Here is a 57671-nt window from a genome sequence, read left to right on the forward strand (position 1 = left end):
GAAGGTTTGAATCGAACCAAAGTGGAATTGAAACGGTGCAAACCACGTCGGCGCGCCTGTGCCGCCTGAGGTATGGCGTTCTCAAGATCACGCTGGAAAATGGAGTGGTGTATAACAACACTCTTCCATGTGTCGATGGCATATCGGTATCGCATGCGCGCCGCCGAGTTCTTCCCCTGCTTGCTTCGTAGTCTTGCCTCGACGAGAGCCTTCTTCGCCTTTTGGATTTCTCGAAGGAACGATGCATCGGGTTGTCGCACTGCTATCTTTCCCCTTGCTCCCGGCCAGTTCCGTTCTCAGCAAGGCTGCATTGGTCGGACGTGTCAGTTTCCCTTCCTCAAGCAAGTACTGGAGAATTGTAATGAATCTATGGCGAAATCTCAACAATGCCTAACCCACTTCTGATCCAAACGGACGATGTTCTGACAACAAAAGTGATGGGGCGCAAACCCCCTTGCACATGCCTTATGGTAGTAAGCCCTGATCGCTCACAGAAAAGTCGCCGTTATGAAGTTGGTGCCCCATAAGTCTGCGATGATGAAGCCCGGCCACGAATCTCGCCGAGTTTTTTGCTGAAGGCCCGAATCGAGCAAAATAATCAGCCCAGCAAATCCAGAGACTGATCATTGCCAATCGGTCGCCATTCTTGGGCCACAAGCTCATTGCACGGAGGATATTCAGTTGCTTCTCACGTCCCTTCTTGTTACTGTTATACAGAATTGACCCTTCCTCAATTCTGGGATTTACCATAAACATGGGCCGGTGATTTCCCCAATCTCTGGCGAATGTCTGCTTTCGAATGATTGTATCTGCTGAAGGTGATCGGATGTTAAACCACTTCGATACCTATAGTCCCGATGTATGTAACCTCCTTGTGGTAACCTCTTACTTCTCTGCCGTGAGAGCATAATATGGAAGTTGCACTACTCATTATTTTCATCATCATTCTTGTCCTTGCGAAACTGGGATCATCGACAGGGTCTCGGAAGACAAGACACACCAATACAACCTCGTTTTCACAGCCCTCTAAGCCTCTGCCACAGAAACAAGCCAGAACCCGGCAACCGGTAATTTCATGGATAAGGAAAGATGAAGAAGTCATAGTCTCAGGCTACAGAATACGGGGCGGCCTTTTCTACACTGGCCATGCATACGAGAACAGTTCTTGGAGTGCATCCATTGAGCCTTCAATGATCGATTGGGATCTTCCGGTTCATCCACCCTCCGTTGATGTGCTGCCAAGAGACCTTGGCTACTGGCCTTCGTACAATCGTATTGCGCCTGAGGATAGAGCAATGTATCTCGCATGGCTTGCCGGTGGTCGCTCAGATCCTTCGATAAGTATTGGCTATGTTTTTCTCTTTTTCTACGGGTTGGAGCGCCGGCTGCTTGTGGACGCTAAGACTTCGGAACAGGCCAAGGCCGAAGCACCTGCTATTATTGCTGAAGTGGAGAGGCTCACTGAATTGTACGGAGAGAATTCTTCTTTTCACAGCTATGCCTCAAAGTTTGCAGAGGTATGCCAGTATCTCTACATGCCCGAAAGCACTCAAATCCGGCCGCCGGAGAAGGCGTGGACTTCTGGATATCCATTATCGCTCAAGACAGCCCTCTCTGAATTTGCAATGGACAACAAACCCATTCCGCCGGAATGGGCGCTCTCCTGGCTTGAGAACTCTCTTGAGTTCTATCCTCGTACACCTGCGCGCCGATGTCGCGCTGAGTTCATAAGACTTTTCCAGATACGCTATCGGTCGGAGTTTGGCGCTGGCTTGATCATCAAGCCCAACAAGACGCCACTCAGATTTGAGTACCGACCTGCAAGCTCCGCATTTCAAGCACCGGTTGTGTTGGAGGCAAAGGACGCGCCAGACATTACGGCGCTCAAATGGCCGCTTATCAAATTGAAAGAGATAGCTGAGAAGTGCACTGATGAACTCGATGCTTACAGCCGATATCTCGGAAAGAACGCGGAACCAACTTTGTCCGCCCTTGGACTTCTTCCTGCCGAGTTACTCGCCGGGTCGCAGGCCCCTCAACTCCTTCGGCTCAGAGCGTGGCTCGCCTCATCACTCGGAAATGAGACGCTCACGGTGGTCGAAGCAAAGACCCTCCTCGAAATTTTCTCGCTGCTCAATCAAGCAAAGTTTCAGAAATCAGATGCCTTAACGATTGCTCAACTGCTTGCTAAACTCGGCTATGGCCTTGAGCCGGACCCACGGTTCACATCAGACCCAATCGAAACAGACGGGAAATGCGTTCTCTTCAAAGCGGAGGGTGTCCTTCCGTCAGCACCAACAGAGGCCTACAAAACGGCATCGTTGATCATGCGTCTTTGTGCCACCGTGGTTTCGGCAGACGGGACAGTTACCCCCGCTGAAGAGCAAATCCTGGAACGACATATTGAATCTGTCCTTGACCTGTCCACCCCCGAGCGTGAGAGGTTGAGTGCCTACTTGCAATGGCTGATGCGTGTATCTCCCGACCTTACCGGGCTGAAGAAGCGACTCTCAACGTGGTCCATTCCACAACGACAATCAGCAGTCCGGCTCATGCTGCTTGTTGCGAATGCGGACAACCGGATAGACCCGGCCGAGGTGAAGATTCTCACGAGAATATACAAGCTCCTTGAGCTTGATCCGGACACTCTCTTCTCGGACCTCCACGCTGCGCAAACACGACCGGACGAATTGCCCGCGACAATTCTCCAGCCTGATACTGAATCGTCAGGTCGCTCGATTCCAAAACCGTCAGTTGTATCAAAGTCAGGCCGGCCATCCGGCGTTGCCCTCAGTGTTGAGGCAATCGAGCGGACGTTACGGGAAACTCACCAGGTTCAACAACTGCTTGCGTCTGTGTTCGTCGAAGAGGAAGTGGACCGTGTCAGTATGCCTGCTCCAGCGCGTACATCCGCAGAAAGAAAATCAGTGCTCGGACTGGACCCGACACATTCATCACTTCTTACCCGACTTCTCATGAAATCTGATTGGTCAAGAGATGATCTCGAATCACTATGTTCAGAGTATCATGTGTTGCCGGATGGCGCAATCGAGACCATCAACACAGCTGCCATCGAGAAACATGGGGATTTGTTGTTTGACTTGAGTGACTCGCTTCAACTCAACCAGGATATTGCAAAGGAGGTACATGCATGAGCGACCCGGTACGCGTTAGGCCCAAAGATCGGGACGCAATTCTCCAGTCCATTCGAGCAGGTGTCGTTCCTCGGACCGGCCTCCATCACATACAGGTCGGACGTGCGCAAGAAATCCAATCACTGATGAAAGACCTTGAATCAGTCAGTGACGGTGGCTCTTCTATTCGCTTTGTCATCGGAGACTATGGCGCCGGTAAAACCTTTTTTCTTCACCTTATTCGCACAGTTGCGTTTGAAAAGGGTTTCGTTACCGCACATGCCGACCTCACTCCGGACCGTCGTATCCATGCAACGGGAGGACAATCCCGGAATCTCTACGCTGAGCTGATGCGCAATCTTGCAACTCGTACGAAACCCGAAGGTGGCGCTCTTGCAGCCGTGGTAGAGAGATTCGTGACATCTGCACTTACTGAAGCGAGAGAACAATCAAAGCCAGTGGAGTCGGTGATACAAGATCGCCTGCAACAACTCTCTGAAATGGTCGGCGGATACGACTTCGCTCAGGTGATCTCACTTTATTGGAAAGGCCACGATTCGGGAAATGACCAACTGAAATCGGACGCCGTCCGGTGGCTTCGAGCAGAGTTCTCCACGAAAACGGACGCACGCAATGCTCTTGGTGTTCGCACGATCATCGATGACGCGAACATCTATGATCAGCTCAAGCTCATGGCTCGTTTTGTTCGCCTTTCCGGGTACGCAGGCTTTCTGGTCGGCCTCGACGAACTCGTAAACCTCTATAAAATGGCAAACACGCAGGCCCGCAATGCAAACTATGAGCAGATTCTCAGAATCCTCAACGACTGCCTGCAAGGTGTCGCAGTCGGACTCGGTATTGTTCTCTGTGGTACCCCCGATTTTCTGATGGATACGCGTAGAGGTCTCTTCAGTTATCAGGCACTCCAATCTCGTCTCGCCGAGAACACATTTGCTAATGCCGCAGGTGTTCAGGATTTTACCGGGCCTGTTATTCGTCTCGCAAGCTTGACGCAGGAGGATTTGTATGTCTTGCTGATGAAGCTCCGGCTTGTCTATGCAACAAGTGACCCCGCGAAATTCCTTGTTCCCGACGAAGCGCTCAAGGCCTTCATGGACCATTGTTCAAAGAAGATCGGTGACGCGTACTTTCGCACACCACGCAACACAATACGGGCATTCATTGATCTGCTCGCAGTCCTCGAACAGAACGGGCAGCTCTCATGGCAGAACCTGATCGAAAGCGTGAATGTCGATGCTGACACCGGAGCGGAGCAGTTGAGCGGGCTTGACGACGAAATCCCTGATGTTCTCCCGACTTTGGGTAGCGTACCGAAAGAATCCGGCAATGACGAGCTCAGCAAATTCCAACTCTGACAACATAGACCAGGCTACGGAGTCCAAGGCTTTTCTGTTGTTGCATGAAAAGGTGCAGCGATGGATCTGGCAGCAGGGGTGGGATGAATTGCGCGATGCCCAAGAGGAAGCTATTGAGCCCATCCTCGGCGGCCAAACCGATGTCATCATTTCCGCAGCAACGGCATCCGGCAAAACCGAGGCAGCGTTTCTCCCCATCTGTTCTTCTCTAATTGATTCTACTGACGAGAGTGTTCAGGCCATCTACATCAGTCCGCTAAAGGCCCTGATTAACGACCAACACGATCGACTGTCCGGATTTTGTGAACACCTTGAGATACCTGTCTCTGCATGGCATGGCGACATTGCACAATCGCGCAAGGAGAAAGTGATCAACAATCCATCCGGCATTCTCCTGATCACACCTGAATCCCTTGAAGCACTCTTTGTCAACAGGGGACCGACCATCCAGACTGTCTTCAAAGGACTCAAGTATGTCGTCGTGGATGAGCTTCATTCTTTCATCGGCATGGAGCGTGGCAGGCAGCTACAGTCCCTGCTTGCCCGGCTCGATCTGTGCACAAAGCGGCACATACCCCGAATTGCATTGAGTGCAACTCTCGGCGATATGAAACTCGCGGCAGACTTTCTCCGTTCGCCGGGTGATTTCCCGTGCAAACTCATCAGTTCGACGCGCAACCGGCAGGAGGTTCAACTCCAGGTGAGGGGTTACCGCGTCGAGCGGCCAGTCATTCCTGTCGTTCATGATGACGAGCTCACCGGGCACGAAGAGGACATACCTGAAGATGGCAGCACAATTGAAATTGCACACCACTTGTTTCGCACGCTGCGAGGACAAACAAACCTTGCGTTTGCTAACCGCCGTGCAGATGTCGAGGTCTACGCCGATCTCTTGCGCCGACTGTGCGAGGATTCAGCAGTCCCAAATGAGTTCTGGCCACATCATGGGAGTCTCTCGAAGGATCTACGCGAGGACGTAGAGCGCATGCTCAAAGAGCGAACACAACCAACAACCGCCGTATGCACAACGACATTGGAAATGGGAATCGATATCGGCTCTGTCAGCAGCATTGCCCAAATCGGTCCGCCACCAACCGTCGCCAGCTTGCGTCAACGTCTGGGACGATCCGGGCGTCGCGGACAACCGGCAATCATGCGGGTCTATATTCAAGAGGATGCGATTGACCAGCACACTCCACTGGAGGATCTACTGCGTACCAATCTTGTGCAGTCGATTGCAATGGTGAATCTTCTGATTCGCGGATGGTGCGAGCCTCCGATTACAGGGCGACTGCATCTGTCGACGCTCGTTCAGCAAGTCTTGTCGTTGATTGCTCAGTACGGTGGCATCAATGCAAGCAATGCATGGAGGGTTCTGTGCGAGCGTGGCCCATTCAAAGACATCAATCGACAGATGTTTGCCGAGTTTCTAAGAAGTCTGGGCAAGAACGACCTCATCACCCAGGCAAGTGATGGCACGCTCATTCTTGGAATGGCGGGTGAGAGAATGGTGAACCACTATAGCTTCTACGCCGCGTTTTCGACAGCGGAAGAGTACACTATCGTTCACGGTAGCAAACGGCTCGGTTCACTACCGGTCAACTATCCTCTCTTCGATGGAGCCTACCTGATCTTTGCGGGCAAACGTTGGAAGGTGATAAGCGTTGACGAGGAGCGACGACTCGTCGAGGTGAAGCCTTCACGTGGGGGGCGACCTCCAAAGTTCAGTGGGTCAATTGGTCTGATGCACGATGCCGTGGTGCAGGAGATGAAGGCTGTCTATCTCGGTGCCGGTATGCCCATCTTTCTTAACACCACCGGCCGTGAACTGCTGAGGGAAGGTCGCGACAGCTTCCGCCGATTCGAGTTGGACAAACGCTGGCTCCTTCCCTTAGGAAATGACATACTGATCTTCCTTTGGAAAGGAAGTCTCGTCATGAATACTGTGGCGGCGCTACTCCTTTCAGGTGGATTCAAGGTCTCGCAAGAAGGAGTCGCTCTTCATGTCTCTGATGCTTCGGAAGATGATATCCGGGCCTTCCTCGAATCGAAGGTTGCCGTTGAGCCTCCTTCTCCTGTTGAGCTTGCCGGCTATGTGGCCAACAAGATCACGGAGAAGCATGATCGGTTCTTAAGCGAGGAGCTGCTGAAAGCGGAATATGGGGCGAGGTATTTTGATGTTATATCGACTTACCAAGTTGTTCGGACACTGGTAAATGGAGAAAATAAATGACTGGCCTCTCTTTTCCGATTGCCACCCAATCAAGGATTGCTAATCTGTTTCAAAGGCTTATTGCAGGAATTCAGCCTACTTCTGGAGAGACATCCTCCGCAAGAGGTCACGCAGCAAGGATCAAAACAAGAATTGAATCCTCTTTCAATTTGAAGAAATCTATGATTGCTGGAAGCTTTGCGCGGCAGACGTACATACGCGGTTACAGCGACATTGACATGTTTATGTTGTTGTCTCGTGATGAAGCCCGACGTGGCGGCAGCTACATGTCCTCAGATACAGTGCTATCAAACTTGAAGGCAGAACTTCAACAGCGGTTTCCTGCAACGAATATTTACCGTGACGTTCACGCAATCGTCGTGTTCTTTTCATCGAGTGGTATCAGTGTTGACGTAGTGCCTGTTATCTTTGAAGGGTGGATACCGATGAGACCTAGATATCTGATGCCAGACGGCTCCGGTTGGTGGATGAAGACCAGTCCACCAACTCACAATGCTTACCTCGTAAAAGCAAATGAGAAAAGCGCCGGCAAGCTTCGAAAGACGGCTCAACTGATCAAGTTTTGGAGGTTGTGCAGAACCCCGCAGGTTCCTCTCTCCTCGTTTCATATAGAGATGCTGCTGGCCGCGAACGCAGTGTGCGTTGGTGTAAAAAGCTACGCTCAATGTATCACTGAGACGCTTCAGCTTCTGGCAGAAAGGCAATGCCAGGGTCTGCGTGATCCTCTCGGAATTTCAGGAAACATCGGTGCGACGAGGAGTGACAGCCAAAGAGAATCTGCCCTCAATTCTGTTATCTACTCACGCGATCAAGCAAAGGCGGCCTTGTCCGCGGCCAAAGAGGGGGACCTTGAAGAGGCAAAGCGACACTGGAACATCGTGTTCAACGATAAGTTCCCCCGTAGATACGGGATTGGGTGACTTCCATGGAAGGTAATATCAACCAAGAGTCAGGCCTTGCAACTCGGCAAAACTTGCCTGAGCAAATATGTTTACTTGCGGCTTCAAGCAGTGTCTACAGCAAAGCAAAGAGAATTCTTGGCGTGCAGTTCACGCTCACGATAATGGGTGCCGTTGTCTGGTCCATCCTTGTCGAGTCAAAACCTAACCTCAAGGTGTGGCTGGTTTTCTATGCCTTCGCTGTCGCATTACTGGATGCGCTCTATCTTGAAAAGCAGCAGACTCGTCTCAAGGTCAAAGGGCGAGTTGTTGGTGGGATTCGAGTCTTAGGAGAAGATTCAAGTCGTGGGTGTGGATCACGCTCATTGGAGTGACCGTTTTCGTGCTTAGCATTGCCATTGCGAGCGGAATGACTGTGGAAGGATTTATCCTGACAGTTGTAGCTCCGTTGACACCGGCAATCCTATGGGGTGTCCGTGAAATCCAGAAGCAGAGTGAAGCGTCAAGAAACTTGGATCATCTGTTGAAGAATATTGAGGTCCTTTGGGAGAAGGCCCTGAATGGATCGATTTCAGATCAAGATGTTCGACTGCAATCTGTTGTGATTCAGGATAGAGTATTCGACTACCGGTCAAAGAACCCACTTGTATTCAATTGGGTGTACAATCTGTTTCGTGATAGACAACAGATGAGCATGAGGAGGAAAGCCGATGGACTTGTTGTCGAGGTCAAAGACAAAGCGAAGATAAAGTCGTGATTGCCTGTGAATCCAAAGCGTGTTAGCAGAATGATATCCAATCAACAGCCCCTTTCTGCATCGTCTATCTATTCGTTGTTCCGCCCCAGCAAGTGCGATCGGCGGGTTTACCTTGATGCACACGGAGTGGTGGGGCGAGAGAAGAGTGAATTCGAAAAACTCATCGAAGAGCTGGGCCAGCGGCATGAACGCAATCATCTTGCCACATTTCCGAACCATTTGGATCTTTCCGATGGCAGTCTCGAAGAACGGATTCTCAAAACACATGAAGCTGTGTCCAAAGGTGTTCAGATAATTTACCAGGGTGTGCTTCGCTCTCATCTCGCCCCGGGTGGAGTAGAAGTAATTGGCATTCCCGACTTTCTCATAGCTGATGGCGAGACCTATAAGATCCGTGAATGCAAACTATCTCGCCACGCGGATGAGGATAGTCACCCGGAGATTCTTCGACAAGTTGAGTTGTATGGGTGGCTCTTCGAAGAGACTTTTCACAGGAAGCCTTCATGTCTTGAGGTTTATCTTGGCGATGAAACACTGAAGAAACTTGAGTATACAGTAGGGAGCAAGGCACTCGAGACACTTTCCCACATTCAACGCCTCTCTTCTCAATCGGAGGAACCGTATTCTCCAGTGGGGTGGTCCAAGTGCAGTCAGTGTCAATACAAGGATCGATGCTGGGACATTGCGAAGGCTTCTCAGGATGTGGCTACCGTATATGAACTTGACCAAAGCACTGCTCTTGCACTCCGGCAATCAGGGGTGCTGAGTATAGGTGACCTGTTGAATCGCTTTGATGAACACTCTCTCAGCGAACTGAAGAAGCCACGCGGCGACAAAATGGTACGTGTAGGAGGATCAGCCGCGAGAATCCTCCTCCAGGCAGGAGCACTGAGAAGCACAATCAGGAAAAGCTCATTGCTCCCCTTGCATTGCCCCCAAAGCTGCCAACATGGTGATGTTGAGGCCTTGAGGTCTACCTCACAATTCAGCGAGCTAGACAAAGTGTATTTGTGGGGAACTCAGGTTTTTGGACGGAAGCCTGGAGAGTTCAAACCTGCTCTGGCAACGTTTGGTGTCGACGGCGACAAGGAAGGTTGGTGCACGTTTTTGGAAAACTCGGAGTCCATCTTCAAGGCATACGGAGACATCCCGTTCCTTCACTATACCCACTACGAAACCACTAAACTCCACACTTACATCAACCGCCACGGTGATCCGAACAAGATCGCAGTCAGAGTGCTGAAGAACTGTGTTGACCTCTTCAAGATCATAAAGGAGGCACTCGTTCTGCCGGAGCATAGCTACAGCCTGAAAGCTCTTGAGAAGAGAGCCGGATTCGAGCGGACGATGGATGAATTCGGAGGAAACTGGTCCATCGTTCAATATGTGCGAGCTGTAGAGACACGAGACGAGAACCAGCGAAAACAAATCATGAATGATATTCTAAGATATAACCAGGAAGATTTGCAGGCTACCTGGACGGTTCTGGAATGGCTCAGAAAGACATACCGCCTATGATTTTCCGACCCTCGACCTTGATGGCTGAATTCAATTTGAACCTTGGAGGAACAAATGGCAGAAGTGAATAAGTTTGATGTGAAACGGGAGGTCGACGAATTGAGAAACCAACTAGCCCTCTCGCGGAGGATTGGTTTTTTCTTGGGTGCCGGGGCTTCGATGTCACTCGGCATCCCTGGAATTGCATCGCTAACAACGATGATTCAGGGTGCAATGGATGCTGAACGCAAGAAGGTGTTGGAGAAGATCATTGGCACTCTGAAGACAGCAGACGGAAAAGCTGAGCCGAACGTTGAGGATATCCTCAATCAGGTGCGGCTGATCAGGCAACTCACAAAAGACTCAAAAGACCGGAAATACGAGGAGATTTGTGGGCAAGAGGCTAAGGACATTGATAGTGCAATTTGCGGCAAGATCTACGAGATCATTCTGGCAAAAGAAAAAGGAGCCGACCTTCAATTCACGGAAAAGCTAATGGTATGGCTCAACTGGTTGAACAAAAACCATACGAAAGAGATTTTCACAACGAACTACGATCTGATCTTTGAGAGATCACTTGAGAATCTTCAAATCCCATATTTCGACGGGTTCGTTGGCGGAAATGAACCGTTCTTCATGGCAGAAACCGTTGAACCTGAAAACAAACTTGTATTTCCTCCGATAGCCTGGTTGAGGTTGTGGAAGTTGCATGGATCCTTAGGATGGTTCTGGAAGGTAGGGAAGGATGGTTATTCCAACCGCGTGGTGAGAATGGGTATGATGACGAGGCCTAGTGAGGGTTTTGGAGAACTGGTGATCTATCCATCCAAAGACAAGTACGAGTCGTCAAGAAAGCAACCCTTCATTGCCTACTTTGACAGAATGAAGACCTACTTACTAGAAGAGGAGTGTCAGTTCATAGTTAGTGGATATTCTTTCTCGGATGACCATGTGAATGCTATCTTATTCAATGGCTTGAAGGAAAACAATCGGCTTCACATCAGTGCTTTTGTATACAACGACGATCGCGTGGACCATCTACTGAAACTTGTAGGGCCGTTCCCCAACCTTTCCGTGTATGGGCCAACAAAAGCACTCATCGGTGCTGAGAGTGGCGAATGGCATACTCCGTCAGCCGACTCAGACCTCAAGGACTATTGGGACGAAGCTGGTAAGAAGATGACAATCTGTGGATTCAAAGAACTAGTTCAATTTCTGGTTACTAGCTCTGGAAGAACCGAAAAAGTGGAAAAAGAGATTAGGACGCGACATGCAGATTGATCCCACATATCTTGGAACAGTCATTAACGTCAGCAGCAACGCTGTTGAGGTTGAGATCTCCACTGAGATTCCATCTACGGCTCCGATCATCTCAGGACGAGTCCATCGAATAGGACAACTTGGGACTCTAGTTAAACTCCCTATTGGCCATTTGACATTGTATGGGATAGTCAGCTCGGTCAGCAACTCACCAGTCTCGGCCGGACCCGTTATCGTTGGCCCGGACACAGGTCGACGATTCATTCAAGTTCAACTCCTTGGAGAACAACTTGGGGGAGAGAAGTTCATCAAGGGTGTGGGAACGTATCCTACGATAAACGACGAAGTACACTTAGTCACTGAAAACGATCTCAAGCTGGTGTACGGCGGCTGGGAAGACGGTTATGTTGAGATCGGCAAACACTCTTCTTCTTCCCATCTACCCGTTTTTGTCGACTTGAAGAATCTCGTTCTTCGGCACACAGCAGTGCTTGGTTCGACTGGCAGTGGGAAATCTAACGCTACCGCTGGCCTTGTGAAATCAATCCTCAGAGACTATAGAGGATCCAGAATAATTCTCGTTGACCCCCACGGCGAATATGCCACAGCCTTCAGCGATAGTGCAAACGTTTTTCGTATTGATGATGAAGAGAATCCACTATACATTCCCTTTTGGGCAATGACTTTCGATGAGCTCGCGTTCTTTTTAGTTGGGCGTAAGCCCGGTGAAGAAAAACCGGAGGACAAGAGACTACGCGAACAAATTCTTGACCTTAAAAAGGCCAACGCGTCGAAGCTAACGGCAGGGGTTGTTGACCAAAACCTAATCACATCTGATTCTCCTGTCCCGTTTGACATCAGGCAAATGTGGTACACGTTTGACCGTGAAGTAAACGCCACATACAACAATGCCAGTCAACAAGATCAGACAACAGAAGCACTGAGAGAAGAAGGGAATGCATTAGAGTTAAAGCGAGCGACGTTTGAGCCATATTCCATTGGTGCAGCGGCTCCATTCAAGTCCAAGAATCAGACTATGTATCCGTACATAGGCAAGATCTACTCTCGACTTCGAGATTCACGGTTTGATTTTATGTTTCACCCTGGCGATTATTATGATGGCACGAAACAGGACATTGATTCTCTACTAAAGGGATGGATCGACAGTGAAAGACGACTGACGATTCTCGACTTGAGTGGTGTGCCTTTTGAACTCATCGACATCTCAGTTGGACTGATAACAAGGATGGTCTTTGATAGTATGTACTGGGGAAGATATGAAGCATATACTGGTAAAGGAAGGCCCCTGCTCATGGTGTTCGAGGAGGCTCATTCCTATTTGCCAAAGACAGAATCTGCTTCTCATGTCTCCGGCTTTGCAAGAAAAGCTGTGGAGAAGGTCTTCAAAGAGGGACGGAAGTTCGGTGTCGGAGCTATGATCGTTAGCCAACGACCGTCTGAAGTGTCTGATACTATTCTATCACAAGTTGGAACATTTGTCGCTCTTAGGCTCACTAACAGTACAGACAAAGCTCAGGTTCAGGCCGCTTCTCCGAACAACTTAACAAGTTTGATGGAGCTCTTGCCCTCCTTGAGGATTGGTGAAGCAATTGTAGTGGGAGAAGGAATTCAAATACCTACTCGAGTGAGAATCGCCTTGGTTACTCCGAGGCCGGATAGCAACGATCCGGATGTCGTTGGCAGTTGGAAGAAAAACTTTGAGCAGAAGGAAGACCATTACAAGCGGATAGTTACCGACTGGAGAGAGCAGAAAAAACCAACAAGGAACAAATGAAATGGAACGCATTGGCGTTGATTCATCACATATTTCGGCCGTTGGATATGACTCGGACAATGGAACTCTCGAGATACAGTTCAAGAATGGCACAGTCTATCAATATTTCGACGTTCCCTCTTACGAGTACGATGGTCTCATGGCGGCTGAATCCAAGGGTGAGTACGCAAATCAGAACATATACAAACGATACCGATTCAACCGCATCGCCTGAAAGGTTGCCAGGGAACTAAATGATATTCCTCCACACCGCCGATCTCCAAATCGGCATGACCGCTTCGAGTGTAGGCAAGCTCGCCAAACAACTCCAGGAAGCCCGGGTTGAATCACTCCGGACAATTCTGCGTCTTGGCTTGGAGAAACAAGTCAACTTCGTGGTGATCGCCGGTGATATGTTTGAGACCAACCAGGTCTCAAAGAAGTACATCCATCGAGTTGCCCGTGTTCTCGAAGAGGCAAGGCCGTTGCGGGTTTTCATCTTGCCTGGCAATCACGATTACTTTGGTCCGAACTCTGTGTATCAAACTGAGGAGTTCTCAAAGCTAAGTCAGCACATCACCATTTTCAGGGAACGCAAACCCTCCGTTGTTCCAGACCTTGACCTCACGTTGTATCCAAGTCCATGCTTCGAAACACGCTCCAACGAATCGCCGGCAAAATGGGTCAGCAAACAACCGGGTACAAAGTATCATGTCGCTATCCTGCATGGCTCGATTCCATCAGTCATCGGTCGCACCTCTGAAGAAGACGAGTACTTCCCGATGTCGGCCGATGAGTTGAAGAATCTCGGGATGGACTACATCGCCCTCGGCCATTGGCATTCGCTTTATCCTGATCCCACAACAACCCCTGATTCTCCATTCTACTATTCGGGAACGCCTGAGCCAACTGGGTTTGGCGAGCGGATGAGTGGGCATGCTATCCTCGTGGAGTTGTCGGAAAAAGGGAGACAGGTCACGGCCTTTCCAACGGCACAACACGGGTATGTCGATGTTGACATCGAAGTGAAAACCGTTCAAGACATCGAAGCTGTCAGAACAAAGTTGGCCGGGCTGCGAAAGCCAGAGATGATACTTTTGAGGTTGCAACCTAAAGGAGTTGTCTCGATTGCAGTCCGGGAAGCCCTCGATACATTGGTTGCCGATTTTCAATCCAGAGTGGCGTACATTCGCTGCGAGGACAAAGGCCTGATGCTTGAACCCGACGAGACAGACCTGAATCAATTCACCAGGAGTGGTATTGCGGCAACCTCCTTCTCTCTTTTGAAGAAGGAGCGAGACCAGGCATCGCCTTCTGATCGACCAAAGTACGAGCGTGCAATTGCCCTTGCCTACAAGGCCTTCAAAGGAACTCTTGACTGATGTATCTGAAGAGCGTCTCCATAAGGAACTTCAAGACTATCCTGAACCTGGACATTGACTTCAGTGAAGGGCTGAATGTGATCTTTGGGTTAAATGAAGCGGGCAAGTCAACGTTTCTCGAAGCGCTGACTGCTGTCTTCTTTATAAATGCGGACTCTGCCAGCCGTGATGTTGGCAAATTCCGGCCATGGGGAACAGAGGCTGACCCTTATGTCGAAGTCAAGTTTCTTGCAGGTGGAAACGAATACAAACTTGAGAAGGAATTCCTGGGTTCACGTCGTGCCCGACTATCCTGTTCTGCAATCCGTCTCGACTCGACCAACAAAGATAAGATCAATGAAGAACTGGCGAAGCTTCTTCCTCTTGGAGTAGGGAGCGAGGATGCACACAAGCGGACATTCTGGATTGCCCAACGAGAACTGGAAGACACGATAGAGTTGCTTCATGCAGAAGCTGATATCCGTACGGCCCTGCAAAGTACGATCATGAAAGCCGATGGGGATATCGAAGCGATCAAAACTTCCATTGAAGTAAGAAGGAAAGCAATTGGAGTTGGATGGGGACGTCCTGCGACATATCCTGGTCCTCTTGAGCTTTCCCGAAGGGAGGCTGAGCGACTTGAAGCAGAGGCAAAAGAACTGAGAACCAGACTCACCTCGCTCGATACTGACATCCAGCGGCACAAGCATCTCACGGTGCAAGCGTCCACATTGGAAAACGAAATCAAAGAGGATGGGGATGTTCTCGCTGCAATCGAGAAGTACAACGCCGCAAGAAAACTGAAGGAATCCACTGATGCAGCTCTTGATACGATTCAGGAAGAGATCGATTCCCACCAACACGACGAAGCCAGACTATTGGCCCTGCGGAAGACGATTGCCGACCTGGTAGAGCGACAAGGAATACTCGATAGGCTGCTGACAAAAGCTCAATCGGCTGAAGAAGTGAATCGTCTGAGATCTCAATTGCAGGAAGACGATGCGCTTCTTGAAACCATCACCAACCTGGAAACAAAGATTGGTTTGTTGCAGCAAAAACAAGCAGCCGAGCAGCTGGTCCCGAAGGCTGATGTTGATAATGCCCGTGCCCTTGAAAAGTCGATCGCAACCAAGCAAGCGGAACTCAGAGCGGCACAGCTTTCTGTGGAGGCAAAGGGCCTTCGGGACGTGCAGCTCAACATCGCTGAGGACACGGCGCCCGAGCATACAGAGGCACTCAAAAAGGATGAGACCAAAGAATTCCGGGCAAATGAGAGAATAAGTCTAACCCTTCCGGATGCAATACAATTGATGATCACCTCCGGCGTGACAAGTGCTGTAACCCTTCATAAAGAATTGCAGGAATCAGAAAGCTCATTGAACGATCTCCTCACCCGACATACAGCAGTGTCCGCAACGCAGCTTGCTGAAAAACATGAGGCGCAACGAAAGCTTCAATCCGACGTGAATGCCCTTCAGACTGAAAAGCGTGGAGCTCTTCGAGGCAGAACAAAGGAGGACGTCCAGAACTCAGTGACCTCTCTGAGAAAGGAAGTTCAAGAGAAAGGTGCACAGGATCGAGGCTCTACATCCCGTGAGCCCGTTGATGATCTTCGTCGTCAAAGGGACCAGGTTGTTGTGGATGTTGCAGCGGCGCGTGCGGAGGTCGTTCAGCTTGACTCAAATGCAAAGAGATTCATCGAACGGCATGGCTCTGTGGAAGCCGCCCACCAAAAGAGAAAAGAGATTGCCCGTGAAGCAAGCAAGGCAGAGGCTGCTTTTGAGGAGACGCCGAAAATGGAGTTATCCGACGACCAAGTATTCTTGAAAAAACAGCGACTCGAAAAGAACAAAGCATCTCTTGATAAAGCGAGAGCAGACTTGCTCAGACTCTCCGGGGCTTTGCAGGCGACCTCAGTCTCGTCAGACGCAGTGCGTCTTAAGGAAGCAGAACTGCAAGAGACGAGAGCCGCGTACCAAACCAACCTGCTTGAATATGAAGCATATCAAATTCTCGAGAAGACTCTTGAGAAAGCGGAGATCGAGGTTTCCCGGCACCTGAGCGAGCCCATAAAAAACATTCTGTCAGTGACGCTCCCACGTCTAACGTCGGGTCGATATTCACAGGTGAACTTGGATGACACGCTTGAGGTCCAATCCATCAGGTACAACGCCCTCGACGTTGATCCGGCTGATCTTAGCACAGGAGCAAAAGGCCAGCTCGCGCTCGCGCTAAGACTCGCATTGGTTGATCATCTCTCAGGCAAAGAACGACAAATGATCGTGCTCGACGATGCGTTGGTGAACTTCGATGGTGATCGTCTTGCGGAGGCAAAGCGGCTGTTTGTGGAGGTCGCGGCCCGTCATCAGATCCTTTATCTTACCTGTCATTCTGAGACTGCAGATATACCCGGGTCAGTTCTCCACCATCTCTGATATTTTCGATGGTTATTGGGGTGGTGTCATGCCTGTGTGCACCGTCCGGTTCTGTGCTTGCTTCTTCCTAGTTGGCCTTCCTCTGGTGAAATCAAGGTTCCTTTTCTGCTTGTTTTGGTCTCAGAATAGAGTATATTGGTTCTAATACAAGGCATATAATAATCATTTGCCTTGAAATCGAACCATTTCGGACAGCCATGGACAAGCTAGTTAAGTTCTTTGAGAGCCATCAGGGCTATGCCCGAATGGCGGATATGAAAGCAGCAGGGATCCATACCCGTGAGATTGCACGCGCGCTCTCGGATGGGGCCATCGACAAAGTAAAGCCCGGCCTGTATAAGCTGACACAGTACAAGTGGGACTCACGGAGTACACTTGTTGATGTCTGCCACGCAAACAAAGCGGCTGTCATCTGTCTCTCATCCGCCCTGGAATTTCACACCCTCACGACGCTGAACCCATCCGAAATAACAGTGGCCGTACCTCACAACACAGATCGTTTCATGCTTCGCTATCCACCTATTCGTGTGTTCTATTTTCCGGACACTTTCTATACACCCGGAATAGAGAAGATCAATGCAAAAGCCGGCACAATCAGAATCTACAATCGCGAAAAAACCATCTGCGATATGTTCCGCTACAGAAACAAACTTGGCCTTGATCTTGCGCTTGAAGCACTGCGGGCATATCTCAAGCTCAAGGAAGCCAACATCAAAAAACTGGGAGAGTATGCGGCGATCTGTCATGTGAAGACGGTGATGATCCCCTATATGAAAGCAATTGCCGGGTGAAGAAGACCGAAGAGGGAGCGAGGGGCAAAGAGATCAAGAATCTTGGAGCTTCAGTCAAAGCCCGGCTCCTGAACATTGCTAAACAGACAAACCGTGATTTCAATGCTGTGCTGCTGCAGTACTTTCAGGAACGGTTCCTCTACCGACTGTCCATCTCTCCGTACAGATCTACGTTCATACTCAAAGGTGCACTGTTGCTGCTCGCGCATCAAATGTCACGTCTCCGCCCCACCAGGGATATTGACTTCCTCGGGCAGGGAATGTCGAATGATCCCGAGAGTGTTCAGAAGATTGTCCGGGAGATAGCACGTATTGAATCAAACGATGCTGTGGGATTTAACGCAGATACCGTGAGCGTCGAGCGAATAACCGACGATGCAGAGTACAATGGTGTGCGGGTAAAACTTGAAGCAACACTGGATGGTGCGCGAAACGTCATCCAACTTGATGTTGGTTTCGGAGACAAGATCGTTGCAGGTCCAATCCAGATGGATTTTCCGGTGTTACTGGACATGCCAACGCCAACCCTTCAGGTGTATTCGATTGAATCCTCCATAGCCGAGAAATTTCAGGCGCTCGTAAAGCTGAACATCATTTCCAGTCGCATGAAAGACATCTATGATATTCTCTTTCATGCGTGGGTGGGGTCGTTCAGACTCAATGTTCTGACGGAAGCCCTGAGAACGACATTTTCGCAAAGAGAAACCGTTATAGAAGACAGGTCGGCAGTCTTTAGCGAAGAATTCAAGAATGACAAGGAAAAGCAAAGACAATGGAGTGCCTTTCTCCTCAGAAACCGCCTTGATTCATTTGAACACTTTCCTGAAGCCGTCAATCGGCTCGAGGGATTCCTTGAGCCTGCTTGTGATCTTCAAGTAAAGCTTGGCGAGGCCATTTGGGACAGCAAATTGTGGAAGTGGAAAAAGTCTGATGACATCAACCTGAGATGAGAACATGCCAAACCGCGGAGGATCCGGCACAATCGCCGGAATAGAATTTCAGCTTTGGTTCACCGCAACGAAGCTGGCGGATGCGTTCTTCGACGAGAGTTTGAGCGTCCATCCCGAAGCGGATGTTATTGACATCCCCGAAGGACTCGCCAAGGAGAAGATTATCCTTAAAGAACAGTTGGTGTACGTAAACGATCTCGTGACTACAAAGGACTACAAGGTCACCCACTACAATCTCAAATATGTAGGGCCTGATGTTGCCACTTGGACGGTGAATGCACTCCTTCGCGAAAAGGTTCTACACGATTTTCTTGTTCAGCACAAGCGCACTCCCGATGCTCGGCTTATTTTCGTGAGTCAATCCCCGTGTCCGCTGTTCCAGCAGGTGTTTCACAGAGCAGCGAATGCTAGGTCTGTAACTGAAATCAAACAAAAACTGGGCAGCGAAAAGAACCGGAATGCTTTGGCTTCGGTCAAATTGAAAAGTACCGGCCGAAAACGTTGCCTTTGTCACCAGCTTGGATATTCGAGAAATGTCTGAAGCCCTTCTACCCGTCGGCCAACCGGCAAAGAGACAAACAGGACTTCCTGATTGGTGCTTCAGAGGTCTGGCTTCTTGGCAGCACCAGCGGACGTGTCAAGGACACGGACGCCCTTGAGGAGGTATTCGAAAAGCTCGCGGAGCGGCTCGTAGCTATGAATGCGCAAAGCGATTCCTGACACACCCGGTCCCCTCCGGTCTTTCACCATTTTGGAATTTGTTTTTTGGAGTTTGGAATTTCCACTCCAGTCTTCCGTCCCCAGTCTTCCGTCTCAACCTTAACCTCAATCTTATCCTCAATCTTAACCTCATCCTGACCCCGTCACCCCCCTCACCCCTCACCCCTCCTCGCTCATGCGCCCGCGCATAGGCAAAGCCGTATGTGCTGTTGTATCTTTGTCGCTCCTCAATGCTCCTGAGGAACAAAGAATTTTCACAAGAGGGTATGGCGATTGGTCGCAAGAAGTCGCTTCTTGCAACCGGAGGACGTATGAAAGCTTGACGCACAAAACCACTGGACTTCTCCTTTCTGCAGAAACTTGGTGCACGCATTCGCCACGTCCGGATGTTTCACCGCAACATCACGCAGGAGGACCTCGCCGCGCGGGCACATACCTACCCGTCGCAGATTTCCCGCATTGAGTGCGGCTCGTATCATGGATTGACCATCCTCTCCCTCAAAGCCGTTGCCGATGCACTCGGAACGCACATTGCCGACCTCACGAATCCGCAAACCGGACACTCAGTCGATGACCTTGAACTCCAACGACTCTTTACCCGTGTACAAATGCTGAACGACGAAGAAAAGCAACTCATCGCCGGGACACTTCGTGCAGTACTGGACAATATGCCCGGTCATCAGAAGCCTGTCACGTCAAAAGATCAGTTGCTCTTATTCGCCAAATCACAACCGAACTGATTCACATCTATACCTGCGCACACGCTGCCTGTGCGTATCAACTGTTCATCAACAATAACGCATTCAGGGGAGTAAGCATGGGGGAACTGACACTCATTCTCCATGCCCGAACCCCTCATCGGAGAGCACCCGTCTCTTCGACATGTCAGAAAGCGGATACCACACCTCGCAGCTTCAGGCGAGCCTCTGGTCATTGTCGGCGAGCATGGCACCGGCAAATCCCTCGTCGCTGAACATATTCATGCGCAGAGTCCTTTCGCACGCGACAAACTCGTCACCGTTGATTGCACCCTTCTGGATGATCGTGACCAACTCAACCTGCTGTTTGGCGATCCGTCTTCTGAAAGACGTAGTCCGCTACATCGTCGAAGAATGGTTGTCATCAAGAATCCTCTCAAAGGGTGCGATGGGTTCAAAGACTTGCTCCTCAATGCCCTCAATACAGGAATGGCTTGGAACTTCCGGTCCCGCAGCTATGTGCCAATCGCTGCACGCGTCATCCTGATTCTTGATTCTCACCCGGTCTCACTCCAATTGACAACAACGCTCGATCATCGACTCGCAAAAGCATTGATACAATGTCGTAGTATTACACTTCCTCCTCTGTCAAAACGCAAGGGGGATATTCTGCTGCTTACCAGGCACTTCATCGCAGCGCTTTCTGGCGAAGAGAAAGGGAGAGTATTTCGCGGTGTTGGTTCGTACGGGAACCCGACGAAGGAACTGAGATCACTGTTACTCCATCACCATTGGGAACGCAATATTCTTGAGTTGAAAGCGTTCATTCGACGATTAATCATTGAAAAGCCGGAAGATCTCTTAGACGAGTCAAAACAACAAGCAATGACGGAAGCGCAAATCATGATCGAAGGGGGAAGAGGATTCGATGTGAAGGCGATGGTTGCTCGAATTGAGTCATTACTTGTTGCAGACGCAGTACGACAAAACAAAGGCAAGAAACTCACCACCTCCTATCTGCTTGGTATATCGAGAAGATCGATTCATCGCTATACCAGCAGGAAATAGAATTCTTCTAGGTACCACTGCACGAAAGTATCAAGCATAAGTGCAGGAGGAACGACATACTTGCAGACTCCGTTATCCACAACCTTCGTCAGATGTTTCCATGGGTGACAAGTAAGACTTCTGACTTAAAAAACAAGTGGGCAAATCTGCCCACTTGTTTGCCCCATCAAGTGCCCTAAATTGTCCCCCGTAACACTGGTCAAAATAAATTTTCTCATCAAAGGATTCTTGCGTGATCATCCAGGTAACGGACAATCCAAATTTCACTGAGCACATATTCCCTCTGCTGTCTTGGGCTCCCTTGGTGAGGTCAACCATTCTATACCACGGTTCTCCGAAATCCGTGGCTTGGTGGGATGGCGGCGATGGTAGCCTGCCCCGACTTGTCGGGATGTGTTTACTATTCACTTGTGAAACCGATGGGCGACGACTCTCCATGGACCGGCCTACGACCTCGCAGAGCTGGTCGAGCGGTGAACAAAGAGAAACGACCGCACCTCACTCCTTGCCCTTCGAAATCGACGGCGGGGTGCGGCGGGAAGATTCAATCGAAGGGTTTCAATTTCGGTGCAGATGCAGTCAGTCAGAATTTCGGACACTCTTTTGCGCACCGAAATTGGCGGCGAAAGCACTGGCGATTGAATCGTGCCTTTCGATTTCGGCGTCGTTTCTTTCCCGCCGCTTTCTTTGGACGAGCAAAGAAAGCGGCGCACAGCTTGTTATCAATAACCCCATTTGTCACAATCCGGTTATCAGCAAATGATACCCATTTCCGCCCCCTATAAGGAAATATTTTTCGAGAGCTGCGTGAAAACCATTTTGCATAATCCAGTTATCAAATCCGAAGACGTACACGACAGTGCAGCCACCGCACATGTCCTCCCGCTCGAAGGATCCATTTCGGGAAGCGAAGCGCCCGTCTGCCAAGATGCAACCCATGAGGCGGGCGGGAGGGACGCGGTTATCTGCGACGATCAGCTCCTTGTGATGTTCCTCGAATCCCTTCAGGCAAATACGGCATCCGCCAATACCGTCCGTGCTTATGGTGCAGACATCCGGCGGTTCATGGACTTCACCGCTCTGCGTGGACGCAGAGAGCTTGTCGATCTTCAGTCTTCGGATATCAACCTTTTTCTCAGGCAACTTACACTCGAAGACGCTTCAGCTTCAACCGTTCGGCGGACAAGGGCCGCGCTGAAGAAGTTCTTCCGCTTTCACCTGGAGAACGGAACAATCGCCTCGAATCCCTTTGAAGGGGCACTGCTGGAAGAGGCATTGAGCGACCGGCTCACACTCTCCTCGATTATCAGCATGGCCCTGTATCTTCAACGTCGATCGGCGTCGGAGGGCAATGGGGGAGCCCTCCGGTACCGGCGGGACGAACTCATCCTGTTGCTGATGCTCATCTATGGCATCCGGCAGTATCATGTGCCCGGACTGAAACTCTCGGCAATGAAAAAGGAGGGCCGTTCGGTCCTGCTTGCCGTCTCGGAAGAATGTTCTCTGAGACTCGAAGGCATAGTCCTGACGAAGTTCTATCACTACCTCAGACACCGTGACTCAAAATCCGATATCATCTTCGTTGAGCCCGACACTGGCAAACCGGTCGCAGCACGAACCCTGCATTCATTGATGATCGAGTTGTCATATGCCGTCCGTGTGCAGGTCAACCCGAGAACGCTGCACCACACGTTCCTGCACCTCCATCGCGACCCGGGCGACGCCTCCCAACTCCTCCACAACCTCGCCCAACTCGAGGAGGAGAATTATCAATGAATCCGCGATGTGCGAAATCGTCGGCAGTGTGGAACGGAAAGATTCAATCGAAGGGGTTCAATTTCGGTGCATTTCAAAAATCCTGTCGAATATTATCTACTGCTTCCGCACCGAAATTGATGGCCAAGGCGTTGGCGATTGAATCGTGCGCTACGATTTCGCAGGTTCTCTTTGGTACTTTCTCTTTGAAGAGAAAGTACGAACAAGAACCGAGCCCCGCCTTTGCAGCAATCCGGGCTCAGGGTTCTTTGTTCGCGATTGCAGTTCTTCTCAGTTCGTGTTCCCTTCCTTCACAAACAGACCTCCTCGTCAGCAGCCTGCGCTGTGCGCCCAGTGCCTTCGACTCCTTCCGTACGAACACGGAGATCCGCTACACCCTGGCGAAGCCCGCAACCGTCAGCATCTACATTGCCAGGCGTGATGCAACCGGACAACTGGTTCTCGTCAACACGTTAGCGCGGAACATCTATGAAACTAAAGGTTCGCACGGACACACCTGGCTTGGCGACACTGCCGCCGGCGTCTTCGCGGAAAGTGGCCTCTACATCGCAATCTTGGAAATCGAAAACTCACGCTATGAAACTACCGTCCGCATCTTCCATTTCTAGAACCGTCGACTCACTGCCCGTCGAGAGCAGTCCAGATTTTCGAAATCGGCCGCCATCGCGCAGGAAAGATTCACTCGAAGCGTTTCAATTTCGGTGCAAATACTCTTCGTCGGAACGTTCCACAAAACCGCACGCACCGAAATTGGCGGCCTCTGGGCTGGCGAGTGAATCGTGCGTTCCGATTTCGAAGGGAGTTTCTTTGGTTCTTTCTTTGCTCCCGTCAAAGAAAGAACACACCACTAAGTTGACCGCAGATGTTCTCTTTCTCGCTAAACGTAGTAGTTGCTTTCATAATTCACTCAACGATCCACAATCCAAACAGGAGGTACACCATGCACACCCCACAACCCTTGCGGCCCCTTCTTTCCTTCGTCAGGAAGAGCCCGCTCATACCGGTTTTCACGCTGGCTGTTGCTGCCGTAATCTACGGCTGCTTCAAATCGCAGCCCGTGGAGCCGACCACCGCGCTGAATCCCGGTTCATTTGAATCGACCGGCGAGGATTTTCTCATCAATGCACTTGATGAGATTCATTCCATTGCCGAATGGGCGCAGGCAGTCCCGCCGCGGAGTCCGAAGTTGCCACCGCGTGAACGCAAAGTGTTGTTGTCAAAGGCTTCAGGCGACAGCGTCTATGTGTACGGACAAATCACCGCGGACGGGTTTGGCGCAGTCGTCACCGAACGTCACGCGTACCCCAAAGGACTCCTGCTGATTACCGTGCGGAAGTCGCACGGCGGAAACGGCGGCCGGATCGTCACGGAAACCAAGCGCTTCATCACGTTCGAGAATTTCCAGAACGACATCCCGTCGCAATCCAATCTCACCGAGGTCTACACGATTGCTGACACGATTGTTACACGTGTTCTCCGCAATGGACTTCTGGAAACCTACACCTTCCGGCTCCCGGTTGTGACTCGGACCGTGAATGCCGTAACGGGTGCCGTGACAGTCACGCGTCGGTTTGGCGCCGACGGCTCCATTGTCTCCGAACGAAGGGATGGCACCGGCGCACTCATTCAAACCGCACGCAGTAGCGGACTCGTCGATGGCAGCCTTCTGACACGCACGGAATACCCGGACAGTACCTGGCGTAGCGTTCGCACACTTGGTCAGGCCGATGGCTCGATTCTCCGTGAGATTACCTCAGGGCGTGGACTATGACATACGCTCAGGGGTTCAACGTGCTCGCCGGATGTTGCAGGAGCAAGGCGGGCAGGTGGGTTGCCATTGTTCTGGTATTCGTCCTCCCGGACCAATGCGCCGTTGGACAAACCGTCCCCGACTTCCAGGATGAGTTGGGGGCGGACCCTGAGCAACTGATCGTCGATCGTCATAGTTATCCACAGATCAAAGCAACAACATTCCATAGTCCCGAAATCGTCGGCCAACAAGGCTATCTCTCCCCGGATGAGCGGAGGGATTCCAGACGTGATTTGAAATTTCGGTCGCTTCAACCCGGCATCACTATAGAAAGCCGAAATTTCCCTTCTTCATCCGTCGGCGTATTACCAGGGAAAGCATTACGATTTCGGGACACGTTTTCCGGTATCTATCAAGAATTCTGTCGTACGGGATCCCGCTCCGCGGGACTTTCGTCCATTTCTTTCGTAAAGAAATGGACAACTGGCAATACGTCTGTGCAACAATCGTCACGAACTGAATCAGGCAATGTGCAATTGGATGCGAAACCGATCACAGATTCACTCAGCAGGGTGGAGCAGGGGAAAGACATTGTCTTTTCAGTTTCGCGCACAGACTCTCTCACCCTTCAACTACTTGACATTGAAATCGCACAAGCGGAACTCGAGGCAGCCGCGACCGACTTCTGGCACAGACTCATCCCCGATATTCGGGTCTCTGCGAACTTCGGTGTCCAGCAACTTGCCTTCGTCGATCCGACAACCTTTACGCCCTACAAGCTGCCAAAGGATTCGTACCGGCTCACCCTTTCACTCTCGTTGAGTGATATCTGGAATTCGAAACAACACGAGCAAGCACTCCTTGTCCTCGACAGGCTCCGGATCAAGAAGAGGGAGTTGGAGCAGAAACTCGATACAGACAAACACCGGCTGCTTCGCCATCGTGCAGCGTTGCAGAAAGAACTGGATTTCAGGCTTGAGGAGTTGAGCCTTTTGCAGCAAAGCCTCAAGTACACACAATTACTCTTCGAAGAGGGCAAAGCGGACTTCAATGCCCTTGTCAGAGCAAAACGACAGGTTTTAAACGTTGAGAAATCCATCTCAATGACCAGGACACGGCAAGCAGGTGCAGAGACTGAATAGCACAGGTCTGACCAAAAACCACGCATTGCGAAATCGGCGGCTGTGTGCGGTGGAAGCGATGGTGAGGGTTTATGATTTCGGAGTACGAGATTTCCGACTTGCACCGAAATCATGCGGCAAGCGGTTGGGTGCCATCGCCGCGTTTCAATTCCGGAAGGATTTCTTTACCTCCTTTCTTTCTCGGAAAGAAAGGAGGAGGAGGCACTGTCCATCAAAGTATCACGATGTCTCGCGAGACCGGCTGGAAGCCAAGCTGCGATGTTAATCAGTGTCCCGGAAATCGTTGGCGGGTGGGTCGGCAATCCAAACGAGCTTTGGAATTTCGGTCGCTTTACGGGGAGTCTCACGCGCAAGCCGAAATTCCGTACTTGATCAGCTTGTTCGATCCCGGCTGCAGCGTTACGATTTCCGGAAGTTCTTTTTGGTTCTTTTTCTTCCAAAGAAAAAGAACATAACTAATCGCCGTCTATGACTCTCGACTAATCATCACGTGATCAATGGCGCTACGCAAATCATCGGTAACATCCCCGGACAATATCTCAATCCCTTGCTTGTTGCGGAATCGCAATCGGCGGAGCATTCCGGGTTCATTGTTGTCACGTACAATCGCGATCCTAAACACTACGACCTGTTGTTTCTCAATGGTCGTGCAATCACCCATTGTGCGCGCATGAACAAAGACCTTCGCTTTTTCATCGACCAGCAGGTTGTCACGTCAACATTTCGTGACCATCACAAGGAGAGTTGTGTCTCGCTCTTTACGTGCGACAGTGAGACCGTCAGACGGTTTATTGCCACGTTCCATTCCGAGCCCTGTCTGAAGGTTCATGTGGATACACTCTCGAAGCCGCAGATTCTCGCCTTGGTCAAATCCACGGGGTGCACGCAGGGCATTATCGAGCGGAATGATTTCTCTGACATGCTGCCCGCCATCGAGCTGTATGACATCCATGCGCCCGGGAGATTGCCGGCGTTCAAAGCGGGCATGTCACACGGACGACTCCTTGTCTACGATCTCCTCAAGAACGAGGAAATCCAATCACACAAATTCAGCGGCCGGTCCCTTATTGTGGCTCCGGCAAGTAAGCAAAAGAGGAGAAGGAGGTCTCAGAAGAATCCGCACACCGAACATGAATTCTCAGGCGGCCACATGGCACAAACTACAGGTGCACTACAGGAAAATCCTGCCGAAGCTGTTGAGGCCCTCATCCACGAAATCCTCGGCACGTCAGACCAGCCACCACCATCAATCAGCGATCAACAGGTTCCAGTCTCCGGTCTCCCGTCCCCCGTCGTCACCGAACACTCAACCTCAACCTCATCCTCATCCTCATCCTCATCCTCATCCTCATCCTCATCCTCATCCTCATCCTCATCCTCATCCTTATCCTTAACCTCTCAGGCCAACACCGATGAACCAATCAACTCACAAGAATCAACGGACAACGATGATCCATCCCAATCGCAGTCACGCGAAACTCATGCAAACGAACAGTCGCCAAAACAAGAGGTTCTGTCTCCCGAGGAGATCAAAGAAACCAAACAGACTTTGCAGACTGATTCCACAGATTTCACCCGTGTTCTCGAGCGCCTTCTCCGCTCATTCCGGCAACAGGTCGTTGACCTTGCGCCCCAGCGTGCCGAATCCATCTTCGCGCAGGCGGAAAAGAAGATCAGGGTCTTAAATCCCGAGCTTGATATCCGTTCGCTCGATGATACCAACGCCATCACAGTTCTCGATCTCATCGAAGAGATGGTTAAACAAGCGCCTCTGCTCAAACGGTCAAAGCTCCGGGAAACAGCATCAGACCTTGTTTCCAATCTCTACAACAAACACTACGAACTTCTCGAGCACAACGGGGCCGTCGATGCTGTCGAGCAATGTTACTACCGACTTAAAGGTTCAAAGTGATGATGTACTATTCCATTGTCGGTCTGTTGCGGAATTTGGGGTGCCTGGACTCAGCAGTACTCATACCGCTGTTGCATTGTTTTGTGAAATCGGTGGCTGCGTGCGAAAGGGGCGATTGTGTGGGTTTACGATTTCAGTTGCTTTGCTTTTTAACTGAAATCGTAGGGTATGTGCGGGGGAAACAATCGCTGCGTTCCGATTTCACATGTTCTTTTTGGTACTTTTTCTTCCAAAGAAAAAGTACGAAGCAAACTTCGTGTTCTGAATATGCAGAGGTAACCATAACATGAAATGGTTCCACCACGAATGCGCTGCCAAGCACGACCCCAAACTCCAAACCCTCGGTGACGAGTTCGGCGCCGAAGGGTTGGGCATCTACTGGGGATTGTTGGAAGAAATCGGCCAGCACTCGGACACATTTCATCTGAAAGTTACCGGCATCTCGCGCGAAACCGACACCAACTTCGACGCATTAACGCAGACTTCGGGAACATTAACGCAAAGTTCTGAAAGATTAATGATAAACTGTTTTTCATCTGAACTCGACCTGAAGAGAATCCCTCAACTCTCGGTTCGACTCCTCGCAAAGAATCTCTTCACTTCTCCGCACAAACTCATCAAAGTCCTCGACGTTCTGGCAAAGATCGGCCTCTTCGATTCTGCCAAGTGGTTGAAATACAACGTCCTTTACAGTCCCTCGTTCGAACAACGTGCAGATGACTATACTCGCCGTCTGCAACGCCGGTCCGTGAGTCCCGACAAAGTCGGGAAAGGTACGGACAACGTTCGGACAAACCCTGCCCTGAGCGGAGTCGAAGAGTCCAAACACAGTACGAACACTGTTCGGACAGACTCCGGACAAACTTCGGACATTGTTCTATCAAAAACGGATTTTGTTCGCCCAGATACAGAACAGACAATGAACAGAAGAGAAGAAGATCAGAATAGCATACATGCATGCATGCCAGATGGATATGTGGATAACTCGTGTTATCAGAACTCCGCTGTCGAAGACTCCGATTTCCTGATCGTCCCGACCTCGGAGCAGTTTGAGTTCTACCGGCAAAAACTCCTCTCCGAACTTGTGGCGTGGAACGACGGCCGCAGGAACAAATTCATCTGGCATCCAACGCCTGAGGAACTGAGGAAAATTTTCTTCTCGGGAAGCGAGCAGCACAAGCTCACGTTGTGCTATCAGGCGTACAACCTGAATCATGAGACCATCAACTACCCGGAACTGGTGTTGCGGGCCGTTCGGCTTATGCTCCGTTCGAGCGAACGGAAACGCATCCAGAATCCAATCGGTTGGCTTTGGTCCTGCCTGCACGGCACCGGCGACGGGACAACACCTTGGGTTCAGCTTCTCAGTGCCGATGAGGAAGATTCGGTGAGTCACTACGTACGCGACCTCTCCCGCTCCCGTCATCCACCGTGAGCTAAGCTCTTTGCTGCGCGCTTGCGAAATCAACAGAAGGCGGGTTGGGAACGACGGTTGCGCTTGTAATGGCAGACTTCATTGTCCTTGAAGAGCCCTTACAGTCGTTCGGACTGCTCCTTGAGCCACTTGGCAAGTTGTGCTTTGGTGAGAGTACCGTCGGCAAGAGACATCATCATGGAATACGTCTCTTCTTCGGTGGCGCCGATCTCCCGGCCGTTCATCTGGAGAAAGACATCCATCACCACGAGAGCCACGCGCTTGTTGCCGTCAATGAACGGGTGGTTCTTGCAGAGATGAAATCCATATCCGGCAGCTTTGTCGAAGAGTGTCTTGTGGAGGAACCTCCTGCCCGACGTCATCTTCGGTTGGGCAAGGGCAGAAGCGAGAAGTGCCGGATCCCGGAGACCCGGACGTCCGCCGTACCGCCGGATCAGGTCGGCATGCAGCGCAGTCACCAACTCGTCGGGAATGAACTTCGTTGCCATTATTTGGCGAGCGCCCTGAGGGTATTCCGGAACTTCTTGTTCGTGCGCTCATATGCCTCGGCCCATGCACGAAACTTGGGATTGTACGGTGTGAGCATGACTCCCTCATCGGTCTCGATGAGATGCAGCTCGTCGCCTTCGCTCAGATGGTAGTTGTCCACGACTGTCCGGGGCAGCGTGATTCCCAGGCTGTTCCCGACTCGTCGTACAGATGTGCGTAACATGGCATGCTCCTGATCTTTTTGCACCGGCATTATAACATATGTATTACACAAAATCAACTGAAAGCTCCTGAATCTCAACCTTAACCTTAACCTTAACCTTAACCCGATCCTCAACCTTATGTACTCATACCACAACGCCTCCCGCGTCGCCCACGACTTCCTGAGCCGGATCAAGGATGTCTGCCACAAATACGAAATCGTCGGCTCGTTGCGGCGTCAACGCGATTCCGTGAACGACATCGACATTCTGGTGGTACCACAACTGCATGAGACAACCGACATGTCACTTTTCGCAGAACCTGTGACAATCAACCTTCTTGACCAGCGGTTGGAGAAGCTTGCTGCCGACGGTATGATCAAATGTGAGGTCAATGGCCCACGAATCAAGCGCTTCTATGTTCCTGCACGTCCCAAACAGATCCCCATTGATCTCTACATTGCTACGCCCGAATCATGGCCAACATTGCTCCTTGTGCGCACCGGCAGCCGGAATCACAACATTCGTCTGGCAAAGCGCGCCAGGGAGCTGCATATGATCTTCAAGGCCGATGGCACCGGACTCCTCTCCCCGGGAGGATCACCGCTGAGCGTACGGGACGAAATCGACATCTTCCTCCAACTCAAAGTCCCATTCCGCTTGCCCCAGGAACGCGAATGACATTCGAACCATCGACAATCAACAATCACCCTTATTCTTAACCTTATTCTCAACCTTCATGATCAACATTGAACATCCCCCCATCGTCCAGTCCACGCTGGATCGCTGGCATCTCAACTTGCCAGCCGTTGCACTGCAGGATGAATCCCGGGTGACGAAAGAGCATCTACGCTTGCTCATTGGAATGCTCATCGACGCAATCGAAACACTCGGCATAATCAACGATCAACAGTCAACGATCAACCATCACCGGAGCCCGTCTCCTGTCCCCGGCCTGCCCGCCGTAGTCAAAACAGAGGCGGGTCCTCGGTCACCTTCTCAACCTGAACCTCAACCTCATCCTTAACCCATGATTGCCCCCACCCACATCACCTTTGCCGAGTTCCTCTACCTGTTGATCCTTACAACAACCGGGGTAGCCCTTTCTCCCATAAACGCTATCGTTGTCGGTATTGCATCGCTATTGCCGGATGTTGATACACAAGCGAGCACCGTCGGCAAACTGATCCCCTTCATTTCCAAACGGATCGAACGCCGCTTCGGTCACCGGACTCTGACACACTCCGTCATGTTCATTGTATCTCTGGCAATCGTTTTCTCACCCCTTCTCATCCTGAACCTGGACCTGAACCTCGACCTTTACCTTTGTTTCCTCATTGGCTACGCATCCCATCCCTTTCTCGATACCATGACCGTCAACGGTGTAAAACTCTTCTACCCCTTTTCAAACGTCAAGTGCGTTTTCCCGTTCGAAGTAAACCAGCCACATCGCTACCGCGTGCAAACAGGATCGAAGGTGGACAAGACTCTGGCCTTCTTCTTCCTCATCGGCTGCATCCCGACGTTCCTGATTGCCCATCAGGGCTACGAGCGTTTCGTGCGCTTCACACAACGCAGTATCGGATCGGCAGTACGGGATTACAACGAGTTGTCAAAAACCCATGCCGTTGTTGCCGATATCACTGCGCATGATCTGCTGACGAAGCAGAAGTTGACGGGCAGATTCGAAATTGTTGGGGCGCTGAACGACCATACGCTTTTGTTCAAGACAAACGATAACAAGTTGCACACTGTCGGAAAAGAGTATCAAGCAGAATACGTCGCGGAGAATATCCTTTGTTACAAAGGGAGTCCCGTGACAACGGCAATCCGTAGCGTGGATATGGCTAACCACACACTTGGATTGCTCGCGAACTACTTCAACCCCGACGATGAGGTTCTCTTCTTTGGAACGCTTCGCACCCGAGACAAGGTTGCGCTTCCTCCCGATCCTGATGGGGGCGACCGAGAATTCTCTCCAGTGAAGGGAAGCAGCTCTCACCTTGCATTCAACTATGCCTCGATGAACGACATTACACGACTCGGACTTGAGAACGTCCTCATTGAGCAGGGAACACTGATTGCCCGATCGGTAGTCCGTGTAACCAATGCCGATGTGATGTGGCTGCACCTCCATTCCCCCTACGCGGAGGTATCATTCGTTGCAACGCCAGACCAGAATATTACGCTCCAGGCACGTGTTGGCGACACAGTGGATGTCAACGATGTGATAGCCACGCTCGCCCTCACAACACCAATTGAAGCGCAGATTCAGCTCCATCGGAATCAAATCAACGCGTTGAAAGCAGAACTCAGTCACAAACTCGATGAATTGCAGGCAAAGATCGAAAAGAAGAGGTCTGAGTTTCGCAGAGACTCGATGGGTACACTTCGGCAACGGGAACTTCAAAAGAGAGGCTTTTCCGCGCAAGGAGGGAACATGCAATCGCATCGCTCGTCAACGGATCTTCGCGTACTCGTCAATTCTCAAACAATTCTTCGCGAGAAGTACGATCTGAAAATCCAGAAACACAACACCGACATTCTTCGACTGCAGGCAAAACAGAAAACATCATTGCAGGGCGATGCGCTTCTCCGCTCCACAGCTTCGGGCATCATCACCGAGATCCGCCAAACGAGCGAAGGAACAAAGCGCCGCACAACATTCATCATCCGCCGATTGGGGAAAGTACAATGAGCATAGTTCTTCTGACAAGGATACGTTCTTTTTGGTTCTATTTCTTCCGGAAAAGAAGAACAGCAGGAATGCTTCACTTGGCTATTGATCGCTCGATGCTGACTAAGCAGGACTTCTCAGGATGAAATATCTCTGTAACAAATGTAACAAACCTCAGCGACGCTATCACGTCAGCTGTCCCGAGTGTGGTGCATGGGGGTCGCTTTCAGGCGGAGGACTCCTCTTCGATGAGAGTCGCTCAAAACCCCTTCCGCTTCCGGCAATTCATGCCTACGAGTTGAAACGAATGCCCTGTGGCAATGCACAAGTTGACCTGTTGCTCGGCGGTGGCTCCGTACCCGGAAGCTCAATACTTCTTGTCGGCCCGCCGGGCGCCGGCAAGTCAACTCTGCTTCTGCAAGTCTTGAATGCAATGAATCGCAAAGCCCTCTACGTTTCCGGCGAAGAGTCCGTCGAGCTATTGAAAATCAGGGCAGAGAGGTTGCAGATCAACTCTGAGAACATCCTCCTTCTCTTCGAACCTGAAGCGGAGAAAGTTATTGGCCAGGCGGTTGAGTTGAAAACTGAGGCGGTTGTGATCGACTCAATTCAGACAATCTATACATCGCTCTCGGATGCACTTCCCGGAAGTACTACGCAGATCAGAAAATGTACGTATCTCCTGCGTCGAGCGGCCCAGGAGTACAGCTTTGTTCTCGTCATCATCGGACAAGTGACCAAGGACAGCAAAGCCGCGGGGCCGAAACTGCTCGAACACGCCGTGGATGTCGTTCTTCATCTCACGATTGATATGAATGACGCGAGGACACTCTTTGCCTCGAAGAACCGCTACGGCTCCATTGAACCCAAATGCACACTCATGATGAAAGCCACCGGACTCGAATTCGTATAGCCATGACCTCTGATCTCCGACCTCTTGAGGCGGGTTCCACCCCGCTGAAATCCTGCACAAGCGGGATGACTTCTCACCAGCCCGACCTTCGTCACGACCTCATCTTCCTGGGTCGGCGTGAAGAACTCCTCCAACTGACGAGAAACCTCATGCAGGGAAGGCACACATTGCTTGTTGGCGACAAGGGCATCGGCAAGACACGACTCATGCAGGAAGCCCGATGGATACTGTCGGGGAGAGTTTCACGGATCGAAGTCGCTCCCCCCGTGATTGCAAGAATGAAGGGAAAACTATATCGCTCAACCGCGCCGGATCAGTACAAGATTATCTACCTCGAACATCCGAGCCCGCTTGGCGAATGTCTCAAAGAACTCGCCGAGCAGCTCTACTACAATAACGACCTGCACATCGAAGTAGCAGAAACACGGCAAGACTGGGCAATCGTCAAGAAGCGTCTCACAGGACTCGGCAGTAGCAAGCTGCAATCTGTTATCTTCGAAGGGTTGAGCCGGTCAGATAAGACCTATCTCATCTTCTTCGACAATCTTGACCGCGTATCACCGGGCCAGCATGCCTTCCTTGAGACCATTCTCAGCATTGCCCTTGTTTGCACGGCTGTGGTCGAAATCAAAGAGCACTTCGTGTACAAACGGATTTGGTCATCGTTCGTACGCATCGACCTCGAACCACTTCCTGACTCAATCTGTCGGAAACTCATCGACTACTTTTACCAGAACTATCCGATACGCGTGATCGACAAGGAACTCTTCCGTATGGAAATCATGAAAGCTGCCAACGGCAATCCGTTCTTCATCAAGACAATGCTCTGGCATGGATCACGGGAGAACTATGTGAACATGGACGAGATTCGCAAGCTCCGCAGGGTGCAGCAAGGACATTATTTCAACATGGGCCCCGTGTACATCTTCAGCGCAAGCATCTTCACCATCTTCAAAATCTTCTCCCTCGGCACCGACAACAAAGAGTTCTATATCTATTTCTCTGCCCTCGGCGTGCTCGTGTACATCACCTTCCGGGTGTTCCGGGCGTTCTTTCTTTTCAGACCGCAGAAATACGACCGTTGATCAGAGGTGGGCATTGAAGCGGAGAGATAAAGACGTAAAACCTGATGTTGAGTTGGAGCTTCGAGAGGAGAATGAATTCACAGAACTGGAAGTCTCTCAACTCATCGAGGACTTGGCCGCGCTTCTTATTTCGGCGCGGGTTAGAAGCGAGAAGTCCACAGATGATCCACCTTCCGATTGAGTATTGACTTGACTTCTAATTCATTCTCTTTATCTTTGAGCATCATTCTAATCCGGAGGTCACTATGAATATTGCTGTTGGTTACGTCAGATGCTCGACTGATATGCAGGAGGATTCAGTTGAACAGCAGAAGCGTGAAATTCAGAAGTGGGCCGATGCGAACCAGCACCACATAATCGAATGGTACGAGGATGAGGGCAAGAGTGGCATGTCCTTCGAAGGCAGGCCCGCAATCCAGAGACTGCTTCGAACCGTTGAGACGAACCCTCAGTTCAATACCATCCTTGTCTACGATGAATCACGTTGGGGAAGGCCAGACAATCCGCGGGAAAACACGTATTGGAAGTTTCATACTGAGCGGTTTGGCGTCAAAGTTCGTGTCATAAACAGCAGCTCGCGACATGAGAACGACATCGCCAGCTTCGTCACGGAGGTTGTTGAAAGCGCCGAGGCGTCTGAGTATTCCAAGAAACTCGCTCGTGCGACATTGCGAGGTGCTCTTGCCAATGCGTCGAAAGGCTTTTCCTCAGGTGGAACTGCACCGTACGGATATGTCCGCGTTGCTGTCAGGAAAGATACAGGCAAAGTTCTTCGTGAACTGCCTACCGGCGAATGGCTCCGCAGCAACATGGAAAAGGTCTCGTGGGCATTAGGCGACCCCCTTGAAGTGGCAACCGTGAAACGCATTTTTGAAATGAAAGCGTCAGGTCTCGGTTATGTCTCGATCGCTCATCAGCTGAATCAAGAAGGGGTACCCTGCCCCAAAAGAGGACGTTGGAGGACCAAAGATCAGAAGTGGTCCCAGGGAACTATTCGTACGATCATAGTGAACCGGGGATATTCTGGCGTGCGCATCTACAATGTCCACCCAAAAGCCCGATTGAAAAAGGGAGCAGCTCGAAAGCCATGGACAAATGATCCGAAAGAGTGGGTGACAGTAGAGCAAGCGCATCCTGCAATAATCTCCAAGGATTTGTTTGAGCGGGCAAATGTGACGAACCGCGAGAACTTTGGCAAAGGCAACCCGCACCAAGTCAAGAGTCCTTATCTTCTCTCCGGTCTGATTCGGTGCGACCATTGCGGTTTCAACTTCTCTGGACACACATATTCAGCCCGCAAGCGACACTACTACCAGGATAGCGGCTTCATCAACAAAGGTCGATCCGTTTGCACATCATTCCTGATTCCTAAGGAGAGAATCGAGAACTTTGTCATCAGCAGTATCAAGGAGAACCTCTTGAGTTCCGGTGTTGAGGCACAACTGCGTACCGTGATCGAGCGTCAACTACAGAAACGTCATAGTGGTGAGGATTTCAGCCTTCGGAGAATCGAAGCGGCAATTGTGAACAACGAAGTTCAGACACGCAACTTGGTCGACGCCATCGCTCAAGGGATTCGAGTTGATACTGTCTTGTCACGCGTGAAGGAACTGGAGACCGAGCGGAAGCGGCTGCTAAAAGAAAAGACAAGATTGGAAAGTGTGGAAGTCAAGTCAAAGGACATCAGGGATCTTGCACAAAGCATCGCGGAAGAAACAAAGCGATTCGATGAAGTCCTAAGAACTTCACCTATTCATGTGCAGAAGCAGTGGATACGTCGGTTTGTCTTGGGAATAGTAGTGGAGAGAGACAAAAACAGAGCAGTCTGCCACATCACGAGGATTCCCATGACCTCACATCCAATCATGAAAACCCTCATTTCACCAAACTTATCTATCGTGAGTGTGCCCGGAACAGGACTTGAACCTGCACGACCTTGCGGCCACTAGCTCCTGAAGCTAGCGCGTCTGCCAGTTTCGCCATCCGGGCATGAAAAAAGCTTCACCAGCCACCAGATTCGGCGGCAATGCGGTACAAGAATGTTATGAAAAAGGCGGGTCATGTACAAGGTGATTTGTTGCTACGCTGCACAGCTCACGTAGTGGCAATGATCATGAGCATTCGGGATGCCGGATTGATGCTTGAAAAAGAAAAAGGGTCGGGGGATTCTCCCGACCCTCATTTCCCGCACTATCCGGAGATCATCTCACAAGCACAAACCTCTTCGAATCGACAAAACTCCCGGCACTGAGTCTGTACACATACACACCGCTTGCCAGCGAACCGGCATCAACGGTGACCTCGTGGTATCCTGCCCCGCGGCTTCCGTTCACTAACGAAGCTACCTGCTGCCCGAGAGCGTTAAACACTTCAAGACGAACATGAGTCTGCTCAGGAAGGCCGTACCGTATTACTGTTGCAGGATTGAACGGATTGGGATAGTTCTGCTGAAGTACAAATTCCGCCGGAGTGAATCCTCCGCTAACATGTGTCACGATTGACACAAACACAGCCTCGAAATAATGGATTGTTCCATCCAAATCAATTTGCTTCAGTCGATAAAAGGGATGGCGATGACTCGGACTTGTATCGATCCACCTGTAATGCCGCGGTTCCAGCGTCGTGCCGTGGCCCGGCACGAAACTGCCGGCGATCGTCTCGAAGGGCCCGCCGTGTTGTTCTCCGCGCTGAATCTCAAAACCGTAGTTGTTGATTTCACTTAATGTCATCCATTCCAGTTGCACGGTGCCGGAGGCTGTCAATGTTCCTGTGAAATTCGCAAGCTGAACGGGAACAGGGCTTGGCGCAACGTTGCCCCACCACGTACTCCAGTTGTGTGATGCCGTGGTCTTGGCCCATTCGTGTGTCATCCAAAACGTATTGTCTACCGGGTCTGCCGTGACCGACGCATAATCTCCCCATCTGTCACTGTTGGAATATCCCGGACTTGCTTTCAACTCTTGCGGTGCATCAAACGTGGTAGCCGAGTTCAAGCGGGTCGTGAACATAATGGAGGGAAAAGTTGACGAAGAGGACTGCGTATAGACAATTGCAACATCGCCGTTTGCATTCCCGCCAATGGATCCTTGATAGGTCCAAACGCCGGTTCCTCCGTTGATGAAACCGGATTCCGTAAGCGTCGGAGTTCCGACGGGAAAGTCGTTCGTTGCTATTCTGTAATAGTACACGCTCGACTTGCCCGAACCGCCCCCGGCCGTGTGGCAAAACCAAAGAGAACCGTTGTGCCAAAACGCGTTTCCTTGAGTCCGGGGGGTGAGCGTTGCAATTGTTGTCGCTGTGCCGGACTGCGGAGCGCTGAAGACTCCGGTGCTTCCTCCATGATTGGGCACCGTCACTGTCGAGAACGACAGTGAAGGATTGCCGAGCGGATCGCTGACTTCCCAGACTCTAACCGAGGTTGTGTTGGCGAACGAAATATCTCCGAAATACACCTTGTTTCCCGGCGTGGTCGGGCTCAGAACCGTTGCGGGCTGCAAGGTGAACGCATTGGAAGAACCGTCTGGTGTGTACAGTAGCGAGTACGTGCCCGTTCCCGCAATAATATCCGACTTCTTCAGAATGATGATCTGGCAATTCTTGAACACTCCTGATGAAAAAGGAAGACTATACATGTTGAACGTGACATAAACCGCCTGGCTGTCGATTCCCATTCCGGGATAGTCGGCGCCGTAGTTCGTTGCACCGACAGTCTGCGTGATATTCAATCTGTAGAAATGCCAGTCGCCGGTTCCGCTGGTTGCCGGGTTGGAGTTTTTCGAGACGGCTAGATTAAGAAACGCCTGATTGAGAGTTGTGTTCTCCTGCATGATAACAAAGAACCGGCCTGTTGCAGGATCGTACAGCGCCCGCGGATCGGAATTGCCGCTGCCCGTGTTGCCGACTCCGTCCCAAAAACCTCCAGCTCCGGAAAGGCTCAAAGGTCCCCACACAATCGACCCGGTTTTTGTATGATAAGTGATTCTCAGGTTTACGGTTGCAAGTACGCCGCTCGGTCCCGCTGCTCCGTGCGGGTCAGGCGGGCGGATTGTGCCGACCTGCGCCATACCCTCCCACGACTGAATAATGTCTGCAGTGGGGGAGAAGGGTGAAAACAGGGCTTGCGCAGTTTGATCGGCGGGCTCGATGCTTCTCGGGTGGGGAGGTTCCGGAGGCCGGACGATTTCTTGTGCCAATGTATTCGATCCTGCAAACAGAATCAAAACGAGAATAAGAATCTGTGCCAATACTCCACTTTTCACGGCTTTACCCCTTTGAAATGAATGATGTGTAGTTTGTTGTTTGTCTTATGTGCGGACTGGAACCTGAAGTACGAAGAGGATTGTCCATCAAGCCGGTCGGTTTCAGATGGAATGTGAGGGGATGGGTGTTTTCTCGCTTGTACCACACGCGGAATATGTTCGTAGTAGAAGAAGGCACTTCCTTTCAGGGGGACGGTCGGTGTGGCGGAATGTCCGGCGGAAGGCTGATCTGAGTACGCGGCCACCTTGCACTCCAAGCCCCGCTCTCCAAGCACTCCGCGCAGGAGCGGGATTCTGAGAAGCGGAACAAGAGTTCCACACTCTCTCACGATCCATCCTTTGTCGGAGCGGCGGGATTTGAACCCACGACCCCTTGCACCCCAAGCAAGTGCGCTACCGGGCTGCGCCACGCTCCGAATTTTGTTTCTTGAAACGTAAGCCGTCTTCTTCGTGATTGGAGAGATAACTCGTTCCAGTGCCCTCGCCTCACGTGTTGGATACAGCTTAATGGTCAAGACAACCAAACAAAAATAGTGAACTTCCATCGTGAAAACAAGGAGAATCCCGAAAACCTATTTTATCAATGCCATCGCTTTTGTGTGAACAGAAACCGGCGTGACAATCCGGTAAAAATAGACTCCGCTCGCCGCTTCCGCGCCCGATTGCGTTTTGCCATCCCATTGAAATGAGTGAACGCCCGCCTTTAGTCGCTCGCCGGAAATGAGTGTCCTCACGGACTGTCCCAGAGGATTCACAATTTGAAGTCTGAGAGGTGACTCTTCATTCAATCGGAATCTGATGGTTGTAGACGCGTTGAACGGATTGGGATAGTTCTGCATAAGAATCGGATCGGGAGGCCTGTTATACGATTGTTCACGGACGCCGGTGGATGAAGGCACATATCTCAGAATCGTTCCCGAATCTCCTACTGCGTACCCTGTTGTCGAGTCAACAAAAACCAGATCATGAATAACCTTTCCGGACGGAGAAGGGATCTCAAGCCACGTTGCTCCCGTGTTCGATGTGAAGAGAAGTTTGGGGTCGATTTCGGTTGCGACCCAGCCTTCGTTTGTTGTGCGAAACTTGAGAGTTGATGGTCTGCCGAAAATTCCAAGCCACTCGTATTCCCAGTGCACACCGGCGTTGCTCGAACGGACAACGCCGACTCCGTACTCGAAATCTCCCGAAACGCCGATGATGTTCAGCGAATCGATGCGGTGAAGATCATACACCGGTTCAGGACTTACGCCGTATTCAACCCAGCGAAGTCCGCCATTCGTGGTTCTTCGAACAATTCCCGCGATATCGAAGAAGCCGCCTGTTGCAAACGCCGTGCTTTCGGAAAAGAACAGGACGTTGACGATGGACACTTGCCCGAACTCAACGGAATCCACGGTGGCAGGATTCCATGTTATGCCGCCATCAGTTGTGTAGAGAAGATCTCCGAATTCGCCGCCTATCCAACCGTTCAGCGTATCCAGAAACATGATGGTGTGAAAATATCTTCCCTCAGGGATGAACGGCTCGTGCGTCCATGCGACCCCGCCGTCCCGCGTTTGCAGAATTGTTGCACCCCACCACGTTACGGTATCGACCCAATTCGTAAAGCTGAGTGCCCAACCGCGTTGTTCATTGAGCATGAAGATGTCGATGATGTCGGTTAGTACGCCCGACGGCTGTTGATTCCAGGAGGTTCCGGCGTTTGTTGTCTTGAGGATCACCCCTTCCCTCCCGACAATCCAGCCTGTGGTGTTGTTCAGAAAGAAGCATTTGTTCAGATCAACAATTGTGGGATTCGGAAGTTGCTGCCACCGGGTATGGGGTTGCGCGAAGGATTGCGTCGAAACCAGAAATGCAATCACGAGGAACCAGGCGGAACCGTATCGTGCAAATACCAGAACCGGCATCACTTCATTTCAACCGATATCACATACACTCATGGTGGATTGTTCCTCAGCTCAACAACAACCTCGGCAAGAATTCCGTCGTATAGGGGAAGAGGGGAGCAGCCGGATTTGTGTCAGTTCAGCTTCTGAAGCAGCGCTTCCAGAAACTTCTTCACTTCAATAACATCGCTGCGCAATTGTTCGTCCTTGATTTTTGTTCTTGGCTTTGGCGCATCGATCAGTTCAAGTTGTTCTCCCGTATCGATATCGGGCGTGTACGATTTCAGAACTTGCTTTGCTCCCTCAATCGTGTAGCGTTCGTCGCGGAGAAGCTTCTTGATGTAGAGGATGAGCTTGATGTCGCGGTTTGTGTAGATCCGGTTGCCGGCCCGGTTCTTCTGCGGCTTCAACTCGTCGAATTCCGACTCCCAGTACCGAAGAACGTACTGCTCAAGGTCGGTGATTTTGCTGACTTCGCTGATTGAGTAGTAGAGTTTCTTGATGCCGGTCGCTTTCATATCTCAAAACCTTGTTCTTCAGACAGAGTTCTTGGTCGAATACTAACGATTTGTGTTCAGAATTGCAAAGGAATTGATCCGCCTACTTGCCGCTCTTTCGTCTGCTGATTCTGACATCGACCTCGCGCAATTTTTGCAATTCGACTGTTGACTGCTTCAATTCGGCTTCCAACTCTTGAATTCGCTTGTTTCGTGCGGCGAGATCGCCGGACTGTTTCCGGCTTGTGGTTTGCAAGCTGTCGAGAGTCTGGGCTTTACGGTTCAATTCTTTGCGCAGCGCAGTCAAACGGGCGAGCATTGTTACATAAATCTCCGCCTTCATGCGTTCTTCCCGGGGAATGGAAAGAGTCAGGTACTTTTGAAACCACGTCAGAGAAAGGCTGTCATCAAGAACCGGGTTGGCGGGATTGCTGTAGAGAAGTGCCGTGTTGCGCACAGCATTGGGAAAATGACTTGTGTTCGGGTAGAGTTCGGCGACGAGTTTGTATTCAAACGCCGCATCGCCCAGCAAACTGGCAGCCTCAAGGCTGTCGGCACGCTGCATGTGATATCCTGCCAGAGTCTCGGAATCATAGTCGGAGGCAGATTTGTACGAGCATCCGGCAACCAGGAACATTGACGAAAGCACCAGTAATATCCCCCAACGCATCATGCTGTTTCCTCTTTGATTCGTGATGGCGCGGTGTGTGATTTTGCCGCGGAAGTCATAGCCGGCAAGTCAACTGTAAATGTTGTGCCCTTGCCGAGTTCACTCTCAACCGAAATCTTCCCCTTGTGTGCTTCAACGAGATGTTTCACAAGAGCCAGTCCGATTCCCGTTCCCTTCTTCGCATTCTTTGCTTGATAGAATTTCGTGAAGATGCGGGGTACATCTTCGCGGGAGATTCCGGCGCCGGAGTCCGACACTGTTGTGCGAATTCCCTTCTTGTGTTTTGCGACGTGAACGCGAATCGTTCCACCCGGTTCGGTATACTTGATGGCATTACTCAACAAGTTGCTGAAGACTTGCGGAATCTTTTCCGCATCTCCTTTGATATCGGGGAGATCGGCTTCGTGGGTGAACGAAACAGAGATCTCTTTTTCGGCCCCGACTAACGTAGCGTCATCCACCGTCGGCGTTATTGTTTCCAGCAAATTCATCCGGTCGAATGCGTACTCCATGGCGCCGTGCTCGATCTTCTGAATGTCCAGAAACTGGTTGCTGAAAACCGTCAGTTTTCTGATTCCCTCTTTGATAGAGGAAACAAGGCGTTTCTGCTCTTCGTTTAATGGGCCGCGTTTCTGCTCGGCAAGAAGATACTGGGCCGAGAGCATGGTTTGCAACGGAGTACGCAACTCGTGCGAGATATGGTGGAGCATCTCGGTTTTCAGGTCGTTAATTTGCTTCAAGCGGGAACTCATTTCGTTGACAGCCCTCGCAAGCCAAGCCATTTCGTCCCGCGATTTCACTTCGATGGGGTCGAAAATGCCTCTGGCGATATTCTCCGTTCCCCTGATCAACGTACGGATGGGTTGTACAAGAGTTCTGGTGATTACTAACGCGACGGTCAGCGCCACGAGCAAGGCGCCCACGGTAATGAGCCACGCAACGTTTGAAGAACGTACCATTGCCTCGCTGATACCCGAAACGGAATTACTCACTTCAAGTTCGTTCAGCCGGATGATTTTGTCCACCAATTCATGCATAACGCCAAGGCTGTCCAGATGCTCGTGGCTGAGGCTGACAATCCCCCTTCCTCCCCGTGCATGTTTCGTGATTTCGCTTTCCAGGTTCTCAACGAACCACCTGTGTCCTGTGCGCAATCGAAACAGCAAATCGATCTCGGTTGCACTGGGCATTGCATCGTACATCGAATCGGCGAGTTGGTTGAATAATCCGGCTTGCTGGGAGAAAAGAGGGAGATACGAACTATCACGCCGGATCAAGTATTTCTCGGCGTACTGCTCCTCGTCGTCCAACACAACCTGGAGTTGTTTTGCGAGATTGATTGAGCGGACATCGTTCCGGAATGTGAGGCTGGTTGTTGTGGTGACTTCGTGCAGTTGCCACAACACATACACATTCGCGGCGACCATCAAAACGATGATCAACACGAAGCTCGACAACAGTTTTCGATAGATGGAAAATTTCACCGTACTCGTTCCTCGATAACAACCATCGCGACCACATGCGATGCCGAATGGGAAAGCGATACCAACACCGAGCAATGCTCAAGCGATTGCTTCAGCGAACCGTGCAGTTCGATACGCGGCTGCCCCGATGTTTCATTTATTACCTCGACATCCTTCCACCGGAACTCGCCCGCCCAGCCCGTGGAAAGTGCTTTGCTCAGCGCTTCTTTTGCCGCAAAGCGAGCCGCGTAATGTTGGGCGGCTGTCGTTTTTGCCGAACAGTACGCGATTTCGCCGGAAGTGAATACCTTGTGCAGGAAGGAGTCTCCCAGTTCGGCCATACTCTTTGTTATGCGATCGATCTCTATGATATCGACGCCGATTCCTTTGACCATCAGGCCCGAGAATTTTCCTGTTCAATGACGTCCAGCAACTCTGATACGTCGTTAATATCATACCGGGCGTTGGATTCAACTGTTCCGAACGTGTCGCCGTATCGCGCAAACACTGTTGTTATGCCGACTTGTGCGGCTCCCACCATATCGCGTTCGGCCCAATCGCCCACCATAATTGCTTCGTGAGGTTGAACCTGCAACAGTTCCAGTGCTTTCAGAAACGGTACCGGACTTGGCTTGCGTTCCCCGGTATCGTCGAATGTAATCACATGATCAAACATGTGATGAAGATTCAAATAACAGAGACGCAGCCACGCTTCCCTGCTCGGGGCATCGGAAATGACTGCGAGTTTCAAGCCGCGCTTGACTAGCGAAACAAGCGTTAAGTTGACATGCGGATACGGGACAAGGGCAGCTTCCCGTGCCCGCCGATAGGCAATAATTCCCGCTGAAAGAATCTTGTAATCAACCTTCTGAAAAATATCATACAGCAATTGGTCGAACACATTCTGAAACTCAATACCCCGTTCCTTGTAAATGGCGTCGATCCGTGCCTGCACTTCTTCGCGGGAGAGTTTCAGGCCCGCATCGATCATCGAATCGATTGCCGCGGTGATGGCTTGTCTCTTCATCGCCATGAAATCGACGAGTGTATTGTCAAGATCGAAAATAACCGCTTTGATCATCGGGGTTGTTCAGGAAGAAAATTGTTTTCCGGATGCTTAGCGTGCAGACACCTGCCCCTGCTTCATGGCTCTCGAAGCGCGTGCCACTTCGTCTTCAATGTACTCGCGTAATGCGGGTTTCATGAAAACGTTCTCCAATCCAATTTCCTGCATTGCGACAGCGAGAACTGCTGCTTTCCTGTTGGGTACCAGCTTCTTGTTGATGAGAAGAATTTTGTTGTCCTTTAGAATACAAAATCCCCCTTCAAAATCCCCTTTTTCGTAGCGGATTGTTACGCCGAGTTGCCGTGCAACGTCTTCAAGTTCGGTGATGATATTTTCATGCTTCATGCGGGCTGTTCCTGTTCCCCCGAGGCGAGGTCCGGCCTGTTCTTCATCGGCTGGAACACCGCGAGGCCGATTACTGTGTAGTAGCTCAGCATCGCGATCAATGGTATTCCCTGCAATGCACGAATCCGCGCCATGAATATTTCGCGAAACATTTCATTGTCGGCAGTTGTGAAGAATTCCAGATAGATCATCTTCCAATCAAGAAACAGTGTGTACATTTCCACAGGGACGAATAAGTAGAACAATATTGCACTCATCAACAACCAGCCGTGCTCCTTGACGCGAAAGGGCGAGGATACCATAAAGACGATACTGCTCGTCAATGCTATCGCATAACCGCCTATAACCGCAACTGACATCATGGAGAGGAGTCTGTACACCTCACGTTCCGCATCCGGGTTGACATATTCCAGAAATTCCGCCGTGCCCGTTTTGAGAATATCGTTCCCGATGAGCATGCGTGCATTCACGGCTCCCAGCCAAATGACTGACGCAACAACGAACGCAAACAGAGCATAGCGCCACAACAATGAGTTCTTGCCAGAAGAACCGGAAAAGGAAGCGGACTGGTGTCGTGCGGGCATGTTTCAATGTACAGTTTTTATCATGGGTTTTCAATACGACTTTTAGCCGCTTTTTCCCTCACGGGAGTCGATGAGATAGTTTTTGTACCAACTGAGGTCTGCCAGAAGAGGCAGAAGTTGCGCAAACGAAGCTGGAGAAGCGACGAGATACTTCTCCGTGAGACGTTTCCTTTCGTGTTCGGGGGCGAAATCGAGGATCCGGGCGATCAGTTGCTGTGACTGTATGATGCTCTTGCCGAATTCCGTCGACATTTTGTCATAACCGTCGGCATCCTTCCCGATGCGCTTCATGATGCCAAATGCCTTGCAGGCGAACTTGGCGATGAAACTCAGTTCATCCAGAAGGTGAATACACGCGTTCCGCCCGGCAATTTCCAGGAGCGTGCCAACATCATTCCTATTGTCCAGATTCTTGTTTGCCAGTTGCTCAACCCGTCGGAGCAGGATCTCCGTCTGTTCACTGAATTGCATGCAGACTCCTTTGCCTTTCCATCAATATATATGTGAGGAAGGGGAGAAACAATTGCAATGGAACTTTCGTCGCCCGTTACCTCTTTACCGGTATGGATGGAGGCGGATTGGGAACATTCGTTGATTCTCAAGGTTCTATTCGGTACAATAGTTTCATCCCGAAACATCATATGAAGAACATGTTTGCATTCCGGCACTGGTCCGTGTCAAGAAAGATTCTTCTTGGCATACTGCCTCTGTTTCTCGCATTCATCGCGTTAAGCGTTGCCGCAAACAACTACTATCAAGAGCGGCAGGTGATGGAACAGGCACAGATAGCAGCGCATACCTACGCCGAAATTATTCGTGAATCACTTGTCAGCATGATGGTGAACAACCTGGAAGTGGACAAGGATTTTCTCGCACGCGCCACGCTCCTTCAGCCGTTCGACACGCTGCACATAACAGTCAACAACCTGAAACTTCGCCCTGAAGTGCTGGCCGAAAAGGGAATCTCTCATAGCGAGAGCCGGTATCGGACGTTGATACCGCATGATGATGTTGAGATGAACGTATTGAAAACCGGCGAGCCGGTGTTTGTTCGCATGGGAGATCAATTCAGAGGTGTTGTGCCGTTCAACGCCACCGATGTATGTCAGAAATGTCACGCTGTTCCGGTTGGGTACACTTTGGGGGCTGTGGATCTGCACATTTCGTTTTCACAAATTTCCAGTGCGGCAAGAGATAATTGGAGCCGTTCATTTCTTATTTTTGTCGGGTTTACGATAGTGGCAACCGTGCTTGCAAGTTTAATGTTCCGGCGATTCGTGTCACAACCCGTTGACAAACTTGTCAAGGCGACTGCGGAAATCAGCAGCGGCAATCTCGACTACGCGATTGAACACAACAAGACACATTCTGCCGGATCGCGTGATGAGCTTGAATATCTCTCGTCGCAATTTGACGCGATGCGCGAGTCCCTGAAAGAGAAAATCGGTCAGCTTGATGAGGTCAACAAGGATCTTGCCGAGCGTAATGAGCAACTCGAACAGGCGCTCGCTCGTTTAAAAGAGGCGCAGAAGGAACTCCTTAGAAGTGAACGACTTGCAGCAACAGGAAAGATGACAGCGCAATTGTCGCATGAAATCAACAATCCGATTCACAACATCCAGAGCCTGTTGCAATCATCTCTCCGCAAAATTGAAGGACCTGCCCAAGAGCTGGTTGCATTGGCCCTCGAAGAAGTGACCCGGATGTCGAAGTTGACACGGCAAATGCTGGACTTTTATCGCGGTTCAATGCTCGACTTCGAGAAAACCCCTGTCGATCTTCCGGATCTTCTCGACCACCTTCTCAAGGAGAATCGGGAGACTCTGTCGGAATACGGTATTAACACATCGGTTGAGGTTGCCGCGGGGCTCCCGTCTGTTCTCGGATCACGCGACAAGCTGAAGCAGGTATTTCTGAATTTGATTCTGAATGCCCGCGATGCAATGCGGGATGGAGGAACATTGACAATGCGATTGACCGATCACGACAACATCATAACAGTGAGTGTGTCTGATACAGGAAGCGGAATTTTGCCGGAAAACCTCGGACGAATTTTTGATGCTTTCTTCACCACCAAGAAAGAAGTAAGCGGCGTCGGGCTTGGTCTTTCCGTCACCTACGGAATTATCCGGCAGCACGGAGGCACAATTCGTGTCGCCAGTGCGCCCGGCAAAGGCGCAACCTTTACCATAGAACTTCCTGCTGCGAGAACATGTCATGACTAAAGAGCCATCACCGGCGGTACAACGTGAGCGAGTGCTGGTTGTAGATGACGACAAGGCATTTCGCATTGCAACAAAAACCCTGTTGGAAGATGAAGGGTACGGTGTTGTGCTTGCAACAAGCGGAGAAGAGGCGCTCTCCGCGTTACGGGCAAATGAAGTGGACATTATGCTGTCCGATCTCGTGATGACGAAGATGACGGGAATTCAGTTGCTTGAAAAAGTGAAAGCCATCCACCCTCATCTCATGGTCATCATGGTGACCGGGTTCGGCTCCATTTCCACAGCAGTCGAGGCCATGCATCTCGGCGCAACCGACTATCTGACGAAGCCCTGCAACAATACGGAGCTTCTGCTGAAGATCCGCAGGGCTCTTGATGTACAACAGAAGGACCGTGAGTTGCGGCTGCTCCGCGAGCAGCTTCATGCCACGTACAGTTTTGGCAATATGCTGTCGCGCAGCGAGAAAATGAAGAATGTCATGCACAGCATCCGGCAGGTTGCCGACACCGACGTGACCATCCTGATTCAGGGGGAAAGCGGAACAGGAAAAGAACTTGTCGCGCGCGCATTGCATTACAACAGCAACCGGAGCGAGAAGCAGTTCGTGGCGGTCAACTGTTCGGCAATACCCGAGAATCTTCTCGAAAGCGAGCTTTTCGGACATGAAAAGGGGGCGTTCACAGGGGCCCTCAAGCAGAAAGCGGGCAAGTTCGAAGAAGGAAATGGAGGCACACTGTTTCTTGATGAGATCGGCGATCTTGCCCCCTCTGTACAAACGAAGCTACTGCGTGTACTTCAGGAGAAGACCTTCGAGCGAGTCGGCGGAAACACTCCGGTCAAAGTGGATACACGCATCGTTGCTGCGACAAACAGAAATCTGGAAATGATGACGCGTGACGGCGATTTCCGGGAAGATCTGTTTTTCAGGCTGAATGTGTTTCCGATTCATCTCCCGCCGTTGCGCGAACGGCTGGAAGATATTCCGTTGCTCGCGGAACATTTCCTCTCGCGTCATGCCGAGCTTTCGGGTGGGCGAGTGAAATCCATTTCGCCCTTGGTGATTACCGACATGATGAATTATAATTGGCGCGGCAATATTCGTGAACTGGAGAACTTGATGAAACGGGCTATCATTAAAACAACGGGAGAGACGATCATGACAATCGAGCTGCCGACGAATGAACACGCGCCATCCTCCGCGAAAGAACCTGTCGCCGAGGTCGACCTCAACACTCCCTACAAGGACTATATCAGCGCGATTGTAAGGGATGCAGAGGAAAAATACCTGACGCGAATGCTCCGGTTATACAAGGGCAACATCAACCAGATAGCAAAGTTGATGGAGATCGACCGGAAAACCGTCTACCGGAAAATGGCGGAATACTCAATCGATCCGGCCGCGTTCCGCGAAGCGAACTGAGAGCCTCGAGTCTATTGAGCCTTTAATTCTCCAGAAAACCGAATTTCTACCTCGATTCCGTCAATTGATCGGGGGATTTGTCCCCTCATCTTTCCCGGATCGTCCATTACCGAAACAATCAACCCCGCTTTTCCCGAGGAGGTTGTTCCGATGCCTACCGCCGTTACAGATTCCAATGCAAGCCACAGCTTCTCGTGCGCCTGCTTGATTCTTCGTATGCGTTCCAGTTCGTCCGCGCTCACGGCAGCGTCACCTGCAAGAGTTGAAATACGTTTTGAATTCTGTTGATGATGGTCGACGTGTTGCTTCCTGCAAACAACAACCCGACAATCTGGTTCTGATTGTTCAACACGGCAGAGCCGCTGTCGCCGCCCTGACTCATTGCCCCTGCCATCAATTGATCGACAAACGTCGCGACCTTGTTGGATCCGTAGCTTACATTTGCTGTTACATCAATCTGCGTTACGGCCCCGATCGTTAATCCCGTCGTGCGTCCGCTTTTCTTGAGGGCCATTCCGAGTGTTCCATCCGCCACTCCTGCAATCTGCCCGATACCGAGGATAGTGTTGACAACGTCGGCCGGATTGAGCGGCTGGGCAATGGCACAGTCTACGAGATTATCTGCCGCCGGTGCCGTCGGCGCCGCGGCCTGCAGTCGGGTCTTGCTTCCGATTGCTGCTGCGACGCCGTTCAGTGTCGAAGCAACGGCATTGCCGATGGGGCACGGGATTGTTGCTGTTGTGAATTCGATGGGGATGAATTCCGTCAGCGTGGCGATCGTATCCGAAGCTTGCTGGCCGCCGTCATACGGACCCGGTTGCAGAATTGCATCGCCCGGAGACGCATCGTTGCTGTTTGCCAGAACGTGATTGTTTGAGAGAATGTAGTTTGTGTTGTTCTTCCGTACGAGACATCCGAGTGTTCCGGCTGTAATGAGATAGTGCCCGATACTGACGCCGCCTGGTGCGGGCCTGTGTCTTCCGGTGGGACTTTGTTGCGCGTACAAAATTCCCGACGCGTACACATCCGTCGGAATGCCCTGAATGCTTTCGGGGATGATTTCAGCGGGGGAGAGGCTTCCTTTCGATTTCTTTACTTCTACCGAGCAGATCAGTGAGAGGTGCTCCGTCTTTTTTCCCGCTACTGTCTTGTAGCCGACTCCTATTGCCACAACATTGGGCTTGCGAAACAATTCACGACGAACGTCGCGCAAAACTCGTCTGCATTCTTCCAATTGTGCTGCCATACCTGCCTCCTTGCAAAGTGTGGATGGTTGAATTGTTGAGAGTAAAGAACAGTGTTACTGCACGACAACTGATCTTTCGAAAAAAGAGTCTTCTCCTCTATTGAACCTGAACGTGTATGTTCCCCGCTCGCCGACAACAACAGATGTATCCGCTTTGAATGAGCCAAGCACTTGAACGCACGGCCGTCCGTCGTACCGGGCAAAGACTGTAGTATTGATCTGTTTGTCGTGTTGTATGAACTCGAATCGCTCGAATTCCCAGCAAGGCGTGGGCGTGCCGCATGATGCCTCCAACGTTATTGGAGAGCCAAGCCTGACGGTATCGGGAATAAGCACGGAAAGAATACTGGCTGGGGAAACAGAAACAGAGTCAGGTGGCTTGTCGCTGCAGCGGCCGAAAAGGATGAACGTCGGAATGATCAGTGCGTGAAGGGATTTCATGGCACTCTCACGCGCACAGGATTTGTAAAGAATACAATAGCATAACACTCTCCTCTTCTTCCCCCAACATCAACGGACCGTAGCCCGGTTCACATCAGCGTTGAACGTTCATCACGCGTTGCAGATTTTCCAAGAGATCGTCGGCTTTGTTGCCTTCCTCTTTCGACGCCAACGATTTGTACTTGCCCAGCGAGTTGAGAGCGGAAACAACATCGTTGTTCATCGCATGAACCAGCCCGAGATTGAAATATGTGCCTGCATGATCCGGCACGACTTCGGCGGCCAGTTCATAGTGCATTCTTGCAAGGCGTAAATCGCCCGCTTCGAAGTACAGATTTCCCAGATTGTAATGGGATTCGAAATGCCGCGGGTCGAGTTCAAGCGACTTCGTGAAGCAATCAAATGCTTGTGCTGTCATGCCCCGTTTTGACATGATAATGCCGACATTGCAATACGCATCGGCAACATCATCGCCCTCCTCGATGGCGCGCAGATAGGCCTCCTCGGCGCGTGCATCGTCGCGTTCATCCAGGAGCAACGCTTCCTCGAAAGGCCCGATGTTTGTCGGCAGCTTCAGGAGTTGGGCTGCCGCGGGCGAAAACAGATTCAATTGTCCCTTGTTCGGAAATCGGGTCTTCTTACGCTTTCGGACACGCTCGAAACCGAATTTGTCGGGTTGCTTCGGTATGAAGTCGAGAATTTTTCCCACTATTCTACCCAATCAACGTCCTTACGTTGGTTCACATGCATTCGAGCCCGCAGCACGGACATCCATCATGCGGCTTTCACTTTCTTTGCCTTTGCGTGTTTTCCGTTTGCGGAGGCCTTTGCCGCGACTTTCTTCTTCTCGCCCTTTGCTTTTTCCATCGGCTTGCGCTGCGTTTTTGCCTGCTCGATACTTTGCTTCAACGCCGTCATGATGTCAACAATCGGCTTCTCTTCCTCCTCGACGGTCACAATCTGCTTGCCCTCGATTTTGGCTTCGATCATCTCACGCAATGCGTCGTTGTACTTGTCGGTCAGATCGAGCTTGTTAAGCGATGTCTTCATGGATTCAACAAGATTTTTTGCAAGCTCCAACTGTTTTTTATCAACACCTTTGCTGTCGAGTTGTGGCACCTCGCCGATCTTGCGGACTTCCTTCGGTGAGCGGAGCTTGTAGAGGCATATGCCGTTTTCCTGCGGCGCAATCATCACAACATCTTCACGGTCACGCAACACCACTTTGCCGATTCCCATCTTGCCCGTTTCTTTCAACGTTGCCGCAAGAAGGGCATACGCCTTTACGGCAACCGGGCTGTCAGGGCCGGCATAGTACGGTGCTTCGTAGAGTGTCGGGTGAACCTCCTTCGCGTCAATAAAACCTTCGATCTCGATAATCTTTGTACTTTTCAGCTTCAGCTTGTCGAGATCATCCTTTTCAACAATCACAAACCTGTCGGGTTCATACGGGTATCCTTTCACGATATCCTCGGAGGTGACGACTTTGCTGCATTTCTTGCATTTCTTGTCGTACCCGATCGGTCCGTGGTCTTCCTTATGAAGTTGATTGAAGCGGATTGTCTGATCCGTATCCACTGCATTGTAAATGCGAACGGGAATTGTGACAAGCGAGAAGCGAATATGGCCCTTCCAGATTGCTCTCATGTATACCTCCGAAACTTGTGAAAGAACAGCAAACGTGCCGAAATCAAAAAGTGCCCGAAATATGTACAGCAAAATATACGGCAGCCGGATGCCAAGTGCAAACATCGAAAGGCCGCCTGAGGGGTTCGTGTCGGCCTCCGCCTGCTCCTCCTACATCAAAATGTAGGGGCCGGATGTCCGCTTCTTTCGTAACACGCTGAAAACAAATCTTTCCAACATCAATTCACCGGAGGTTCTATGCAGTGCAGGTCGTTGTTGTTTGCAGCTCTTTTTGCTGTTCCTGCCTTTGCCTACAGTCAAACAATGGTCAAGGTCAATCTCCTTGACCTCTACGGTCAGGTTCCATCGCCCCCTAAATCCGTTCAAGAGGCCTACTCCCGCGCCAAATGTACAGTGAACGGCGATAACTATTTTTGTGATACCAAAGAGTTCTACAGGCGGATCAATGAAAAGATCAACAAGATCGGAGAACAAGTCGAAAGAACGAATGTTGCCCTGACTGTTCCCGGAACACCCGCGATGGCAAGCGTCGATCCGCAAGTGATGGAACGGAAGATGGCATCCATGAGTCAGGCCGAGAAAGTGCAATATGCAATGGCCGTGATGCAGCAGATGAACCTCGGACCGAAGGCTCTCGCTCCTGAATCCGATGAAGTACAGAAAGCTGTAGAGGAATACAGCCGCCTTGCAGGCGACACGCAGGGCTTTGCAGAACGAGTTGCGAGGAAAGGTCAGATTGATGTTGACCGCGACCGCAAACACCGTGAAGTCAATGCCTGGGCTGAAGCCGAAATAGGGAAATTGCCGTACGTCGATTTCTCCGAAGCCGGCCGATTCAAGGATCAGAGGAAAGTCCATGCCATTCACGTGAAGGCAATGGAAAAGCACATTGCCGTCGAGAACGAGTATCTGGATGTGTTTCGAAAGTATTGGAATGATGTTCTGCTTGCTTACACAGCACGCTATACAACACTGCAACAAAACCTCGCGGCAATCAATTACGGAGAGGATGCAAAGAACATTGAAACGAAACGTCATCTGATCGGGGCAATGCAGTTAATGATGGGGCCGGCGTCGGAATTGCTCGTTCTTTCCGGGGATGCAACAAATACGGCCCTGAATTGGTGGACACAGAAACTGAAGCTTGACTACCAGAGTCGATCCTATTAGTAATTGGTTGGAAGGATATCAACTATCAGGAAGCCCCGGGCAAGAAACTCGGGGCTTCCTTCTATAGTGGCTTGACAAAGCACTGAATCTCTTCTTATATTTTTTCATATCCTTCTTCAATCTCTCTATTCGTTGCAAAAGCAGCAGAAATTCTTTCCTCACACCGTACATCAGGAGGTTGCATGCCCAAGTCAACTGCCGCCATTGTGTTTCTTTCTTTCACGCTCGCAGCATGCGGGCCGCCCGAACCCCGCCTCATTCCGTTGTTTGAGAATCTCTCACACTATAACCGCAACGTGACGACAAAAAACGAGGAAGCGCAGAAATACTTCGATCAGGGTTTCACGCTGTATTACGGCTTCAATCATGAGGCGGCGATCCTTTCGTTCCGGCAGGCATCGATATTGGACTCGCTGTGCGCAATGACGTGGTGGGGTCAAGCAATCTCGGCAGGCCCGAATATTAACAATCCGGCAATGGACAGTAGCGCTGCGCTTGCTGCGTGGGAGGCCTTGCAGAAAGCAAAGGGCGTTGCGGTGTATGCCTCGCCGGTTGAGCAGGATCTGATCTTCGCTCTCGCGGCACGCTACACATGGCCCCCTCCGGATGATCGGAGACCACTCGATATTGAGTATGCGAATGCAATGCGTCGTGTGTGGGAGAACTATCCGGACGACCCGGATGTCGGCGCGTTGTTCGCCGACGCCATGATGAATCTTCGTCCGTGGGATTTATGGACTCCGGCGGGTACGCCACAACCCGGCACGCCTGAAATTGTTGCTACGCTTGAGCGTGTGCTTGAACTGCAGCCGAATCATCCCGGTGCATGCCATTTCTACATTCACACAATGGAGGCTTCACCGACTCCCGGGAAAGCCCTTCCGGCGGCAGACTCGCTCCGGCATCGCGTGCCGGGAGCGGGGCATCTTGTTCATATGCCGTCGCATATTGATATCCGTGTCGGTCACTACGATGAGGCGGTGAAGGCGAACCAGCGCGCAATCATTGCGGATACCGCGTGGATTCAACGCGGCGGATTTTACACATTCTACCGGGCGCATAATTTTCATTTTCTTGCCTATGCGGCGATGTTCGAGGGAAGAAAAGAACTGGCCATGAAGGCTGCGCGTGATATGGTCGAGCAAATCCCTCTTGAAGTGGTGCGCGAATATGCCGACTACCTCGACGGATTTATAGCGGTTCCGACTCATGTGATGGTACGCTTCGGAATGTGGGAGGAAATTCTGAGCGAACCGAAACCGCCGGACGATCTTATCGCGACAACGGCCTTCTGGCACTATGGCCGCACGGTGGCTTTCGCCGCCTCGGGTCGCGTTCCGGAAGCCACGGCCGAGTTGGATGCGTTTAAGAAAGTCGCAGCCGCAGTACCGGAAAGTCGGTTGAACGGCAACAATCCTGTCAGAACAATCCTGCAAGTCGGACTTCGGATGGCGGAAGGCGAACTCGAGTATCGCCGGAAGAACTATCCCAAGGCATTTACCCTGTTACGGCAAGCCGTACAGTTCGATGATTCACTCCGGTATGATGAACCCTGGGGGTGGATGATGCCCGTGCGCCATTCGCTGGGCGCTTTGTTGCTTGAGCAGGGTCGCATCAAAGAGGCGGAGGAAGTCTATCGCAGGGATTTGGAACGGCATCCGAACAATGGCTGGGCATTGAAGGGGCTTGCATCATGTCTGCACCGAAGCGGCAAACATGAAGAGGCGGCCGCGATCGATGAGAAGTTCAAAGCCGCCTGGGCACGGTCGGATATTCCGTTGAAGACGTCGTGCTTCTGCAGTCCGGGAGATGCCCTTTGATTACCTACCCGAAGCCCCGCTTCGGGTTTTTTTGATTTTTCTTGAACGGTAGACCTTGAGCTTCATGCGATTGAGCGCTACATTGAATACGAAGACACGTTCAAATCGCAAGAGGTCAATAATGATTTGTAAGATACAGACATACACATTTCTATTCTTTCTCATTCCCTGTGTCGCGAATGCCTGGCAATTGAGTTTCCCGCAGGATACGATTGCCTACAACGACAAGTTCAACAACAGGCAAGGTATTGCATTTGATTCGGAAGGCACTATCCATGTTGTGTATTCCGGACAAATCGGAACGAACTCCGCAACCCGTGAAATCTACTACGTTACCGACAGCGCCAATACTCTTGTTACGAAGCATGTTACAGCGAACCTTGTCGACGATAACTATCCAACGATTACGCTTGACAAGTACGATAACGTACATGTCGGGTATCTCGGGCGGGATGCGGGGACCCTGTTTCAGGTGCAATACAGCCGATTGGATGGAGATACATTCACAACTCCGGTGTTCATCACATCTGCCGGCTTGAACAAAGCCACGCCGATGTGTGCAATCGGACCCGACAGCGTTCTGCATTTCGTGTATCACACTTTTCCCCAGTCGGGGACTCAGCACGCCTATTACCGGCGGTATGATTTGCGCGATCTCTCCCTTTCTCCGGAACAGTTGCTTTTTGAAGCGAGTATTACGGGCGACTTTGATTCCGGAATTGCAGTGGATACCGCAGGCTTCGTGCACATCGTGACAAAAACAGGCTCTGCCTTCGGCGGGCCTTTGAAGTACTATACGAACAGAACCGGTACGTTGGTCGAAACCCCGACCGGCGTTGCAGTCGATGTTGACTATCCCCGGATCCTTGTCAGCAAGGACAACGTTGTTCACATTCTCTACAGAAATTCACCGACAGAAGTTCTGCAGGTTGTCAATAATGCCTCGGGAAGTTTCGGATCGCCCGTTCCGGTCTCGGCTCCCGGCCAGCGTCCTGCCGGATACCACAATTTTGCTTCGGATGATGAAGGGAGGATTTTCGTGGTGTATCAATCGAGTGTAGCAGCATCCGGGCGCGGGTGGTATCTCGTTCATGGGAAGAACGGAGCCTTTTCAGATACGCTTCAGGTGGCCGACTTGCCGCCGGGGTACGTTACACGAAACACTTCGGCAATTGCCGCACGGGGAAACGGTGAGATTGCGGTTACGTATTCTCCCGGTGCAGTCCGGAATTCCGTGGTAGTCTGTGACATTTTCATGAAGCGGGGAACAATTCAAACGACAATTGTCCGGGAAGAAGGCGGGCAACCCGTCTCATTTGCCCTTCATCAGAACTATCCCAACCCGTTTAATCCGACTACAACCATCAAATTCTCACTTCCCTCATCTGGAAGCATGTTGCACGGAACGTCCCTGCGGGTGTACGATGTACTCGGTCGCGAGGTCACGACGCTGGTGAACGAGAATCTGCAGGCAGGAAATTACGAGGTTACGTTCGATGCGGCGGGGTTGGCAAGCGGCGTGTACATCTATCGCTTGCAGGCCGGTGAATTTTCGACTTCCGCAAGAATGATCCTGATGCGCTGACATTTTTCGATGTGACAGAATGCAGAAAGTCCCGACTGGAAAGGCCGGGACTTCTCTTCTGCAATCTCCATTTACGCTACCTATTCAAATACAGGCGAGCATCCGGTCCGAGGGGGAGGTCAAGCAGAATCCATCCGATGAACAGGATCGACCAGATAATCAGGAACACCACGGAATAGGGCAACATTGTTGAGATGACAGTGCCGATGCCCGAGTTCTTCTCATACTTTTCGACAAATGCAACGATCAGCGCAAAGTATGACATCATGGGGGAGATGATGTTGGTGACGCTATCGCCAACCCTGTAAGCGCCCTGCACTAATTCGGGCGAATAGCCGAGCAGCATGAGCATCGGTATGAACACAGGCGCCATCACTGCCCACTTTGCCGAAGCGCTTCCGATGAACAGGTTGATTGTTGCTGAGAGCAGAATAAAAGCAAGCAGCAAGGGGATGTCTCCCAAACCCGAGTTCTTCAGAAACGCGGCTCCTTCGATAGCGACGATGAGTCCGAGATTTGTTTCCCGGAAGAACGCAACAAACTGTGAAGCGAAGAACACCAGCACAATGTACACGCCCATCGCCTCCATCGCCTTTCCCATTCCCTTCATAACATCGGAATCGCTTTTATATGTGCGGGCGCCGATGCCGTAGGCAATGCCTCCGATGGCGGCGCCGAGGAAGATGAACGCAACAATCCCATCCATAAAAGGCGAATGCAGTATTTCCCACGTCTTCGGATTGCGCAGATATCCCGTTTCAGGGATGACGCCGCCGAGGAGGAATGCCGCGAACAGTGATGCTCCGACGATTGCATATCGTAGCCCGCGTTTTTCCTCTTTGGTCAGAGAAGTTAATGCCTGCGGCTTGGCGTCGCCTTTGTATTCGCCGAGCCGCGGGATAACGATGCGTTCGGTCACCCACGTTCCGGCGGTTGCAATGAAGAAGGTCGAGACGAACATGAAGTAGTAGTTTGCGGCCGCATTGACCTTGTATCCCGGCATGATGATGCTTGC

General features: G+C 51.1%; 52 protein-coding genes, 2 tRNA genes and 2 pseudogenes (1 of these 56 running past the window's edge). 35 read left to right on the forward strand and 21 right to left on the reverse strand.

The annotated features are described in order from the left end of the window. A partial coding sequence (locus KF749_09905) for a hypothetical protein (protein MBX2991468.1) occupies positions 1 to 260 on the reverse strand: 260 nt, incomplete at its 3' end. A gap of 651 nt (positions 261 to 911) precedes the next feature. On the opposite strand from KF749_09905, the gene KF749_09910 reads away from it, so the two are divergent. From KF749_09910 to KF749_10020, 23 genes and pseudogenes are all read left to right on the forward strand, one after another. Next, a complete protein-coding gene (locus KF749_09910) occupies positions 912 to 3155 on the forward strand; it encodes a TerB N-terminal domain-containing protein (GenBank protein MBX2991469.1) in 2244 nt (747 codons plus the stop codon). Next, entirely contained in the window at positions 3152 to 4510 is a 1359-nt protein-coding gene (locus tag KF749_09915; protein MBX2991470.1) for an ATP-binding protein, read from the forward strand. The genes KF749_09910 and KF749_09915 overlap by 4 nt, the downstream gene beginning before the upstream one ends. Continuing rightward, the gene (locus KF749_09920; GenBank protein ID MBX2991471.1) at positions 4482 to 6743 is read left to right on the forward strand and encodes a DEAD/DEAH box helicase; all 2262 of its coding nucleotides are present in this window, start codon (positions 4482 to 4484) and stop codon (positions 6741 to 6743) included. Before KF749_09915 ends, KF749_09920 begins: the two co-directional genes overlap by 29 nt. Next, positions 6740 to 7663: a nucleotidyltransferase gene (locus KF749_09925; GenBank protein ID MBX2991472.1), complete on the forward strand. Its 924-nt coding sequence runs from the start codon at positions 6740 to 6742 to the stop codon at positions 7661 to 7663. The genes KF749_09920 and KF749_09925 overlap by 4 nt, the downstream gene beginning before the upstream one ends. A gap of 5 nt (positions 7664 to 7668) precedes the next feature. After that, on the forward strand, positions 7669 to 8016 hold the full coding sequence (locus KF749_09930) for a hypothetical protein (GenBank protein MBX2991473.1): 348 nt from the start codon (positions 7669 to 7671) through the stop codon (positions 8014 to 8016). Next, positions 7935 to 8399: pseudogene (locus tag KF749_09935) on the forward strand (hypothetical protein). The gene KF749_09930 and the pseudogene KF749_09935 overlap by 82 nt, the downstream one beginning before the upstream one ends. Positions 8400 to 8429: 30 nt before the next feature. After that, the gene (locus KF749_09940; protein MBX2991474.1) at positions 8430 to 9917 is read left to right on the forward strand and encodes a TM0106 family RecB-like putative nuclease; all 1488 of its coding nucleotides are present in this window, start codon (positions 8430 to 8432) and stop codon (positions 9915 to 9917) included. Positions 9918 to 9971: 54 nt separating this feature from the next. Continuing rightward, entirely contained in the window at positions 9972 to 11177 is a 1206-nt protein-coding gene (locus tag KF749_09945; protein ID MBX2991475.1) for an SIR2 family protein, read from the forward strand. Beyond that, on the forward strand, positions 11167 to 12951 hold the full coding sequence (locus KF749_09950) for an ATP-binding protein (protein MBX2991476.1): 1785 nt from the start codon (positions 11167 to 11169) through the stop codon (positions 12949 to 12951). Before KF749_09945 ends, KF749_09950 begins: the two co-directional genes overlap by 11 nt. Before the next feature lies 1 nt (position 12952). Continuing rightward, positions 12953 to 13165: a KTSC domain-containing protein gene (locus KF749_09955; GenBank protein MBX2991477.1), complete on the forward strand. Its 213-nt coding sequence runs from the start codon at positions 12953 to 12955 to the stop codon at positions 13163 to 13165. Between the two features lie 19 nt (positions 13166 to 13184). Further along, complete coding sequence (locus tag KF749_09960) at positions 13185 to 14312, forward strand: DNA repair exonuclease (protein MBX2991478.1); 1128 nt, start codon at positions 13185 to 13187, stop codon at positions 14310 to 14312. Then, positions 14312 to 16726 (forward strand): AAA family ATPase, encoded by a 2415-nt coding sequence (locus KF749_09965; protein ID MBX2991479.1) that lies wholly within the window; start codon positions 14312 to 14314, stop codon positions 16724 to 16726. Before KF749_09960 ends, KF749_09965 begins: the two co-directional genes overlap by 1 nt. A 197-nt stretch (positions 16727 to 16923) precedes the next feature. Beyond that, positions 16924 to 17517 carry a type IV toxin-antitoxin system AbiEi family antitoxin domain-containing protein gene (locus KF749_09970; GenBank protein ID MBX2991480.1) on the forward strand — a complete coding sequence of 198 codons (594 nt, stop codon included), beginning with the start codon at positions 16924 to 16926 and terminating at the stop codon, positions 17515 to 17517. Next, positions 17514 to 18467 (forward strand): nucleotidyl transferase AbiEii/AbiGii toxin family protein, encoded by a 954-nt coding sequence (locus tag KF749_09975; protein ID MBX2991481.1) that lies wholly within the window; start codon positions 17514 to 17516, stop codon positions 18465 to 18467. The genes KF749_09970 and KF749_09975 overlap by 4 nt, the downstream gene beginning before the upstream one ends. A 4-nt stretch (positions 18468 to 18471) precedes the next feature. Beyond that, the gene (locus KF749_09980) at positions 18472 to 19008 is read left to right on the forward strand and encodes a hypothetical protein (protein ID MBX2991482.1); all 537 of its coding nucleotides are present in this window, start codon (positions 18472 to 18474) and stop codon (positions 19006 to 19008) included. 565 nt (positions 19009 to 19573) lie between these two features. Then, positions 19574 to 19927, forward strand: coding sequence for a helix-turn-helix transcriptional regulator (locus KF749_09985; GenBank protein MBX2991483.1), 354 nt, complete (start codon positions 19574 to 19576; stop codon positions 19925 to 19927). Between the two features lie 102 nt (positions 19928 to 20029). Next, entirely contained in the window at positions 20030 to 20953 is a 924-nt protein-coding gene (locus tag KF749_09990; protein MBX2991484.1) for a sigma 54-interacting transcriptional regulator, read from the forward strand. Positions 20954 to 21760: 807 nt separating this feature from the next. After that, entirely contained in the window at positions 21761 to 22729 is a 969-nt protein-coding gene (locus KF749_09995; protein ID MBX2991485.1) for a site-specific integrase, read from the forward strand. Next, positions 22726 to 23337 (forward strand): hypothetical protein, encoded by a 612-nt coding sequence (locus tag KF749_10000; GenBank protein MBX2991486.1) that lies wholly within the window; start codon positions 22726 to 22728, stop codon positions 23335 to 23337. The genes KF749_09995 and KF749_10000 overlap by 4 nt, the downstream gene beginning before the upstream one ends. Positions 23338 to 23669: 332 nt before the next feature. Then, positions 23670 to 24500 carry a hypothetical protein gene (locus KF749_10005; GenBank protein MBX2991487.1) on the forward strand — a complete coding sequence of 277 codons (831 nt, stop codon included), beginning with the start codon at positions 23670 to 23672 and terminating at the stop codon, positions 24498 to 24500. Then, positions 24497 to 25621, forward strand: a complete 1125-nt coding sequence (locus tag KF749_10010) for a TolC family protein (GenBank protein MBX2991488.1) — start codon at positions 24497 to 24499, stop codon at positions 25619 to 25621. The genes KF749_10005 and KF749_10010 overlap by 4 nt, the downstream gene beginning before the upstream one ends. A 490-nt stretch (positions 25622 to 26111) precedes the next feature. Continuing rightward, positions 26112 to 27533, forward strand: a complete 1422-nt coding sequence (locus tag KF749_10015) for a hypothetical protein (protein ID MBX2991489.1) — start codon at positions 26112 to 26114, stop codon at positions 27531 to 27533. 286 nt (positions 27534 to 27819) lie between these two features. Next, on the forward strand, positions 27820 to 28968 hold the full coding sequence (locus tag KF749_10020; GenBank protein MBX2991490.1) for a DUF4373 domain-containing protein: 1149 nt from the start codon (positions 27820 to 27822) through the stop codon (positions 28966 to 28968). 98 nt (positions 28969 to 29066) lie between these two features. Here the strand turns inward: KF749_10020 and KF749_10025 are convergent, their stop codons facing one another. Both KF749_10025 and KF749_10030 read right to left on the reverse strand, forming a co-directional pair. Then, entirely contained in the window at positions 29067 to 29456 is a 390-nt protein-coding gene (locus tag KF749_10025) for a type II toxin-antitoxin system death-on-curing family toxin (GenBank protein ID MBX2991491.1), read from the reverse strand. Next, positions 29456 to 29680, reverse strand: coding sequence for an AbrB/MazE/SpoVT family DNA-binding domain-containing protein (locus tag KF749_10030; protein ID MBX2991492.1), 225 nt, complete (start codon positions 29678 to 29680; stop codon positions 29456 to 29458). The genes KF749_10025 and KF749_10030 overlap by 1 nt, the downstream gene beginning before the upstream one ends. 118 nt (positions 29681 to 29798) lie before the next feature. Between KF749_10030 and KF749_10035 the strand changes: the two genes are divergently transcribed. From KF749_10035 to KF749_10065, 7 genes and pseudogenes are all read left to right on the forward strand, one after another. Then, complete coding sequence (locus KF749_10035) at positions 29799 to 30338, forward strand: hypothetical protein (protein ID MBX2991493.1); 540 nt, start codon at positions 29799 to 29801, stop codon at positions 30336 to 30338. A gap of 58 nt (positions 30339 to 30396) precedes the next feature. After that, positions 30397 to 30684, forward strand: a complete 288-nt coding sequence (locus KF749_10040; GenBank protein ID MBX2991494.1) for a hypothetical protein — start codon at positions 30397 to 30399, stop codon at positions 30682 to 30684. 3 nt (positions 30685 to 30687) lie between these two features. Continuing rightward, positions 30688 to 32355, forward strand: a complete 1668-nt coding sequence (locus tag KF749_10045) for a metal-dependent hydrolase (protein MBX2991495.1) — start codon at positions 30688 to 30690, stop codon at positions 32353 to 32355. A gap of 121 nt (positions 32356 to 32476) precedes the next feature. Next, on the forward strand, positions 32477 to 33247 hold the full coding sequence (locus KF749_10050) for an AAA family ATPase (protein MBX2991496.1): 771 nt from the start codon (positions 32477 to 32479) through the stop codon (positions 33245 to 33247). A gap of 2 nt (positions 33248 to 33249) precedes the next feature. After that, positions 33250 to 34332 carry an ATP-binding protein gene (locus tag KF749_10055; protein MBX2991497.1) on the forward strand — a complete coding sequence of 361 codons (1083 nt, stop codon included), beginning with the start codon at positions 33250 to 33252 and terminating at the stop codon, positions 34330 to 34332. Positions 34333 to 34577: 245 nt separating this feature from the next. Further along, positions 34578 to 35024, forward strand: a pseudogene (locus KF749_10060) (recombinase family protein). A gap of 420 nt (positions 35025 to 35444) precedes the next feature. After that, entirely contained in the window at positions 35445 to 36281 is an 837-nt protein-coding gene (locus tag KF749_10065; GenBank protein MBX2991498.1) for a recombinase zinc beta ribbon domain-containing protein, read from the forward strand. Here the strand turns inward: KF749_10065 and KF749_10070 are convergent. The 12 genes from KF749_10070 to KF749_10125 all read right to left on the reverse strand — a co-directional run bounded on the left by KF749_10070 (position 36238) and on the right by KF749_10125 (position 45573). Further along, positions 36238 to 36321, reverse strand: a tRNA-Leu gene (locus KF749_10070). The two genes, KF749_10065 and KF749_10070, sit on opposite strands and share 44 nt — an antisense overlap. Positions 36322 to 36533: 212 nt before the next feature. Beyond that, positions 36534 to 38576, reverse strand: a complete 2043-nt coding sequence (locus KF749_10075; GenBank protein ID MBX2991499.1) for a T9SS type A sorting domain-containing protein — start codon at positions 38574 to 38576, stop codon at positions 36534 to 36536. A 357-nt stretch (positions 38577 to 38933) separates the two neighbouring features. Then, positions 38934 to 39007 (reverse strand) — tRNA-Pro (locus KF749_10080). Positions 39008 to 39163: 156 nt separating this feature from the next. Continuing rightward, positions 39164 to 40498, reverse strand: a complete 1335-nt coding sequence (locus KF749_10085; GenBank protein MBX2991500.1) for a T9SS type A sorting domain-containing protein — start codon at positions 40496 to 40498, stop codon at positions 39164 to 39166. 113 nt (positions 40499 to 40611) lie between these two features. Beyond that, positions 40612 to 40995, reverse strand: coding sequence for a MerR family transcriptional regulator (locus KF749_10090; protein ID MBX2991501.1), 384 nt, complete (start codon positions 40993 to 40995; stop codon positions 40612 to 40614). A gap of 82 nt (positions 40996 to 41077) precedes the next feature. Then, a complete protein-coding gene (locus KF749_10095) occupies positions 41078 to 41647 on the reverse strand; it encodes a hypothetical protein (protein MBX2991502.1) in 570 nt (189 codons plus the stop codon). Further along, positions 41644 to 43128, reverse strand: a complete 1485-nt coding sequence (locus tag KF749_10100; GenBank protein MBX2991503.1) for a HAMP domain-containing protein — start codon at positions 43126 to 43128, stop codon at positions 41644 to 41646. The genes KF749_10095 and KF749_10100 overlap by 4 nt, the downstream gene beginning before the upstream one ends. Then, the gene (acpS, locus tag KF749_10105; protein MBX2991504.1) at positions 43125 to 43502 is read right to left on the reverse strand and encodes a holo-ACP synthase; all 378 of its coding nucleotides are present in this window, start codon (positions 43500 to 43502) and stop codon (positions 43125 to 43127) included. The genes KF749_10100 and acpS overlap by 4 nt, the downstream gene beginning before the upstream one ends. Further along, positions 43502 to 44188 (reverse strand): HAD-IA family hydrolase, encoded by a 687-nt coding sequence (locus KF749_10110; GenBank protein ID MBX2991505.1) that lies wholly within the window; start codon positions 44186 to 44188, stop codon positions 43502 to 43504. The genes acpS and KF749_10110 overlap by 1 nt, the downstream gene beginning before the upstream one ends. Before the next feature lie 36 nt (positions 44189 to 44224). After that, complete coding sequence (locus tag KF749_10115) at positions 44225 to 44518, reverse strand: hypothetical protein (GenBank protein ID MBX2991506.1); 294 nt, start codon at positions 44516 to 44518, stop codon at positions 44225 to 44227. Further along, the gene (locus KF749_10120) at positions 44515 to 45102 is read right to left on the reverse strand and encodes a hypothetical protein (protein MBX2991507.1); all 588 of its coding nucleotides are present in this window, start codon (positions 45100 to 45102) and stop codon (positions 44515 to 44517) included. The genes KF749_10115 and KF749_10120 overlap by 4 nt, the downstream gene beginning before the upstream one ends. Before the next feature lie 42 nt (positions 45103 to 45144). Continuing rightward, positions 45145 to 45573, reverse strand: coding sequence for a hypothetical protein (locus KF749_10125; protein ID MBX2991508.1), 429 nt, complete (start codon positions 45571 to 45573; stop codon positions 45145 to 45147). Between the two features lie 170 nt (positions 45574 to 45743). Between KF749_10125 and KF749_10130 the strand changes: the two genes are divergently transcribed. Further along, complete coding sequence (locus KF749_10130; GenBank protein MBX2991509.1) at positions 45744 to 47327, forward strand: HAMP domain-containing protein; 1584 nt, start codon at positions 45744 to 45746, stop codon at positions 47325 to 47327. Next, entirely contained in the window at positions 47320 to 48747 is a 1428-nt protein-coding gene (locus tag KF749_10135) for a sigma-54-dependent Fis family transcriptional regulator (protein ID MBX2991510.1), read from the forward strand. Before KF749_10130 ends, KF749_10135 begins: the two co-directional genes overlap by 8 nt. An 11-nt stretch (positions 48748 to 48758) precedes the next feature. Here the strand turns inward: KF749_10135 and KF749_10140 are convergent, their stop codons facing one another. From KF749_10140 to KF749_10160, 5 genes are all read right to left on the reverse strand, one after another. Then, the gene (locus tag KF749_10140) at positions 48759 to 48989 is read right to left on the reverse strand and encodes a hypothetical protein (GenBank protein ID MBX2991511.1); all 231 of its coding nucleotides are present in this window, start codon (positions 48987 to 48989) and stop codon (positions 48759 to 48761) included. Then, a complete protein-coding gene (locus tag KF749_10145) occupies positions 48986 to 49993 on the reverse strand; it encodes a hypothetical protein (protein MBX2991512.1) in 1008 nt (335 codons plus the stop codon). Before KF749_10145 ends, KF749_10140 begins: the two co-directional genes overlap by 4 nt. 54 nt (positions 49994 to 50047) lie before the next feature. After that, entirely contained in the window at positions 50048 to 50434 is a 387-nt protein-coding gene (locus tag KF749_10150; GenBank protein ID MBX2991513.1) for a hypothetical protein, read from the reverse strand. A gap of 94 nt (positions 50435 to 50528) precedes the next feature. After that, positions 50529 to 51155, reverse strand: a complete 627-nt coding sequence (locus KF749_10155) for a tetratricopeptide repeat protein (GenBank protein MBX2991514.1) — start codon at positions 51153 to 51155, stop codon at positions 50529 to 50531. 53 nt (positions 51156 to 51208) lie between these two features. Further along, entirely contained in the window at positions 51209 to 52081 is an 873-nt protein-coding gene (locus KF749_10160; protein ID MBX2991515.1) for a Ku protein, read from the reverse strand. Between the two features lie 237 nt (positions 52082 to 52318). Here KF749_10160 and KF749_10165 point away from each other — a divergent pair, with 237 nt between their 5' ends. From KF749_10165 to KF749_10175, 3 genes are all read left to right on the forward strand, one after another. Then, a complete protein-coding gene (locus KF749_10165) occupies positions 52319 to 53251 on the forward strand; it encodes a hypothetical protein (GenBank protein ID MBX2991516.1) in 933 nt (310 codons plus the stop codon). Between the two features lie 182 nt (positions 53252 to 53433). Beyond that, positions 53434 to 55071, forward strand: coding sequence for a tetratricopeptide repeat protein (locus KF749_10170; protein MBX2991517.1), 1638 nt, complete (start codon positions 53434 to 53436; stop codon positions 55069 to 55071). A gap of 121 nt (positions 55072 to 55192) precedes the next feature. Beyond that, complete coding sequence (locus tag KF749_10175) at positions 55193 to 56656, forward strand: T9SS type A sorting domain-containing protein (GenBank protein MBX2991518.1); 1464 nt, start codon at positions 55193 to 55195, stop codon at positions 56654 to 56656. Positions 56657 to 56732: 76 nt separating this feature from the next. Here the strand turns inward: KF749_10175 and KF749_10180 are convergent, their stop codons facing one another. Beyond that, positions 56733 to 57671, reverse strand: the 3' portion of a protein-coding gene (locus tag KF749_10180; protein MBX2991519.1) for an AbgT family transporter. The gene runs 582 nt beyond the window's last position; the window shows 939 of its 1521 coding nt (coding positions 583-1521); its start codon lies off the right edge, out of view — the gene reads right to left on this strand; the stop codon is at positions 56733 to 56735.

It is taken from the genome of Bacteroidota bacterium, assembly GCA_019637975.1.
Taxonomy (GTDB): Bacteria; Bacteroidota; Ignavibacteria; order UBA10030; family UBA6906; genus CAADGV01.

Bases quoted from the DNA above. Each gene is read 5' to 3' on its own strand.
- KF749_09910 (MBX2991469.1), top strand. From the start codon at position 912: ATGGAAGTTGCACTACTCATTATTTTCATCATCATTCTTGTCCTTGCG.
- KF749_09915 (MBX2991470.1), top strand. From the start codon at position 3,152: ATGAGCGACCCGGTACGCGTTAGGCCCAAAGATCGGGACGCAATTCTC.
- KF749_09920 (MBX2991471.1), top strand. From the start codon at position 4,482: ATGACGAGCTCAGCAAATTCCAACTCTGACAACATAGACCAGGCTACG.
- KF749_09925 (MBX2991472.1), top strand. From the start codon at position 6,740: ATGACTGGCCTCTCTTTTCCGATTGCCACCCAATCAAGGATTGCTAAT.
- KF749_09930 (MBX2991473.1), top strand. From the start codon at position 7,669: ATGGAAGGTAATATCAACCAAGAGTCAGGCCTTGCAACTCGGCAAAAC.
- KF749_09940 (MBX2991474.1), top strand. From the start codon at position 8,430: ATGATATCCAATCAACAGCCCCTTTCTGCATCGTCTATCTATTCGTTG.
- KF749_09945 (MBX2991475.1), top strand. From the start codon at position 9,972: ATGGCAGAAGTGAATAAGTTTGATGTGAAACGGGAGGTCGACGAATTG.
- KF749_09950 (MBX2991476.1), top strand. From the start codon at position 11,167: ATGCAGATTGATCCCACATATCTTGGAACAGTCATTAACGTCAGCAGC.
- KF749_09955 (MBX2991477.1), top strand. From the start codon at position 12,953: ATGGAACGCATTGGCGTTGATTCATCACATATTTCGGCCGTTGGATAT.
- KF749_09960 (MBX2991478.1), top strand. From the start codon at position 13,185: ATGATATTCCTCCACACCGCCGATCTCCAAATCGGCATGACCGCTTCG.
- KF749_09965 (MBX2991479.1), top strand. From the start codon at position 14,312: ATGTATCTGAAGAGCGTCTCCATAAGGAACTTCAAGACTATCCTGAAC.
- KF749_09970 (MBX2991480.1), top strand. From the start codon at position 16,924: ATGGACAAGCTAGTTAAGTTCTTTGAGAGCCATCAGGGCTATGCCCGA.
- KF749_09980 (MBX2991482.1), top strand. From the start codon at position 18,472: ATGCCAAACCGCGGAGGATCCGGCACAATCGCCGGAATAGAATTTCAG.
- KF749_09985 (MBX2991483.1), top strand. From the start codon at position 19,574: ATGTTTCACCGCAACATCACGCAGGAGGACCTCGCCGCGCGGGCACAT.
- KF749_09990 (MBX2991484.1), top strand. From the start codon at position 20,030: ATGCCCGAACCCCTCATCGGAGAGCACCCGTCTCTTCGACATGTCAGA.
- KF749_10000 (MBX2991486.1), top strand. From the start codon at position 22,726: ATGAATCCGCGATGTGCGAAATCGTCGGCAGTGTGGAACGGAAAGATT.
- KF749_10005 (MBX2991487.1), top strand. From the start codon at position 23,670: ATGCACACCCCACAACCCTTGCGGCCCCTTCTTTCCTTCGTCAGGAAG.
- KF749_10010 (MBX2991488.1), top strand. From the start codon at position 24,497: ATGACATACGCTCAGGGGTTCAACGTGCTCGCCGGATGTTGCAGGAGC.
- KF749_10020 (MBX2991490.1), top strand. From the start codon at position 27,820: ATGAAATGGTTCCACCACGAATGCGCTGCCAAGCACGACCCCAAACTC.
- KF749_10025 (MBX2991491.1), bottom strand. From the start codon at position 29,456: ATGGCAACGAAGTTCATTCCCGACGAGTTGGTGACTGCGCTGCATGCC.
- KF749_10030 (MBX2991492.1), bottom strand. From the start codon at position 29,680: ATGTTACGCACATCTGTACGACGAGTCGGGAACAGCCTGGGAATCACG.
- KF749_10035 (MBX2991493.1), top strand. From the start codon at position 29,799: ATGTACTCATACCACAACGCCTCCCGCGTCGCCCACGACTTCCTGAGC.
- KF749_10040 (MBX2991494.1), top strand. From the start codon at position 30,397: ATGATCAACATTGAACATCCCCCCATCGTCCAGTCCACGCTGGATCGC.
- KF749_10045 (MBX2991495.1), top strand. From the start codon at position 30,688: ATGATTGCCCCCACCCACATCACCTTTGCCGAGTTCCTCTACCTGTTG.
- KF749_10050 (MBX2991496.1), top strand. From the start codon at position 32,477: ATGAAATATCTCTGTAACAAATGTAACAAACCTCAGCGACGCTATCAC.
- KF749_10055 (MBX2991497.1), top strand. From the start codon at position 33,250: ATGACCTCTGATCTCCGACCTCTTGAGGCGGGTTCCACCCCGCTGAAA.
- KF749_10085 (MBX2991500.1), bottom strand. From the start codon at position 40,498: ATGCCGGTTCTGGTATTTGCACGATACGGTTCCGCCTGGTTCCTCGTG.
- KF749_10090 (MBX2991501.1), bottom strand. From the start codon at position 40,995: ATGAAAGCGACCGGCATCAAGAAACTCTACTACTCAATCAGCGAAGTC.
- KF749_10095 (MBX2991502.1), bottom strand. From the start codon at position 41,647: ATGATGCGTTGGGGGATATTACTGGTGCTTTCGTCAATGTTCCTGGTT.
- acpS (MBX2991504.1), bottom strand. From the start codon at position 43,502: ATGGTCAAAGGAATCGGCGTCGATATCATAGAGATCGATCGCATAACA.
- KF749_10110 (MBX2991505.1), bottom strand. From the start codon at position 44,188: ATGATCAAAGCGGTTATTTTCGATCTTGACAATACACTCGTCGATTTC.
- KF749_10115 (MBX2991506.1), bottom strand. From the start codon at position 44,518: ATGAAGCATGAAAATATCATCACCGAACTTGAAGACGTTGCACGGCAA.
- KF749_10120 (MBX2991507.1), bottom strand. From the start codon at position 45,102: ATGCCCGCACGACACCAGTCCGCTTCCTTTTCCGGTTCTTCTGGCAAG.
- KF749_10125 (MBX2991508.1), bottom strand. From the start codon at position 45,573: ATGCAATTCAGTGAACAGACGGAGATCCTGCTCCGACGGGTTGAGCAA.
- KF749_10130 (MBX2991509.1), top strand. From the start codon at position 45,744: ATGAAGAACATGTTTGCATTCCGGCACTGGTCCGTGTCAAGAAAGATT.
- KF749_10135 (MBX2991510.1), top strand. From the start codon at position 47,320: ATGACTAAAGAGCCATCACCGGCGGTACAACGTGAGCGAGTGCTGGTT.
- KF749_10145 (MBX2991512.1), bottom strand. From the start codon at position 49,993: ATGGCAGCACAATTGGAAGAATGCAGACGAGTTTTGCGCGACGTTCGT.
- KF749_10150 (MBX2991513.1), bottom strand. From the start codon at position 50,434: ATGAAATCCCTTCACGCACTGATCATTCCGACGTTCATCCTTTTCGGC.
- KF749_10160 (MBX2991515.1), bottom strand. From the start codon at position 52,081: ATGAGAGCAATCTGGAAGGGCCATATTCGCTTCTCGCTTGTCACAATT.
- KF749_10165 (MBX2991516.1), top strand. From the start codon at position 52,319: ATGCAGTGCAGGTCGTTGTTGTTTGCAGCTCTTTTTGCTGTTCCTGCC.
- KF749_10170 (MBX2991517.1), top strand. From the start codon at position 53,434: ATGCCCAAGTCAACTGCCGCCATTGTGTTTCTTTCTTTCACGCTCGCA.
- KF749_10175 (MBX2991518.1), top strand. From the start codon at position 55,193: ATGATTTGTAAGATACAGACATACACATTTCTATTCTTTCTCATTCCC.